Origin of the sequence: Streptomyces sp. NPDC018610, assembly GCF_044391765.1 — a bacterium.
Classification (GTDB): Bacteria; Actinomycetota; Actinomycetes; order Streptomycetales; family Streptomycetaceae; genus Streptomyces.
This window is the reverse complement of record NZ_JBISAL010000001.1, coordinates 925,827-983,497: the sequence shown is the minus strand read 5'-3', so window position 1 is coordinate 983,497 and position 57,671 is coordinate 925,827. Positions and strand designations below refer to the sequence as shown.

The 57,671-nt window shown below is 73.7% G+C and carries 45 protein-coding genes, 1 tRNA gene and 2 pseudogenes (1 of these 48 only partly in view); 25 read left to right on the top strand and 23 right to left on the bottom strand.

All coding sequences use genetic code 11. The features are described from left to right. Positions 1 to 39, top strand: the 3' portion of a protein-coding gene (locus ACH5A8_RS04320; RefSeq protein ID WP_398997761.1) for a dihydrodipicolinate synthase family protein. 1,113 nt of this gene lie to the left of the window's left edge; 39 of the gene's 1,152 nt are visible here — the last part of the coding sequence; its start codon lies beyond the left edge, outside the window; it ends in the stop codon at positions 37 to 39. Beyond that, entirely contained in the window at positions 36 to 878 is an 843-nt protein-coding gene (locus tag ACH5A8_RS04315; protein WP_398997759.1) for a sugar phosphate isomerase/epimerase family protein, read from the top strand. The genes ACH5A8_RS04320 and ACH5A8_RS04315 overlap by 4 nt, the downstream gene beginning before the upstream one ends. A gap of 29 nt (positions 879 to 907) precedes the next feature. Here the strand turns inward: ACH5A8_RS04315 and ACH5A8_RS04310 are convergent, their stop codons facing one another. From ACH5A8_RS04310 to ACH5A8_RS04280, 7 genes and pseudogenes are all read right to left on the bottom strand, one after another. Beyond that, positions 908 to 1,333 (bottom strand): serine/threonine protein kinase, encoded by a 426-nt coding sequence (locus tag ACH5A8_RS04310; protein WP_398997757.1) that lies wholly within the window; start codon positions 1,331 to 1,333, stop codon positions 908 to 910. 314 nt (positions 1,334 to 1,647) lie between these two features. Beyond that, the gene (gene rbsD / locus ACH5A8_RS04305) at positions 1,648 to 2,037 is read right to left on the bottom strand and encodes a D-ribose pyranase (RefSeq protein WP_398997755.1); all 390 of its coding nucleotides are present in this window, start codon (positions 2,035 to 2,037) and stop codon (positions 1,648 to 1,650) included. Beyond that, positions 2,034 to 2,939 carry a ribokinase gene (locus ACH5A8_RS04300; RefSeq protein ID WP_398997753.1) on the bottom strand — a complete coding sequence of 302 codons (906 nt, stop codon included), beginning with the start codon at positions 2,937 to 2,939 and terminating at the stop codon, positions 2,034 to 2,036. Before ACH5A8_RS04300 ends, rbsD begins: the two co-directional genes overlap by 4 nt. A gap of 58 nt (positions 2,940 to 2,997) precedes the next feature. Beyond that, on the bottom strand, positions 2,998 to 4,947 hold the full coding sequence (locus ACH5A8_RS04295) for a substrate-binding domain-containing protein (RefSeq protein ID WP_398997751.1): 1,950 nt from the start codon (positions 4,945 to 4,947) through the stop codon (positions 2,998 to 3,000). Then, entirely contained in the window at positions 4,937 to 6,466 is a 1,530-nt protein-coding gene (locus tag ACH5A8_RS04290) for a sugar ABC transporter ATP-binding protein (RefSeq protein WP_398997749.1), read from the bottom strand. Before ACH5A8_RS04290 ends, ACH5A8_RS04295 begins: the two co-directional genes overlap by 11 nt. Then, positions 6,463 to 7,482: a LacI family DNA-binding transcriptional regulator gene (locus ACH5A8_RS04285; RefSeq protein WP_398997747.1), complete on the bottom strand. Its 1,020-nt coding sequence runs from the start codon at positions 7,480 to 7,482 to the stop codon at positions 6,463 to 6,465. The genes ACH5A8_RS04290 and ACH5A8_RS04285 overlap by 4 nt, the downstream gene beginning before the upstream one ends. A 577-nt stretch (positions 7,483 to 8,059) precedes the next feature. Further along, positions 8,060 to 8,470, bottom strand: a pseudogene (locus tag ACH5A8_RS04280) (ATP-binding protein); the annotation flags it as partial. A gap of 200 nt (positions 8,471 to 8,670) precedes the next feature. Between ACH5A8_RS04280 and ACH5A8_RS04275 the strand changes: the two are divergent. From ACH5A8_RS04275 to ACH5A8_RS04260, 4 genes are read left to right on the top strand one after another with little or no spacing between them, the layout of a single operon-like run. After that, positions 8,671 to 9,522, top strand: a complete 852-nt coding sequence (locus tag ACH5A8_RS04275; protein ID WP_398997745.1) for a helix-turn-helix domain-containing protein — start codon at positions 8,671 to 8,673, stop codon at positions 9,520 to 9,522. Positions 9,523 to 9,530: 8 nt separating this feature from the next. Then, a complete protein-coding gene (locus ACH5A8_RS04270; protein ID WP_398997743.1) occupies positions 9,531 to 9,734 on the top strand; it encodes a DUF397 domain-containing protein in 204 nt (67 codons plus the stop codon). Positions 9,735 to 9,742: 8 nt separating this feature from the next. Next, positions 9,743 to 9,964 carry a DUF397 domain-containing protein gene (locus ACH5A8_RS04265; RefSeq protein WP_398997741.1) on the top strand — a complete coding sequence of 74 codons (222 nt, stop codon included), beginning with the start codon at positions 9,743 to 9,745 and terminating at the stop codon, positions 9,962 to 9,964. Between the two features lies 1 nt (position 9,965). Beyond that, positions 9,966 to 10,505 (top strand): SMI1/KNR4 family protein, encoded by a 540-nt coding sequence (locus ACH5A8_RS04260; RefSeq protein WP_398997739.1) that lies wholly within the window; start codon positions 9,966 to 9,968, stop codon positions 10,503 to 10,505. A 107-nt stretch (positions 10,506 to 10,612) separates the two neighbouring features. On the opposite strand, the gene ACH5A8_RS04255 is transcribed toward ACH5A8_RS04260, so the two are convergent. After that, positions 10,613 to 11,581 carry a helix-turn-helix domain-containing protein gene (locus ACH5A8_RS04255; protein ID WP_398997737.1) on the bottom strand — a complete coding sequence of 323 codons (969 nt, stop codon included), beginning with the start codon at positions 11,579 to 11,581 and terminating at the stop codon, positions 10,613 to 10,615. A 191-nt stretch (positions 11,582 to 11,772) separates the two neighbouring features. On the opposite strand from ACH5A8_RS04255, the gene ACH5A8_RS04250 reads away from it, so the two are divergent. The 3 genes from ACH5A8_RS04250 (at position 11,773) to ACH5A8_RS04240 (ending at position 16,860) form a co-directional block, all read left to right on the top strand. After that, positions 11,773 to 12,849, top strand: coding sequence for an RICIN domain-containing protein (locus ACH5A8_RS04250; protein WP_398997735.1), 1,077 nt, complete (start codon positions 11,773 to 11,775; stop codon positions 12,847 to 12,849). Between the two features lie 110 nt (positions 12,850 to 12,959). Beyond that, positions 12,960 to 15,230 carry an ATP-dependent RecD-like DNA helicase gene (locus tag ACH5A8_RS04245; RefSeq protein ID WP_398997733.1) on the top strand — a complete coding sequence of 757 codons (2,271 nt, stop codon included), beginning with the start codon at positions 12,960 to 12,962 and terminating at the stop codon, positions 15,228 to 15,230. Positions 15,231 to 15,570: 340 nt separating this feature from the next. After that, a complete protein-coding gene (locus ACH5A8_RS04240; protein ID WP_398997731.1) occupies positions 15,571 to 16,860 on the top strand; it encodes a citrate synthase in 1,290 nt (429 codons plus the stop codon). A gap of 776 nt (positions 16,861 to 17,636) precedes the next feature. On the opposite strand, the gene ACH5A8_RS04235 is transcribed toward ACH5A8_RS04240, so the two are convergent. Next, positions 17,637 to 19,907, bottom strand: coding sequence for a heavy metal translocating P-type ATPase (locus tag ACH5A8_RS04235; protein WP_398997729.1), 2,271 nt, complete (start codon positions 19,905 to 19,907; stop codon positions 17,637 to 17,639). A 101-nt stretch (positions 19,908 to 20,008) separates the two neighbouring features. Continuing rightward, positions 20,009 to 20,248 carry a heavy-metal-associated domain-containing protein gene (locus tag ACH5A8_RS04230; protein ID WP_398997727.1) on the bottom strand — a complete coding sequence of 80 codons (240 nt, stop codon included), beginning with the start codon at positions 20,246 to 20,248 and terminating at the stop codon, positions 20,009 to 20,011. A gap of 700 nt (positions 20,249 to 20,948) precedes the next feature. Here ACH5A8_RS04230 and ACH5A8_RS04225 point away from each other — a divergent pair. Continuing rightward, a complete protein-coding gene (locus tag ACH5A8_RS04225) occupies positions 20,949 to 21,992 on the top strand; it encodes a zinc-dependent alcohol dehydrogenase family protein (RefSeq protein ID WP_398997725.1) in 1,044 nt (347 codons plus the stop codon). A gap of 57 nt (positions 21,993 to 22,049) precedes the next feature. On the opposite strand, the gene ACH5A8_RS04220 is transcribed toward ACH5A8_RS04225, so the two are convergent. Then, complete coding sequence (locus tag ACH5A8_RS04220; protein WP_398997723.1) at positions 22,050 to 22,253, bottom strand: helix-turn-helix transcriptional regulator; 204 nt, start codon at positions 22,251 to 22,253, stop codon at positions 22,050 to 22,052. Positions 22,254 to 22,615: 362 nt separating this feature from the next. Here ACH5A8_RS04220 and ACH5A8_RS04215 point away from each other — a divergent pair. The 6 genes and pseudogenes from ACH5A8_RS04215 to ACH5A8_RS04190 form a co-directional block, all read left to right on the top strand. After that, positions 22,616 to 22,714, top strand: a pseudogene (locus ACH5A8_RS04215) (5-deoxy-glucuronate isomerase); the annotation flags it as partial. A 343-nt stretch (positions 22,715 to 23,057) separates the two neighbouring features. Next, positions 23,058 to 24,560, top strand: coding sequence for a CoA-acylating methylmalonate-semialdehyde dehydrogenase (gene mmsA / locus ACH5A8_RS04210; protein ID WP_398997721.1), 1,503 nt, complete (start codon positions 23,058 to 23,060; stop codon positions 24,558 to 24,560). A gap of 729 nt (positions 24,561 to 25,289) precedes the next feature. Then, a complete protein-coding gene (locus ACH5A8_RS04205) occupies positions 25,290 to 26,708 on the top strand; it encodes an APC family permease (RefSeq protein WP_398997719.1) in 1,419 nt (472 codons plus the stop codon). Positions 26,709 to 26,966: 258 nt separating this feature from the next. Then, positions 26,967 to 29,645 (top strand): CocE/NonD family hydrolase, encoded by a 2,679-nt coding sequence (locus ACH5A8_RS04200; RefSeq protein WP_398997717.1) that lies wholly within the window; start codon positions 26,967 to 26,969, stop codon positions 29,643 to 29,645. Further along, a complete protein-coding gene (locus ACH5A8_RS04195; RefSeq protein ID WP_398997715.1) occupies positions 29,642 to 30,505 on the top strand; it encodes an ABC transporter permease in 864 nt (287 codons plus the stop codon). Before ACH5A8_RS04200 ends, ACH5A8_RS04195 begins: the two co-directional genes overlap by 4 nt. Positions 30,506 to 30,598: 93 nt before the next feature. Further along, positions 30,599 to 31,153: a chaplin gene (locus ACH5A8_RS04190; protein ID WP_398997713.1), complete on the top strand. Its 555-nt coding sequence runs from the start codon at positions 30,599 to 30,601 to the stop codon at positions 31,151 to 31,153. A 217-nt stretch (positions 31,154 to 31,370) separates the two neighbouring features. Here the strand turns inward: ACH5A8_RS04190 and ACH5A8_RS04185 are convergent, their stop codons facing one another. Beyond that, entirely contained in the window at positions 31,371 to 32,645 is a 1,275-nt protein-coding gene (locus ACH5A8_RS04185; RefSeq protein WP_398997711.1) for an FAD-dependent oxidoreductase, read from the bottom strand. Continuing rightward, positions 32,642 to 34,048, bottom strand: a complete 1,407-nt coding sequence (locus ACH5A8_RS04180) for an ATP-grasp domain-containing protein (RefSeq protein WP_398997709.1) — start codon at positions 34,046 to 34,048, stop codon at positions 32,642 to 32,644. Before ACH5A8_RS04180 ends, ACH5A8_RS04185 begins: the two co-directional genes overlap by 4 nt. 188 nt (positions 34,049 to 34,236) lie before the next feature. On the opposite strand from ACH5A8_RS04180, the gene ACH5A8_RS04175 reads away from it, so the two are divergent. Continuing rightward, positions 34,237 to 35,697, top strand: a complete 1,461-nt coding sequence (locus ACH5A8_RS04175; RefSeq protein ID WP_398997707.1) for a glycoside hydrolase family 26 protein — start codon at positions 34,237 to 34,239, stop codon at positions 35,695 to 35,697. 32 nt (positions 35,698 to 35,729) lie between these two features. On the opposite strand, the gene ACH5A8_RS04170 is transcribed toward ACH5A8_RS04175, so the two are convergent. From ACH5A8_RS04170 to ACH5A8_RS04135, 8 genes are all read right to left on the bottom strand, one after another. Further along, the gene (locus ACH5A8_RS04170) at positions 35,730 to 36,461 is read right to left on the bottom strand and encodes a lipopolysaccharide biosynthesis protein (RefSeq protein WP_398998263.1); all 732 of its coding nucleotides are present in this window, start codon (positions 36,459 to 36,461) and stop codon (positions 35,730 to 35,732) included. Between the two features lie 341 nt (positions 36,462 to 36,802). Beyond that, positions 36,803 to 38,098 carry a glycosyltransferase gene (locus ACH5A8_RS04165; RefSeq protein ID WP_398997705.1) on the bottom strand — a complete coding sequence of 432 codons (1,296 nt, stop codon included), beginning with the start codon at positions 38,096 to 38,098 and terminating at the stop codon, positions 36,803 to 36,805. Continuing rightward, on the bottom strand, positions 38,099 to 38,863 hold the full coding sequence (locus ACH5A8_RS04160) for a polysaccharide deacetylase family protein (RefSeq protein WP_398997703.1): 765 nt from the start codon (positions 38,861 to 38,863) through the stop codon (positions 38,099 to 38,101). Beyond that, complete coding sequence (murJ, locus tag ACH5A8_RS04155; RefSeq protein WP_398997701.1) at positions 38,847 to 40,493, bottom strand: murein biosynthesis integral membrane protein MurJ; 1,647 nt, start codon at positions 40,491 to 40,493, stop codon at positions 38,847 to 38,849. Before murJ ends, ACH5A8_RS04160 begins: the two co-directional genes overlap by 17 nt. Positions 40,494 to 40,717: 224 nt before the next feature. After that, positions 40,718 to 42,052: an O-antigen ligase family protein gene (locus tag ACH5A8_RS04150; RefSeq protein ID WP_398997698.1), complete on the bottom strand. Its 1,335-nt coding sequence runs from the start codon at positions 42,050 to 42,052 to the stop codon at positions 40,718 to 40,720. Between the two features lie 5 nt (positions 42,053 to 42,057). Then, positions 42,058 to 43,491 (bottom strand): exopolysaccharide biosynthesis polyprenyl glycosylphosphotransferase, encoded by a 1,434-nt coding sequence (locus ACH5A8_RS04145; RefSeq protein ID WP_398997696.1) that lies wholly within the window; start codon positions 43,489 to 43,491, stop codon positions 42,058 to 42,060. Continuing rightward, positions 43,488 to 44,813 carry a glycosyltransferase gene (locus ACH5A8_RS04140; RefSeq protein ID WP_398997694.1) on the bottom strand — a complete coding sequence of 442 codons (1,326 nt, stop codon included), beginning with the start codon at positions 44,811 to 44,813 and terminating at the stop codon, positions 43,488 to 43,490. The genes ACH5A8_RS04145 and ACH5A8_RS04140 overlap by 4 nt, the downstream gene beginning before the upstream one ends. Beyond that, entirely contained in the window at positions 44,810 to 45,907 is a 1,098-nt protein-coding gene (locus ACH5A8_RS04135) for a DUF3344 domain-containing protein (RefSeq protein ID WP_398997692.1), read from the bottom strand. The genes ACH5A8_RS04140 and ACH5A8_RS04135 overlap by 4 nt, the downstream gene beginning before the upstream one ends. A gap of 376 nt (positions 45,908 to 46,283) precedes the next feature. On the opposite strand from ACH5A8_RS04135, the gene ACH5A8_RS04130 reads away from it, so the two are divergent. Next, positions 46,284 to 46,982 carry a hypothetical protein gene (locus tag ACH5A8_RS04130; protein ID WP_398997690.1) on the top strand — a complete coding sequence of 233 codons (699 nt, stop codon included), beginning with the start codon at positions 46,284 to 46,286 and terminating at the stop codon, positions 46,980 to 46,982. A 261-nt stretch (positions 46,983 to 47,243) separates the two neighbouring features. Then, entirely contained in the window at positions 47,244 to 47,555 is a 312-nt protein-coding gene (locus ACH5A8_RS04125; RefSeq protein ID WP_398997688.1) for a hypothetical protein, read from the top strand. Between the two features lie 315 nt (positions 47,556 to 47,870). Here the strand turns inward: ACH5A8_RS04125 and ACH5A8_RS04120 are convergent, their stop codons facing one another. Then, entirely contained in the window at positions 47,871 to 48,110 is a 240-nt protein-coding gene (locus ACH5A8_RS04120) for a chaplin (protein ID WP_398997686.1), read from the bottom strand. 406 nt (positions 48,111 to 48,516) lie between these two features. On the opposite strand from ACH5A8_RS04120, the gene ACH5A8_RS04115 reads away from it, so the two are divergent. Beyond that, positions 48,517 to 48,783 carry a hypothetical protein gene (locus ACH5A8_RS04115; protein ID WP_398997683.1) on the top strand — a complete coding sequence of 89 codons (267 nt, stop codon included), beginning with the start codon at positions 48,517 to 48,519 and terminating at the stop codon, positions 48,781 to 48,783. Positions 48,784 to 48,931: 148 nt separating this feature from the next. Further along, positions 48,932 to 49,156 carry a hypothetical protein gene (locus tag ACH5A8_RS04110; RefSeq protein WP_398997680.1) on the top strand — a complete coding sequence of 75 codons (225 nt, stop codon included), beginning with the start codon at positions 48,932 to 48,934 and terminating at the stop codon, positions 49,154 to 49,156. A 585-nt stretch (positions 49,157 to 49,741) separates the two neighbouring features. On the opposite strand, the gene ACH5A8_RS04105 is transcribed toward ACH5A8_RS04110, so the two are convergent. Continuing rightward, positions 49,742 to 49,814: transfer RNA gene (locus tag ACH5A8_RS04105), tRNA-Arg, on the bottom strand. 319 nt (positions 49,815 to 50,133) lie between these two features. On the opposite strand from ACH5A8_RS04105, the gene ACH5A8_RS04100 reads away from it, so the two are divergent. The 4 genes from ACH5A8_RS04100 to ACH5A8_RS04085 all read left to right on the top strand — a co-directional run bounded on the left by ACH5A8_RS04100 (position 50,134) and on the right by ACH5A8_RS04085 (position 57,342). After that, on the top strand, positions 50,134 to 51,738 hold the full coding sequence (locus tag ACH5A8_RS04100) for a dynamin family protein (RefSeq protein ID WP_398997678.1): 1,605 nt from the start codon (positions 50,134 to 50,136) through the stop codon (positions 51,736 to 51,738). A 411-nt stretch (positions 51,739 to 52,149) separates the two neighbouring features. After that, positions 52,150 to 54,621: a GTPase gene (locus ACH5A8_RS04095; protein ID WP_398997676.1), complete on the top strand. Its 2,472-nt coding sequence runs from the start codon at positions 52,150 to 52,152 to the stop codon at positions 54,619 to 54,621. A gap of 343 nt (positions 54,622 to 54,964) precedes the next feature. Continuing rightward, on the top strand, positions 54,965 to 55,474 hold the full coding sequence (locus tag ACH5A8_RS04090; RefSeq protein ID WP_398997674.1) for a single-stranded DNA-binding protein: 510 nt from the start codon (positions 54,965 to 54,967) through the stop codon (positions 55,472 to 55,474). A gap of 464 nt (positions 55,475 to 55,938) precedes the next feature. Then, the gene (locus ACH5A8_RS04085) at positions 55,939 to 57,342 is read left to right on the top strand and encodes a Cys-Gln thioester bond-forming surface protein (RefSeq protein WP_398997672.1); all 1,404 of its coding nucleotides are present in this window, start codon (positions 55,939 to 55,941) and stop codon (positions 57,340 to 57,342) included. Positions 57,343 to 57,671: the final 329 nt, after the last annotated feature.

Sequence of the window (57,671 nt, the reverse complement as noted above, 5' to 3'; positions counted from 1 at the left end):
ATGAGGAACCTGCTCTCCCTGCACGGAGTGGACCGATGACCGCCGACCCGGACCTGACCCGCTTCTCCATCAACCAGATGACGGTCACGCAGCTGTCCCTGCCCGAACTGGTCGACGCCTGCGGCGAGTCGGGAATCCGCAACGTCGGCCTGTGGCGCGAACCGGTCCAGGCGTACGGAGTGGGGGCGGCGGCGAGACTGGTCCGCGAGGCGGGCCTGACCGTGACGACCCTGTGCCGGGGCGGCTTCCTCACGGCGACCGGCTCCGAGCGGCGGGCGGCGGCCCTGGCCGACAACCGCCGGGCCGTCGAGGAGGCGGCCACCCTCGGCACCGACACCCTGGTCCTGGTCTGCGGCGGACTGCCGAGCGGGGACAGGGACCTGCACGGCGCCCGCGAGCGCGTCGCCGACGCGCTCGCGGAACTCGGCCCGTACGCCGAGGGCCACGGCGTACGGCTGGCCGTCGAACCGCTGCACCCCATGTACGCCGCCGACCGCTGCGTGGTCTCCACCCTCGCCCAGGCCCTCGACCTCGCCGAGCGCTTCCCCGCCCGCCAGGTCGGCGTGACCGTGGACACGTACCACGTCTGGTGGGACGACCGGGCCCCCGAGCAGATCGCCCGCGCCGGCGCGGGCGGCCGCATCCACACCTTCCAGCTCGCCGACTGGACCACCCCGCTCCCGGCGGGCGTCCTCACCGGCCGCGGCCAGATCGGCGACGGCGCGATCGACATGCGGGAGTGGAAGGGGTGTGTCGAGGCGGCCGGCTACACCGGCGCCATCGAAGTCGAGCTGTTCAACGAGGAGTTGTGGGCGCGAGACGGCCGGGAGGTGCTGGCGGAGACCGCACGGCGGTTCGTGGAGCACGTCCTTCGATGACGGGCTCCGCCGGCACGAACCAGGGACCGCTAGCAGGGCGTCTTGTCGTACCAGCTGGACGAACCGTAGTGGCCGCCCCAGTACACGCAGCTGGAGTTGAGCTTGATCGGGCCCGCGTAGGTGCCGTACTTGCCGACGTCGGCGTTGCTGTAGCCGTCGGCGGCGCCGATCCAGGCGCCGATCTCGACCGTGTTGCCGATGGACGACCCGGTCTTGAGGGTGACCACACAGGCGTTCGTGCCGTTGCGGAGCAGGTACACCGTCGCATTGGGGCCCGAACCCAGCGTGTGCGAGCCCCGCACCGTGTAGCCGCTGCCGCAGACGCCCTGCGGGGTGGCCGCGCTCGCCGTGCCCGCGAAGCCGATGGTGGCGCCCAGCGCCAGGGCCATGCTCGTCACGCCGACGGCGGCGATCCTGCTCTTCGGCATCGTCGTCCTCTTCCCGATTTTGATCATGAACCTGACCATAGCAGCGGTCGCCGGCCGGGCCGACGGGATCACGGTGACGCCGGCGGCCCGCGGCGGGGCCGGCCGGGGAGGCGAGCCGCGGCCGAGCGGCTCCTGACGGCGGAAAAATAGTCACCGGGACCGTGCAACCCTTCCCGCACCAGGGGTGTCGTACCTGACGTCGGAACCCATGCGGGGGGACCCGGGGGGGGATCGCGGGGTTCCGGTACAGGAGGGGAAGAGCCGAGGGGGCACGGTCGACGACCGTGCCCCCTCGAAGCTGTCCGCCCTCCGGGCGGACGACGGGAATGCGACGACAGCCCTTAGAAGAACACCCCGCACCGCAGCAGCACGTTGGCGTACGGCCGCGCCTCCCCGGTCCGTACGACCAGCCGCGCGCCCGCCGTCAGCTCCTTGAGCCGCTCGTGCGGGACGAGGGCCAGCCCGGGGAAGCGGCCCTCCAGCAGGGCGGCGGCCGCCGGATTGGCCTCGCGCACCTCCGCCGCCGCCGTCGCGCCCTCGACCACCAGCTCGGCCAGCAGGCCGTCCAGCACCTCGGCGAAGGACGGGACGCCGGCGCGGAACGCCAGGTCCACCACGCGGGGCCCGTCCGGTATCGGCATGCCCGCGTCGCACACCAGCACCTGGTCGGTGTGGCCCAGCTCGGCCAGCGCACCGCACAGCTGCCGGTTCAGGATGCCCGCCTTCTTCATACGGCCTCGACCTCGTCCGCCGTCGGGTACGACTCCTGCGCGCCCCGCCGGGTCACGGCCACCGCGCCGACCCGTGCCGCGTAGGTCGCCGCCTCGGCGAGGGACGCGCCCGCGCCGAGCCGCCAGGCCAGGGCGGCGGTGAACGCGTCGCCCGCGCCGGTGGTGTCCACGGCGTCCACCTTCACCGACGGCACCCGCACGGCCGCTCCGTCGGCGGACGCCACCAGCGCGCCCTCGGCGCCCAGGGTGACGACCACCGAACGCGGGCCGCGCGCGAGCAGCGCCCGCGCCCAGTCCTCCGGGTCGTCGCCGACCCCGTCCCCGCCGAGGATCACCTTCGCCTCGTGCTCGTTGACGATCAGCGGGTCGCACGCCTCCAGCAGCTCCGGCGGCAGCTCCCGCGGCGGCGACGGGTTCAGCACGAACCGGCTGCCGTCCGCCAGCCGGCGCACGGCCTCCACGACCGTCTCCAGCGGGATCTCCAGCTGCGCGGAGACCACCCGGGCGGAGCGGACCAGCCCGGCCGCCGCACGGACGTCCTTCGGGGTGAGCCGCCCGTTGGCGCCCGGCGAGACCACGATGGAGTTGTCCCCGGAGGGGTCCACCGTGATCAGGGCGACGCCGGTCGGCGCGCCGCCGACCAGCACGCCCGCCGGGTCCACCCCGGCCGCCCGCTGCGAGTCCAGCAGCAGCCGGCCGTGCGCGTCGTCGCCGACCCGGGCCAGCAGGGCCGTACGGGCCCCGAGGCGGGCGGCGGCCACCGCCTGGTTGGCGCCCTTGCCGCCGGGGTGGACGGCCAGGTCGGAGCCGAGCACCGTCTCCCCGGCCGCGGGCCGCCGCTCCACGCCGATCACCAGGTCGGCGTTGGCCGATCCGACGACCAGCAGGTCGTAGTCGTGCATTGCGCAGTGTCTCCTCACCCGGAACGTGTGCCGGTCAGCTCGCCCGAACGCGGGCCGGTCAGCCGCTGAACCCGGCCACGTTCTCCTTCGTTACCACCTTGACCGGCACCTTCACCGTCGACTCGACCTTCTTGCCCTGGGTCGCCTTCAGCGCGTTGTCCACGGCGATCCTGCCGAGCTGGCTGGGCTGCTGCGCCACGGACGCGTACAGCGTGCCCTTCTTGACAGCGGTCAGGCCGTCCGGCGTGCCGTCGAAGCCGACGACCTGGACGGACGTGCCGGCCTTGGAGCCGAGCGCCTTGACCGCGCCGAGCGCCATCTCGTCGTTGGCGGCGATCACGCCCTGCACGTCCGGGTGCGCCTGGAGCAGGTTCGACATCACGTCGAGGCCCTTGGTGCGGTCGAAGTCGGCGGGCTGCTGGGCCAGCACCTGGATGCCCGGGTAGGCCTTGAGGCCCTGGGCGAAGCCGGCGGCGCGCTCACGGGCGGCGGAGGTGCCCGCCTGGCCCTGGAGGATCACGATCCTGCCGTGTCCGCCCAGCTTCTCGGCGATGGTCTTGGCGGCCAGCTCGCCGCCGGCGACGTTGTCGGAGGCGACCAGCGCGTCCGTCTTGGCGTTGTTGACGCCGCGGTCCACGGCGATGACCGGGATGTCGGCCTTGTCGGCGGCCTTCACGGAGTTGCTCGCCGCGTCCGAGTCCACCGGGTTGACGATGATCGCGCCGAGGCTGGAGCTCGTGAAGTTCTGGAGCTGGTTGGCCTGCTGGGAGGCGTCGTTCTGGGCGTCGGTGACGGTCAGGTCGATACCGAGCTTCTTCGCCTCGGCCTGCGCGCCCGACCGGATCTGCACGAAGAACGGGTTGTTCAGCGTGGACAGGGACAGGCCCATCTTCGGGGTGGTGGAGGAGGAGCCGGTGTGCAGCAGCGAGGTCGCGGCCACCAGGGCCACGGTGACCACGGCCGCCAGGCCGTACGTCGCCGCCTGCTTGCCCTTGCCGCCGCCGCTGCCGGTGCCCGCGGCCTGCGGGGTGGCGCCGGCCTTGCGGCGCACGGTGTCCAGCAGCACCGCCAGCGCGATGACGACGCCGATGACGACCTGCTGCCAGAACGCGGACACGGACAGCAGGTTGAGGCCGTTGCGCAGCACGGCGAGGATCAGCGCGCCGATCAGCGTGCCCGACGCCTTGCCGGTGCCGCCCGCCAGGGAGGCGCCGCCGATGACGACGGCCGCGATCGCGTCCAGCTCGTAGCCGTTGGCGGCCTGCGGCTGGGCGGAGGACAGCCGGGCGGCGAGCACGATGCCCGCGGCGGCGGCGAACAGCCCCGACAGGGCGTAGATGGCGAGCTTCTGCCGCTTGACCCGCAGACCGGAGAGGCGGGCCGCCTCCTCGTTGCCGCCGATCGCGTACATGGAGCGGCCGATGTAGGTACGGCCCAGGATCAGCGCGGTGATCAGGCCCATCACGACCATGACCAGCACGGGCACCGGCAGCCAGCCGCCGAGCGTGTCGCCCAGGTGGGAGACGGAGTCCGGCAGGGCGATCGGGGAGCCCTGGGAGATGACCAGGGACAGACCGCGGCCCACCGACAGCATGGCCAGCGTCGCGATGAACGGCGGCAGCTTGCCGTAGGAGATCAGGAAGCCGTTGACCAGCCCCGCGGCGATGCCCGTGGCGATCGCGAGCAGCACCGCGAGGACGACGGGGACGCCGTGCGAGGTGGCGCTCCAGGCCAGCACGGTCGCCGACAGCGCGGCCACCGAGCCGACCGACAGGTCGATGCCCGCCGAGACGATGACGAAGGTGACGCCGAAGGCGAGGATGGCGGTCACGGCCGCCTGGACGCCGATGTTCAGCAGGTTGTCCGTCGTCAGGAAGTCGCCGGACAGCGCCGACAGCGCGATGACGAGGACGATCAGCGCGGTGAGCGCGCCGTTGTCGAGGAGCAGGCGGCGCAGACCGGAGGCGCTGCCCGCTCCCGCCTTGCTCTTGAGCGTGTCAGTGGCCACGGGGGGCCTCCTCTTCGGTCGTGTCGTGGGAGGGGGTGCTGACGGCGAGCGCCATCACGGCGTCCTGGGTGGCCTGACCGGCCGGCAGCTCGCCGGCGATCCGGCCCTGCGCCATCACCAGGACCCGGTCGCTCATGCCGAGCACCTCGGGCAGATCGCTGGAGATCATCAGGACGGCGGCGCCGGCGGCCGTGAGTTCGTTGATGAGCTGGTAGATCTCGACCTTGGCGCCGACGTCGATGCCCCGGGTCGGCTCGTCGAGGATGAGGACCTTGGTGTTCGCCAGCAGCCACTTGCCGATGACGACCTTCTGCTGGTTGCCGCCGGACAGGGTCCGCACATGCTGGCCGAGACCCGCCATCCGCACGCCCAGCTGCTCGGCGATCCGCTCGGCGGCGGTGTGCTGGCCCTTGAGGTCCACGAGTCCGGCGCGGGTCGCGGACCGCAGCGTGACCAGTCCGAGGTTCTCCTCCACGGAGGCGTCCAGGACCAGGCCCTGCCCCTTGCGGTCCTCGGGCACCAGCCCGATCCCGGCGGCCATGGCGGCGTTCACGTCGTGCCGCCTGAGCTCGGCGCCGGCGACCTTCACGGTCCCGCGGTCGTACGGGTCCGCGCCGAACACGGCCCGCACGACCTCGGTACGTCCCGCTCCGACCAGCCCGGCGATGCCGACGACCTCGCCGGCGTGCACCTGGAAGCCGATGTCGTGGAAGACCCCGTCACGGGTGAGCCCGTCGACGGTGAGCAGCGCCTCGCCCTGCTCGGGCCGCTCGCGCGGGTACTGCTGCTCGATGGAGCGGCCCACCATGAGCCGGACGAGCTCGTCCTCGGGCGTCGAGGCGGGCACCTGGCCCACGCTGCGCCCGTCCCGGATGACCGTGACCCGGTCGCCCAGGGCGGCGATCTCCTCCAGGTGGTGGGTGATGAAGACGATGCCGACGCCGTCGGCGCGCAGCGCGCGCACGATCGCGAACAGCTTCTCGACCTCCTCGGAGGTGAGCACGGCGGTCGGCTCGTCCATGATCAGCACCCGGGCGTCCAGGCTGAGCGCCTTGGCGATCTCGACCATCTGGAGCCGGGCGATGCCGAGTTCGCGCACCCGGGCGCGCGGCGAGACGTTGACGCCGACCCGCTCCAGCAGCGCGGCGGCGTCGGCCTCCATGCGCCCCCGGTCGATCATGCCGAAGCGGCGCGGCTGGCGCCCCAGGAAGATGTTCTCGGCGACCGTCAGGTCCGGTACGAGGTTGAACTCCTGGTAGATGGTGGCGATGCCGAGGCGCTCGGCGTCCTGCGCGCCATGGATACGGACTTCCTGACCGCCCGCGAGGATCTTTCCGGCATCGGGGGTGTAGGCGCCGGAGAGCATCTTGATCAGGGTGCTCTTGCCCGCGCCGTTCTCGCCGAGCAGCACGTGCACCTCGCCGCGGCGCAGGTCGAAGTCGACGCTGTCCAGCGCGACCACGCCCGGGAAGGTCTTCCGGATCCCTTCGATGCGCAGCAACTCGTCCGGGTCGCTCACGACGTGCTCCTTTGCACTGGGGAGGGGGTCTCGCCGCACGAGCGACGCACGACGAGACGGGCGGGGAGGGTGACGGACCGCGGGGTCCGTCCCTCGATGCGGTCGACCAGGGCCCGTACGGCGGCCCGGCCCAGCTCGCCCGTGGGCTGGGCGATCGCGGTGACCGGCGGATCGGTGTGCACGAACCAGGGGATGTCGTCGAAAGCGGCCAGCGCGATGTCGTCCGGCACCCGCAGCCCGCGGGCGCGCACCGCGTCCAGCGCGCCGAGCGCCATCAGGTTGTCGGCGGCGAAGACGACGTCGGGCGGCTCGGGCAGGTCGAGGAACCCCTCGGTGACCCGCCGTCCGCTCTCGGCCTGGAAGTCGCCCTGGCCGGTGTAGGCGTCGGGCAGCGGCAGGCCGTACTCGGCCAGGGCCGCCCGGAACGCCCGCACGCGCTCGCTGCCGGTCGTGGTGGCCGCCGGTCCCGCGATGATCGCGAGCCGCCGGTGCCCGAGCCGGTGCAGATGCTTGACGAGGTCCCCGATCGCCTCGCGGCCGTCGGCCCGTACGACGGGCACGTCGACGCCCGGGATCCACCGGTCCACGAACACCATCGGCGTCCCCGCCCGTGCGGCGTCCAGCATCAGCGGCGAGCCGCCGTCGGTGGGGGAGACGAGCAGCCCGTCGATCCGGCGGTCCAGCAGGGTCCGCACATGATGATCCTGCAGGTCGGGCCGCTCATCGGCGTTCCCGATGATGACGCTGTACCCGAGCGCGCGGGCCTCTTCCTCCACGGACCGGGCCAGCTCGGTGAAGTAAGGATTCAGCACGTCGCTGATGACCAGCCCGAGCGTGCGGGTCTGGTCGGTGCGCAGCGACCGGGCGACGGCGTTCGGACGGTAGCCCAGCGCCTCGACGGCGGTCAGCACGCGCGTACGGGCGTCGTCGCTGACCGACGGATGGTCGTTCAGCACCCGCGAGACCGTGGCGACCGACACCCCCGCCTCGGCGGCGACGTCCTTGATGCTCGCCATCGCGTTCCACCTCCTCGTGGAATCGATTACACGGAGGATTGGAATCGATTACACGAGATCGAGACAAGGGGGTGGGGGTGGCTGAAACCTAATCGTGACCCGGGGGTGGGGGTGCGTTCCGCGAGGTGAGCGGCGTGGGCTCGGCCCGCGAGGCGGCGGGGGCTGTCCGGCTCCGTGGCCGGATCAATCCCCGGCCGGAGGCGAGGCGGTCGGCGGCCGTCGGCGAGACCGGAGCCCGGAATCCCGGCCGCGCGGGAGTCCGGGCACGGTTCACTCGGCCGAGGGGCTACTCGGATACGTCGGCGTCCTCGGTGAAGAGGTCCTCCGCCTGGGCGACCGTGAGGGAACGCTCCAGCCACGCGTCGAGGAGGGAAAGTTCGGTGCAGGTGGTGATGCGCTCGCGCACGCTGTCCGTCACGGGGACGCCGCGTAGCTCCCGTACGCAGAGGATGCCTTCGGCCTTGCCTTCCAGGTACGCCGTCTCGCGGACCGTTCCACGGCCGGGGAAGTAGGTGACGAAAGGCATGTTTTCCTCCTCGTTTCTTTCAGGTCGGCGTTTCACCCGAACCAGCGGCCACGCCGCCGAGAGTTCGCACCAGACGACCTTTCCGCGGTCGCCGTTGCGGGAGAGGGGCTGCCAGCCCCAGAGGTCGGAGCAGGCTCTGACCAGGGCGAGTCCGCGTCCTTCCTCCTGGTCGACGACCGACTCCAGGGGGACGGGTGGCTCCGGGGGTGCGGGGTCGGCGTCCCACGCCCCGATCCGCAGGACGCCGGCGGAGAAGCGGAGGCGGAGGGCGGCGGGGCCCTTGGTGTGCAGCACGGTGTTCGAGATCAGCTCGGTGGCGAGGAGTTCGGCGGTGTCCACCAGGCCGATCAGACCGTGGAGGGTGAGGATCAGCCGCAGGGTGCGGCGGGTGACGGTGACGGCGCGGGGGTCGTTGGGGATGTGGAGGGAGTACTCCCAGGGGGCGGGGGCGGTTTCGGGCATGGGGCATCGACTCCGTTGTGTAGGGGGGAGTTCGCGTGCGGTGGCATTGCCGCAGCCGTCTGGGCGCGACGGCGCGGCGCACTTCCGCTGCGTGGTCCTTACGTCACTGACAGTAGGTCATAAATTTAAGTCGGGGCAACCTGGTCGCGTAATCTGACACCGAACGAGTAGTCGCGCCAGCGTTGTTGAGGGAGGGTGTTGTGCCGGTACGACGGCATCCCACGGCCCGTCAAGCCCGGCTGGGCGCGGAGCTGCGGAGGTTGCGCGAGGCCGCAGGCCTCAAAGCCACAGAAGCGGCAAGCTTGCTCGGCGTGAACTCGGCACAGATGAGCCAGATCGAGTCCGGCGCCTCAGGCGTGAGCGAAGAGCGAGTACGCAGGATGGCCGCGAACTACGCCTGTGACGACACCGAGTTGATCGCGGCCTTGGTCGAGATGACTGCTGTCCGTACTCGTGGCTGGTGGGAGGAGTACAGAGGGGTGCTCCCTGCCGCTTATCAGGATCTTGCCGAGCTCGATCACCATGCTCGGTTTCGCCATGACGTCGCAGTGATCCACGTGCCAGGGCTGTTTCAAACGGCGGAATATGCCAGGTCGCTCTTCGCTTACATGAACCCGGAGTTCCCAGAGGATGAGGTGGAACTGCGGGTAGGGCACAGGATGAGGCGCAAGGTTGTCATCGAAGGTTCTGACCCGATGCCGTACGAGACAGTGATTCACGAGGCTGCGCTGAGGATCAGGGTCGCCGGTCGAGCGGCCACCCGGGCGCAGTTGGAGGGCATCTTGGAGATGTCCGAGGCGGACCATGTGACGGTGCAGGTCATTCCCTTCGTGCTGGATGACTTCGCGGGAGCTGGGAGCACTATGGTGCATCTGGGTGGAGCGGTCCCTCGGCTGGACACTGTGGTGCGTGATGCCCCTCATGGGACGGCCTTCATTGACTCCGAGGCCCAGTTGGAGCATTTCCGAAAACTCTTCCGTGCGGTGAGGGCGGAGTCGCTCTCTCCTGCGCGGTCGCGAGACCTCATTCACCAGTTGACCAAGGAACTGTGAGGACCAGCATGGCAACCCCCATCACCTGGCGGAAGTCGTCTTACTCGGGCGGCGGTGAGGGCAACGACTGTGTGGAGATCGCCGAATCGCCTGCTCGCATAGCCGTGCGCGACTCCAAGGGCCCAGCCCGAGAGACCCTGACCTTCCCGGCCGGTGTCTTCTCCACCTTCGTGGAGGCCCTGAAGACCGCGCCTACGACCACGGCACTGTGAGCCGCCCTGTGAACACCCGCACCACCTGGCGGAAGTCCTCCTGCTCTGGCGGCGGTGACGGCAACAACTGCGTGGAGGTCGCCACCTCCCCCACCCACGCCGCCGTCCGCGACTCCAAAGCCCCCGCCCGAGCCATCCTCACCTTCCCCGCCCCCGCCTTCACCGCCTTCGTCGGGGCTCTGAAGGACCCGCAGGGGCACCTGACGCGCACCGATGCCCTGGAGGCGTGAGGTGCGTCGGGCGGCGGCGCTGTCCGACGCGGAGGTCCGCCACGCCGAGCAGGAGTTGGGGATCCTGTTCCCCGGGGAGTACCGGGAGTACCTGCTGCGGCGCAACGGCGAGGGGCGGGTGAACCGGCTGCGCCGGACCGCCGACGGCTGGGGCTGGGAGGGGGACTCCCGCACCGACCACGCCCTGCTCGGCACCGACTTCCCGCACCCCGATTCCTACCGCGACCAAGAAGACCTGCTGGACGCGCGCGAGCCGCTGCGCGAGGACTTCGCGGACGAGGACGCCCACCGGGCGGCCTGGCGGCGGTGGGACGACGAGTACGGGGAGTCGCAGGACCGCAAGACCGCCGGCGCCGTGTGCGTCCAGGACAACGGCTGCGGCTTCGCGACGCTGCTCGTCGTCACCGGACCGCACCGGGGCGAGATGTGGTTCGACGCCCGTGCCTCCTGCGACCTGATCCTCCCGATGCGGCTGGGAGGCGAGCCCGTCTCGTTCGCGCAGTGGTTCGAGCACGGCTGCGAGAAGCTGGGCGTCTGGTGACGGGCGCCCCGGCGCGGGGACGGGCGGAGCCGTCCGCGCCGGCGCGACGTCCGGCCGCACCCCCCGCGTAGGACCCGCACCCCCCGCGAGAACCCCGCGGACGCGGATCAGCGCGGATCGGCGTGGGCGGCCCGCCACTGGCGTGGGGACATCCCCGTGTGCGACCGGAAGGCGCGGGAGAAGGCGTCGGCCTGGGGGTAGCCCCAGCGGGCCGCGATGGCGTGGACGGGGACGTCCCGCAGCGCGGGGGCGATCAGGTCCCGGCGGCAGCGTTCCATGCGCTGCTCGCGGAGGAAGGCGCGCGGTGTGGTGCCGTTCCGCTGGAAGATGCGGTGCAGGTAGCGCACGGAGATGCTGTGCGCGCGGGCGATGTCCTGCGGTGACAGCCCGGGCTCGTGCAGGTGCTCGCCGATGTGGGCGACGATGCGCAGGTACATCGCCTCGGTGCCCGAGGCCGGCGGCGCGGTCGCGTCCCGGCCGAGGTGGTGGCGCAGCAGCGCGGTGAGCAGGTCGAGCGCCGTGTCCTGGAGGGCCACCGCGTCCTGCGGCGTGCAGGCGTCGTGCTGCGCGGCCACCTCGGCCAGGAACGTCGCGAAGACGCGCCCGACCCCCTCCGTCGCCGGAAGCGAACGGCCGCACAACTGCCGGAACGTCCGCTCGCCGCCGCGCAGCAGACGTTTGGGGAACTGGAGGATCAGGGTCCCGGTCGGGATCGGCCCGGTGAAGGTTCCGAACGAGTGGGAGCTGTCGAAGAACCCGACGTCCCCGCGCCGCAGCAGGCTGCTCTGCCCGAACTGCTCGATGCCCACCTCGCCGGAGGTCACGAGCGCGGCGTGGTACATCTCCGGGTCCGACTGCCGGACCAGTCTCGGTGTCCGCTGCGCCTCCACGGCGGTGTGCGAGAGGACGGAGATCTGCCCGGTGCCCAGCGGCAGCACCTCGATGCGCCCCTGCGGGACCGCGCCGTCGAGGAAGCGCACCCGCTGGGTCACCTGGGCCATCGCCATCGTCTCGACCCAGACGTCGGCCCGCTCCCGCTCCGCCAGTCCGGCGGTGTCGATCACTGTCGCTCTCACTGCCGTCCTCGTCCGCCGATGGGCCAGCTGCCGCAGTCGAGTCAAAGGCACCGGTGCGGCGGGCGACAGTGCGTTCCGCGCCAACAACCGTGCGCCCGGGGCCAATACGCGGCGCGAGCGCGTCGGAGATCTTGGAGTGCCCCGGCCGGCCGGGTCGGGGCCGCGCTCACCACCCCGGGAAACGAGGAGTCATGTCCACCAGAACACGACACCGTCTCGCCGCACGGCTCGCCGCGCTCCTCGGCGTCGTCGGCCTGTCGCTCGGCGCGTCGGCCCTGCCGGCCCCCGCGGCGGCCGGGACGGCGACGCCCCCGACGGGCCTGAACGGCGTCACGATCACCAACGTCAACAACGGCCGCGGTCTCGACGTGCAGAACGGCAACACCGGCGACGGTGTCTTCGTCGTGACCAACAGCTCGCCGGGCTATCACCAGAAGTGGCGCATCAGCCCCGATCCCTCGGACAGCTCGTTCAGCATCGTCAACTCCGACACCGGCAAGTGCGTGGACGCGGGTACGCCGCTGCGGCAGCAGTCCTGTGACGGCCGGGCGAGCGAGCAGTGGTACTTCCAGCCCGTCACGGGCCGGACGGACACCTTCATGATCCGGCAGAAGCGCGACAACACCTGTCTGGACGTCTGGTACGCGGGCAACTACGACGACGCCTGGACCGACAACTACTCCTGCAACGGCACGGGCGCGCAGCGGTGGACCCTGTCGGGGACGGGCACCGCGGCCAAGGACGCGTTCGCCCTCGCGGTCGACTACGCGGCCGCGCGGTGCGCCAAGGACACCTCGACCTGCTCCTGGAGCACCCGCGGCCAGACGCCGGCCGCCCCGCTGCCCAAGCAGTGCGTCTCCCCGGTCTGGTACAACGGCTCGCAGGACCCGGCCGGGTACACCTTCAGCATCCACACGCAGACCGGATGGTCCAGCACGCTCGGATGGCAGCTGACGGCGTCACTGGGCTCCGGCGGGGCGTCCCCCGTCGCGGCGTCCGTGGCGAGCACCGTCTCGGGCAACGTGACCCTGAGCGTCACCGAGGACCTCGGCAACTCGGTGTCCGCGACGATCCCGCCGAACCAGTACGGCTGGGTCGCCCTGTCGGAACTGGCCACCAAGGTGACCGGTACGTGGACGTTCGACAAGAGCGGCTTCGCGTGGACGGCCGACGACACCCTCACCGTCCCGCTCAAGGACGACCCCACGGCCGGGGCCAGCATCTACAGCGTGCAGACCAGCACCACCTTCACCAACTGCCAGTCGTAGCCGGTCGCGGCCGGAACGCGGTCCGCCGGGCGCCCGGCGGACCGCGCTCCGGCGTGGTCCGGTGGCCCCGCGCCGGCCCCGCTGTCAGACCCCACCGGTACCGTCGCCTCATGACCACTGAGGCGAGCCGGGGGGCGGGGCGGACGACGGGGGACGGGGAGCGGCGCTTCGCCACCCTCGAAGGCGTGCTCGAGCGGATCACGTACGCCAACGAGGAGAACGGCTACACCGTCGCCCGCGTCGACACCGGCAGAGGCGCCGGCGACCTCCTCACCGTCGTCGGCGCGCTGCTCGGCGCGCAGGTGGGGGAGTCGCTGCGGATGGAGGGCCGCTGGGGCTCCCATCCCCAGTACGGCAAGCAGTTCCACGTCGAGAACTACACGACCGTGCTGCCCGCGACCGTGCAGGGCATCCGGCGCTACCTCGGCTCGGGCCTGGTCAAGGGCATCGGGCCCGTGTTCGCCGACCGGATCACGCAGCACTTCGGCACCGACACCCTCCGGATCATCGAGGAGGAGCCCAAGCGGCTCGTCGAGGTGCCGGGGCTCGGGCCGAAGCGGACCAGGAAGATCGCCGACGCCTGGGAGGAGCAGAAGGCGATCAAGGAGGTCATGCTCTTCCTCCAGACCGTCGAGGTGTCCACCTCCATCGCCGTGCGCATCTACAAGAAGTACGGCGACGCCTCGATCTCCGTGGTGAAGAACCAGCCCTACCGGCTGGCCGCCGACGTCTGGGGCATCGGCTTCCTCACCGCCGACAAGATCGCCCAGTCCGTCGGCATCCCGCACGACAGCCCGGAGCGGGTCAAGGCCGGCCTGCAGTACGCGCTGTCCCAGTCCGCCGACCAGGGCAACTGCTACCTGCCCGAGGAACGGCTGATCGCGGACGCCGTCAAGCTCCTCCAGGTCGACACCGGTCTGGTCATCGAGTGCCTCGCCGAACTGGCCGCCGAGCCCGAGGACGGGGAGGACCCCGGCGTCGTACGGGAGAAGGTCCCGGGCCCGGAGGGCGGCGACCCCGTCACCGCCGTCTACCTCGTCCCCTTCCACCGCGCCGAACTCTCCCTCTCCGCCCAGCTCCTGCGACTGCTGCGCACCGGCGAGGACCGGATGCCGGCGTTCCGCGACGTGGCCTGGGACAAGGCGCTCGGCTGGCTGAGGGGCCGTACGGGGGTCGATCTCGCGCCCGAGCAGGAGGCGGCCGTCAGGCTGGCGCTGACCGAGAAGGTGGCCGTGCTGACCGGCGGCCCGGGCTGCGGCAAGTCCTTCACGGTCCGCTCGATCGTGGAGCTGGCCCGCGCCAGGAAGGCGAAGGTGGTGCTCGCCGCGCCCACCGGACGCGCGGCCAAGCGGCTCGCCGAGCTGACCGGCGCCGAGGCCTCCACCGTCCACCGGCTGCTGGAGCTCAAGCCCGGCGGCGACGCGGCCTACGACCGGGACCGCCCGCTCGACGCCGATCTCGTGGTCGTCGACGAGGCGTCCATGCTGGACCTGCTGCTCGCCAACAAGCTGGTCAAGGCCGTGCCGCCCGGCGCGCACCTGCTCTTCGTGGGCGACGTCGACCAGCTGCCCAGCGTCGGCGCGGGCGAGGTCCTGCGCGACCTCCTCGCCGACGGCGGCCCCATCCCGGCTGTCCGCCTCACCCGGGTGTTCCGCCAGGCCCAGCAGTCGGGCGTGGTGACCAACGCGCACCGCATCAACTCCGGGCAGCACCCCCTCACCGACGGCATGAAGGACTTCTTCCTCTTCGTCGAGGACGACACCGAGGAGGCCGGCCGGCTCACCGTGGACGTGGCGGCGCACCGGATCCCGGCCCGGTTCGGCCTCGACCCGCGCCGCGATGTGCAGGTGCTCGCGCCCATGCACCGCGGTCCGGCGGGCGCGGGCACGCTCAACGGGCTGCTCCAGCAGGCCGTCACCCCCGGCCGCCCCGATGTGCCGGAGAAGCGGTTCGGCGGACGCGTTTTCCGGGTCGGCGACAAGGTCACTCAGATCCGTAACAACTACGACAAAGGGCAGAACGGCGTCTTCAACGGCACCGTCGGCGTCGTCACCTCGCTCGACCCGGTCGAACAGCGCCTGACGGTGCTGACCGACGAGGACGAGGAGGTGCCGTACGACTTCGACGAGCTGGACGAGCTGGCGCACGCCTACGCGGTCACCATTCACCGCTCCCAGGGCAGTGAATATCCCGCCGTGGTGATCCCGGTCACCACGGGAGCCTGGATGATGCTCCAGCGCAACCTGCTCTACACGGCGGTGACCCGGGCCAAGAAGCTGGTCGTCCTCGTCGGCTCGCGCAAGGCGATCGGCCAGGCGGTGCGCACGGTGTCGGCGGGACGGCGCTGCACGGCGCTGGATTTCCGCCTCAAGGGCGCCTGAAGGCGCCGGACGGCCGAGGAACAGGCGCGGGAGCCGCCGGAAGGGGAACGGTCGACAGGGGTCGGCAGGAAGAGAAAAGGCCGACAAAACGGATCCAACCGGGCCTGGTTTCCGTCCGTCCGGCAGGCCGGCGAGAAAAATGATCGATCAAACGAGTCGCAAAGGTCACAGAGCACTTCCCGTGACCCGGTCGAGGGGGCAGGATGAGCAGGTTGGCGGCACTGAGTGCCGCCGATAGGCCCAATGGTCGACCCCGAGTGCACTCTCCTGAGCCAAATGGGGGATGGTAGAGACAGTCAGGGCACCTCGAAGATGAGGCACTACGTCGGTGAGGGAAGACGTGAGCGACAACTCTGTAGTACTGCGGTACGACGGCAGCGAGTACACCTACCCGGTGATCGACAGCACCGTCGGCGACAAGGGCTTCGACATCGGGAAGCTGCGCGCCCAGACCGGTCTGGTGACTCTGGACAGCGGCTACGGCAACACCGCCGCCTACAAATCCGCCGTCACCTACCTCGACGGCGAGGAGGGCATCCTCCGGTACCGCGGCTACCCCATCGAGCAGCTGGCCGAGCGCTCCACCTTCCTGGAGGTGGCCTACCTGCTGATCAACGGTGAGCTGCCGACCGTCGACGAACTGACGACGTTCAAGAACGAGATCACGCAGCACACGCTGCTGCACGAGGACGTCAAGAACTTCTACAAGGGGTTCCCGCGCGACGCCCACCCGATGGCGATGCTGTCCTCGGTCGTCTCGGCGCTGTCCACCTTCTACCAGGACAGCCACAACCCGTTCGACGAGAAGCAGCGCAACCTCTCGACCATCCGCCTGCTCGCCAAGCTTCCGACGATCGCGGCGTACGCGTACAAGAAGTCGATCGGTCACCCGTTCGTCTACCCGCGCAACGACCTGAGCTACGTCGAGAACTTCCTGCGCATGACCTTCTCGGTCCCCGCCCAGGAGTTCGAGCTGGACCCGGTCGTCGTCTCCGCGCTGGACAAGCTGCTCATCCTGCACGCGGACCACGAGCAGAACTGCTCGACCTCCACGGTCCGCCTGGTCGGCTCCTCGCAGGCCAACATGTTCGCGTCGATCTCGGCCGGCATCAACGCCCTGTGGGGCCCGCTGCACGGCGGCGCCAACCAGTCGGTGCTGGAGATGCTGGAAGGCATCCGCGACTCGGGCAACGACGTCGACACCTTCATCCGCAAGGTGAAGAACAAGGAGGACGGCGTCCGCCTGATGGGCTTCGGCCACCGGGTCTACAAGAACTTCGACCCGCGCGCCAAGATCATCAAGGCCGCCGCGCACGACGTGCTCTCCGCGCTGGGCAAGGAGGACGAGCTCCTCGACATCGCCCTCAAGCTGGAGGAGCATGCCCTCTCCGACGACTACTTCGTCGAGCGCAAGCTCTACCCGAACGTCGACTTCTACACCGGTCTGATCTACCGGGCCATGGGCTTCCCGACCGAGATGTTCACGGTCCTGTTCGCCCTCGGCCGCCTGCCGGGCTGGATCGCCCAGTGGCACGAGATGATCAAGGAGCCGGGCTCCCGCATCGGCCGCCCGCGCCAGATCTACACCGGCGTGGTCGAGCGCGACTTCATCCCGGTCGAGGAGCGCTGAAGGGCGTAGCCCCGTAGCCGCGACGGCTTTTTCCAGGGCCCCGTGCCCCGCCTGCCGGCGGGGCACGGGGCCCTGTGTGTGAGCGGAGGCGCGCGGGAACACGTGTGCGCGAAGGAAGTGTGAGAGCGCGAGAAACCCGGTCCGCGCGAGGGGGCGCGGGAGCACGGGCACGCGCCCGCGCGTGAAGGAGTGCGGGAAAAGCGGAAGGCGCCCCGGTGCGCCGGTCCCCCCACGGGCCGACGGCCAGGGCGCCTTCCCATGTCCCGGTGCGGATTCCCCCCACGGGATCCGGCCGGGCGTCTACAGGGACCAGCGCCTGAACCGCTGTGAGTAGGACGGGCGCGACCCGCCGTACTCCTGTACTGCCTACTGCTGTGCGATCTGCCGGGACAGCGCACCTCCGGGAGGGCCGCTCAAAGCTTCCCGGTGTGTACGTGCCCCGGCGACGCTCCCCCAAGCTCTCAACTCCGTTGGAGCAGGGGGTACCCCCATCCGAGAAAGTCCCCCAAGACAACCTCGGACCGTCAGTCCGCGCCCCCCAAGACGCTTCCTGACATCGCCAAACTTAGACCTTCGAAGCCCTTCGATGGTTACGTTCACCGCACTGTGATCTGTGTCTCTTGCATATGTCCCTTAGGTGCGCAAGAGACCTGATATGGCGATCGAGGTCCCAGCGTAAGGATGATGCGCGAGCCTTGTGAAGAGCTTATGTGAGGCTCGCGCACGTCTCTAGGGGGACTCTCACCTTCATTTCGGCCGACGCGGTTGCGCCGGACTCAGCGGAAGGTCCGCAGCCGGAGGCTGTTCGTCACCACGAAGACCGAGGAGAACGCCATCGCCGCTCCCGCGATCATCGGGTTGAGCAGTCCGGCGGCGGCCAGCGGCAGCGCGGCCACGTTGTAGCCGAAGGCCCACACCAGGTTGCCCTTGATCGTGGCGAGCGTCCGCCGCGACAGCCGGATGGCGTCGGCCGCCACCCGCAGGTCGCCGCGCACCAGCGTCAGGTCGCCGGCCTCGATGGCGGCGTCCGTGCCCGTGCCCATCGCCAGACCGAGATCGGCGGTGGCGAGGGCCGCGGCGTCGTTGACCCCGTCGCCGACCATCGCGACCGTACGGCCCTCGGCCCGCAGCCGCTCCACGGCCGCCACCTTGTCCTCCGGCAGCACCTCGGCGATCACGTCGTCCGCGCCGATCCCGACCGCGCGGGCCACCGACTCGGCGACCGCCCGGTTGTCCCCGGTCAGCAGCACCGGCCGCAGCCCCAGCGCCCGCAGCTGCCGAACCGCCTGTGCGCTGGTCTCCTTGACCGCGTCCGCGACGGCGACGACACCCCGGGCCGCGCCGTCCCAGCCGACCACGACGGCCGTACGGCCCGCCGTCTCGGCCTCGTGACGGGCGCGGGCCACGTCCTCGGGCAGTTCCTCGAACAGGCGCCCGACGACGACCTCGCGGCCCTCCACGCGCCCGCGCACACCCCGCCCGGGCACGTTCTCGAAGTGCTCGACCGGCGGCAGCGGGCCGACCCGGTCCTCGGCGCCGGCCGCGACCGCCCGGGCGACCGGGTGCTCGGATGCGTGCTCCAGGGCGCCCGCCAGCCGCAGCAGCTCCTTCTCGTCGGTGCCCTCGGCGGCGTACACCTCCTGGAGGGTCATGCGGCCGGTGGTGACGGTGCCGGTCTTGTCCAGGACGACGGTGTCGACGCGGCGGGTGGACTCCAGGACCTCGGGGCCCTTGATGAGGATGCCGAGCTGGGCGCCCCGGCCGGTGCCGACCATCAGCGCGGTCGGCGTGGCCAGGCCCAGGGCACACGGGCAGGCGATGATCAGCACCGCCACGGCGGCGGTGAACGCGGCGGTGACGTCGCCGGTGGTCAGCAGCCAGGTCAGCAGGGTGCCGAGCGCGATCACCAGGACCACCGGCACGAAGACGGCCGAGATCCGGTCGGCGAGGCGCTGCACCCGCGCCTTGCCGTTCTGCGCGTCCTCCACCAGCTTCGCCATCCGGGCGAGCTGGGTGTCCGCGCCGACCCGGGTGGCCTCGACCACCAGCCGGCCGCCCGCGTTGACCGTGGCGCCGGTGACCGCGTCGCCCACGGCCACGTCGACCGGCACGGACTCGCCGGTCAGCATCGAGGCGTCGACCGCCGAGGCGCCCTCGACGACCGTGCCGTCGGTGGCGACCTTCTCGCCGGGCCGGACGACGAACCGGTCGCCGACCGCCAGCGCGGACACCGGGACGCGCACCTCGCGCCCGTCCCGGAGCACCGACACGTCCTTCGCGCCCAGCTCCAGCAGCGCCCGCAGCGCCGCGCCCGCGCGCCGCTTGGAGCGCGCCTCCAGATAGCGGCCCAGCAGGATGAAGGCCACCACGCCGGAGGCGACCTCCAGGTAGATCGTGGAGGCCGCGCCCATCGGGGAGACGGTGAGGCGGAACTCGTCGCGCATGCCAGGCATGCCCGCGTCGCCCAGGAACAGCGCCCACAGCGACCAGCCGAAGGCGGCCAGGGTGCCGACCGAGACGAGGGTGTCCATGGTGGCCGCGCCGTGCCGGGCGCCCGTGAGGGCGGCCCGGTGGAAGGGCAGCGCGCCCCAGACGACGACGGGCGCGGCCAGCGTCAGCGCCAGCCACTGCCAGTTGTCGAACTGGAGGGCCGGGACCATGGAGAGCAGGATCACGGGGACGGCCAGGGCAGCGGAGACGATCAGACGCTGGCGCAGCGAGGCGAGTTCCGGGTCCGCGGGGGGCGCCGCCTCGTCCGGTATGCCGGCGCTCTCGGGCTCGGGGGCGGGCGGGGGCGGTTCCTCGGCGGTGTAACCGGTCTTCACCACGGTGGCGATCAGGTCGGCGACCTGTACGCCCGGGGGGTAGGCGACCTTGGCCTTCTCGGTGGCGAAGTTCACCGTGGCGGTGACGCCGTCCATCCGGTTGAGCTTCTTCTCCACGCGGGCCGCGCAGGAGGCGCAGGTCATCCCGCCGATGAGCAGTTCGACCTCGGACGCCTCGGTGGTGGCCGGGGGCGTCGCCGTGCCGGTGGTGGTACTGGTCATGTCCGTACTCCAGATGACGGACCGGGCCGTACGGAGCCAGTATCAGCTGGTCGATACGGCCCGGTGTCGAGAGGTACCTCTTGGTCGGGGCGCGGTGCGTCTCAGGCGCGGCCGACGAGCTCGAAGCCCGCCTCGTCCACGGCGGCGCGCACCGCCTCCTCCTCGAGCGGGGCGGCGGAGACCACGGTGACCTCGCCGGCCGAGGCGACGGCCTTCACCGAGGTGACGCCGGGCAGTTCGGAGATCTCGGCGGAGACGGAGCCCTCGCAGTGTCCGCAGCTCATCCCGCTCACCTTGTAGACGGTGGTGACGGCGTCCGGGGTCTCGGTCTGGGCGGTCATGGCGCTCTCCTCCTCGTGACAACTGGGATCGACGTGGCCCACGGGGGGCTCACACGATCCAGACTATACCCCTAGGGGGTATAAACCAAAGAGGCGGCGTGGAGGGCGCCGGGCGAGGAGGGCGGTCGGGGGAGCGGTGTCCGGGCCCCGCGCGAGCAGCGTCGCACGCACCCCGCTCCACCTGGCGCCGATCGACCCCGGCGTGCCGAACTCGCGCAGGAGTACGAAGCCCGGCCGCGCCCGGCCCCCGGCGGTGACGGTGGCGACCGCCCCCGCCCCACCGGCCCCTCAGGCGCTCGAGGCCCCGCCGGTTCAGGCGATGCCGGGGTCCGGTGCCGCAGCTCCTGCCCGCCCACCTGCCCCTCCAGTCGTCCGGTGCGTGAGGCTGAGCCCGTGCAGGACGATGCCGGGGTCCCCCTGTTCGAGCGGAGCCGAGAGCTCGGGGGAGGGTGAGGGCGGCGGGGGCGAAACCCTCGGCCGGCCGCCGGGTCGCGGTCGGCCACCGCGGTCGGCCTCCGCCGCCCCGCCGGCGGTTCCCGGCAACCCGGCGCCGCCAGGCCTCCCGGCGTCGCCCCTCCGCCCCGCGCTAGCGTTCCCTTCCGGAACACGATCTCCGGAAGCCGGGACGGACAGGCGGGCAGCCGTCGCTCCGGGCCGCGACCCGGAGCGACGGCACGGCGGGAAGGCGAGGTGACGCCGCATGCGCGCGGTGGTGTTCGAGCGGTTCGGGGAGCCGGCCGAGGTGCGGGAGGTCGCGCGGCCCGAGCCCGCGGAGCACGGCGTGGTGGTGCGGGTCGAGGCGACCGGCCTGTGCCGCAGCGACTGGCACGCCTGGCAGGGGCACGACCCGGACGTGACCCTCCCGCATGTGCCCGGCCACGAACTCGCGGGCGTCGTCGAGAAGACCGGCCCACGCGTGACCCGCTGGCGGCCCGGCGACCGGGTGACCGCGCCGTTCGTCTGCGCCTGCGGCGCCTGCCCGGCGTGCGCGGCCGGCGACCAGCAGGTGTGCGAACGGCAGACCCAGCCCGGCTTCACGCACTGGGGCTCCTTCGCCCAGTACGTCGCGCTCGACCACGCCGACGTCAACCTCGTCGCCGTGCCCGCCGACCTCTCCTTCGCGACCGCCGCCTCCCTCGGCTGCCGGTTCGCCACCGCCTACCGCGCGGTCGTCCAGCAGGGCAGGGTCGCCCCCGGCGAGTGGGTCGCCGTGCACGGCTGCGGCGGCGTCGGCCTCTCCGCGGTGATGATCGCGGCGGCGTCCGGCGCGCGCGTCGTGGCGGTGGACGTCTCACCGCGGGCGCTGGAGCTGGCCCGGCGGTTCGGCGCGGCCCGGTGCGTCGACGCGTCACGGACGCCGGACACCGCGGCGGCGGTCGTCGAGGCGACCGACGGCGGCGCCCACCTCTCCCTCGACGCGCTCGGCTCGCCCGCCACCTGCGCCGCCTCCGTGAACGGCCTGCGCCGCCGCGGCCGGCACGTCCAGGTCGGCCTGCTGCCCTCCGCGACCGGTACGACGCCGGTCCCCATGGCCCGCGCCGTCGCGCTGGAGCTCGAACTCCTCGGCAGCCACGGCATGGCCGCGCACGCCTACCCCGAGATGCTGCGCCTGGTGGCGGCGGGCGTCCTGCGCCCCGACCTGCTGGTGACCTCGACCGTCCCGCTGGCGGCGGTCCCGGACGCGCTCGCCGCGATGGGCACGGCGCCCGGCGGCGGGGTCACCGTCGTCGAGCCCTGGAGCTGAGCACGGGCGGGAAGGCGGCTCGCGGCGGACCCCGGCCGCCACCACGCCGCGACGGACTCAGTCCCCACCGCGGCGCCCGCGGTTGCCGGGCCGGGCGGCGACCCAGGCGCGGACGGTGTCGGCGTGCCAGAAGGGCCTGCCGCCCTCCACAAGGTCCGGCGGCGGCAGCAGCCCGTGCTTGCGGTAGGACCGCACGGTGTCCGGCCGTACCCGGATGTGCGCCGCGATCTCCTTGTACGACCAGAGCTTTCGGTCGGTCATGTACGTACCTCCCAGTGCCCGGCGAACGACCCGGCCCGGGCGGCGGCATGGTCTGTCGCGCCGGTGTGACGCAGGGGCCACACAACCGGGACATCTGTGACAGGAGGGTTGCGTAACGGCGTCTTCCGTCCCTCGCTCGTCCGAATGTCCGGACAATGCGTTGACAGGCCGCCGCGCCCGGCGCTAGAACCGGGGAGATCAGACACACATACGTTCGCCGCCCGCGTCGGCGAGTGGAGCGCGCTGTCGGTGTGCGGGCGGTTGTACGGTGCAGGTACCTGACGTCACGGAGCACGCGGAGTTCCGAACCACCGGGCGGTGAGCGCACGTTGAGTCGACACACCCAGGCGCTCGGCGCCGCCCGGCCACCGATCGCCTCCGGCGCGGGAGGCCGCTTCGCCCTGGCAGGAGCGAAGTGCGAGCGTCGACTCCCCGCCCGCTACGGCCCCGCGCCGGAGGTCTCCGCCCCGCCCCCGCACGCCCCGGCGGGCCACGGGCCCGGACCGCGCCCGCGACCCGCGCCCCCCGGTGACCGGCCGTCGCGCGCACCCGTCCCGCCGGGCCCCCGACACGCGCGCGCCCCACGGCTCCCGTCCGTACCGGGCGCGGCGGCGGACACTCCCTCATGTGTCTACAGGGACGCCGAAACCGCAGACACAGTGTCGGGCGCGCCTGCCGCGCGGCTCCTGGTGGGATGGACAGGTGACCGGGACCGAGGGGCGAACGCCCGCGGCCGGGGCACGTGAGCTGCACGAACGGCACGTCTCGAACCCGACGCCGCCATCTGTGAAGGAGTAACCGGGCATGACGAAGATCGTCAACCACTGGATCGGCGGGAAGACCGCCGAAGGCGCCTCGGGGACGTACGGGCCGGTGACGGACCCGGCGACCGGCGCGGTCACCACCAAGGTGGCGTTCGCCTCGGTCGACGAGGTGGACGCGGCGGTGGCCGCCGCCAAGGACGCGTACGCCGCCTGGGGTCAGTCCTCGCTGGCCCAGCGCACCACGATCCTGTTCCGGTTCCGCGCCCTGCTGGACGCCCACCGCGACGAGATCGCCGAGCTGATCACCGCCGAGCACGGCAAGGTGCACTCCGACGCGCTCGGCGAGGTCGCGCGCGGCCTGGAGATCGTCGACCTGGCCTGCGGCATCACCGTGCAGCTCAAGGGCGAGCTGTCGACGCAGGTGGCGACGCGGGTGGACGTGGCCTCGATCCGGCAGCCGCTGGGCGTGGTCGCCGGCATCACGCCGTTCAACTTCCCGGCGATGGTCCCGATGTGGATGTTCCCCATCGCGATCGCCTGCGGCAACACGTTCGTGCTGAAGCCGAGCGAGAAGGACCCGTCGGCGTCGATGCGCATCGCCGAGCTGCTGTCCGAGGCCGGCCTGCCCGACGGCGTGTTCAACGTCGTGCACGGCGACAAGGTGGCCGTCGACCGCCTCCTGGAGCACCCCGACGTCAAGGCGGTCTCCTTCGTCGGCTCCACCCCCATCGCCCGCTACATCCACACCACCGCCGCCGCCAACGGCAAGCGCGTGCAGGCCCTGGGCGGCGCCAAGAACCACATGCTGGTCCTGCCGGACGCCGACCTGGACGCGGCGGCCGACGCGGCGGTCTCGGCGGCCTACGGCTCGGCGGGCGAGCGCTGCATGGCGATCTCCGCCGTCGTCGCGGTCGGCGCCATCGCCGACGAGCTGGTGGACAAGATCCGCGAGCGCGCCGAGAAGATCAAGATCGGCCCCGGCGACGACCCGGCCTCCGAGATGGGCCCGCTGATCACCGCCGCCCACCGCGACAAGGTCGCCTCCTACGTGAAGGGCGCCGCCGACGAGGGCTGCGAGGTCGTCCTCGACGGCACCGGCTACACCGTGGAGGGCCACGAGGACGGCCACTGGATCGGCCTGTCCCTGCTCGACCGGGTGCCGACGACCGCGAAGGCCTACCAGGACGAGATCTTCGGCCCGGTGCTGTGCGTGCTGCGCGCTGACACCTACGAGGAGGGCCTGGCCCTCATCAACGCCTCGCCGTTCGGCAACGGCACCGCGATCTTCACCCGGGACGGCGGCGCGGCCCGCCGCTTCCAGCTGGAGGTCGAGGCCGGCATGGTCGGCGTCAACGTGCCGATCCCGGTCCCCGTCGGCTACCACTCCTTCGGCGGCTGGAAGGACTCGCTCTTCGGCGACCACCACATCTACGGCAACGACGGCACGCACTTCTACACCCGCGGCAAGGTCGTCACCACCCGCTGGCCCGACCCCTCCGAGGCCCCCGCCGGCGTCGACCTGGGCTTCCCCCGCAACCACTGACGCCCGCCCGGCCCTCCGGCCTTCGACCCGTGCCCCGTCCCGACACCCGTCGGGACGGGGCACGGGCGTGTGCGCGGGCCTGTGGCCCCGGGCGTGTGCGCGGGCGGGGGCGTGTTGCGGGGGCGTGTGCGCGGCCTGGGCCCGGGCGCGGCGGAGCACGGGCCTGTGGCCCGGAGCGGCCGTGTGCGCGGATCTGAGGCTCGGGGGGCAGCCGTGTGCAGGCCACCTGGGCCCACGGCTCCCTCGGCCCTCTCCTCGCCGTACCCGCCCGCCCCCGCCACGCCCCCGCGCGGCCCGTCCCCCGCGGCATCCGTCGCCGCTGCGGGTGTCCGCAAGGTTGCCGAGCGTGACGCCGACCCTCGTCGCGGTCGTCCGTTATCCGGACGTCCGCAACTTTTTTTGCGCCGCCCCCTGCGATTCCCGTGCGTAGGGGATGAAACGGGTGCCGGAGGCTACCAAGTGACTTTGCCTTCGAAAACAAGGTCACACTTCGGCGGAGCTTGATGAATGCCCTGGCGGTGGCTCGGTACCTGCGAAAACGAGCCCGCGCTTCACAGGTTGCGACTGCGGATTCCGAAGGTAAACAGCCATTGACGTGACGGTTTTCGTCGGGGTTCCATGCTGGCGCTGGGAGCGGACGAAAAAACGACGAACGTACGAGCGAAGCCGCCGGAGGCGATAGCGCTCCCGAGCCCCTCACCTGTTGCACGAGTCGATCGGAACCGCCGTATGACCGACACGCTCCGCCCTGTCGAGAACGCCGTCGCCGAGGCGACCGGCGCCCCCGCGGGGACGACGGACAGCCCCAAGCAGCTCAAGCGCTCCATCGGGGTCGTCGGCGGCACCCTCCTCACGCTCTCGTGCGTGACGCCCGCCTCCACGCTCTTCGTGGTCGTGCCCGACCTGTTCGGCTCGCTCGGCACCGCGACCGCCCTGACCATCGCCATCGGCTCGCTGCTCTGTATCGCCGTGGCGTTCTGCTACTCCGAGCTGGGCACCCTCATCCCCAGCGCGGGCGGCGAGTACGCCATGGTCTCCACGATGGCCGGGCGGCTGGCGGGCTGGCTGGTCTTCGTGCTGTCCCTGCTGGTCGTCGTGATCGTCCCACCGGTGATCGCGATGGGCACGGCCGACTACCTGACGCCGATCGTGCACCTCGACCCGGCGATGACCGGCGCCGCGGTGATGCTCCTGGCCACCCTCGCCGGCCTGCTGGACCTGCGCGCCAACGCCTGGATCACCGGCATCTTCCTGGTCCTGGAGGTCATCGCGGCCGGCGTCGTCGCCCTGCTGGGCTTCGCGCACAGCCAGCGCGGCGTCGGCAGCCTGGTCTCGATGCAGGTGGCCGACTCCGCCGGGCACACCGACCCCGTCACCGCGATGCTCGTCATCTCCGGGCTCGCCATCGCGCTCTTCGCCACGCAGGGCTTCTCGACCGCCGTCTACCTCTCCGAGGAGCTGGAGAACCCGCGCCGCAACGTCGCCCGCACGGTGCTGGCCACCCTGGCCATCTCCTCCGTGGTCATCCTGGTGCCGGTCGTCGCCATCACCATGGGCGCCTCCGACCTCAAGGAGCTGACCAGCGGCGACCTCAGCTCGATGGTGACCGCCTGGTCCAACTCCGCGGTCGGCACCTTCGTCAGCCTGTGCGTGGCCCTGGCCATCATCAACGCCGGCATCGTCATGGTCATCCAGAACTCCCGCGTGCTGTTCGCCTCCGCCCGCGACAAGGCCTGGCCCGCGCCGGTCAACAACGTCTTCTCCAAGCTGGGCCGCTTCGGCTCCCCCTGGGTGGCCACCCTGGCGGTCGGCGTCCCCGGCGCCGCCCTCTGCTTCGTCAACCTGGACACCCTCTACGGCGTCACCGGCGTCTCCGTGACCGGCATGTACATCCTGGTCGCGGTCGCCGCCCTGCTGTGCCGCCGGGGCGACCACAAGCACACCGCCGCCTGGCGCATGCCGCTGTGGCCGGCCGTCCCGATCCTGCTGATCGTGGTCCTGGTGTACGTCCTCACCCAGCAGGAGGTCGGCTACCTGCTGTGGACCGGCGGCATCATGGCCGTCGCCACCCTGTACTGGGCCTTCTACCTCCGCCCCCGCCGCGAGACCCGCTGGCTGGTGTCCCTCCCCGAGGACGAGCAGGCGTAACCCGGCGAACTCCCCCGATACCCGGCGCGCGCCCTGCCGGCGAAGGCCCTCCGCCCCCCCGTGGAGGGCCTTCGCCGTGCCCGCCCGGTCCGCCGCCAGGGCTCGCCGTGCCCGCCCGGCCCCGCCTTCGGAGGGGTTCGCCGGACCGGCCCTACCACGGCCGCGGTACGCCGCCCGGCGGCCGTACTCCCGCAGGAGGGGACGCGGGTCGGCCCAGCGGCGGCATCGCTTGTCGGTGGCGGCCCGTACGGTGGAGGCATGGATCTTCGAAGGCTGCTGCGGCGGCCCCGGCGGTGGCTCGCCGCCGGGGCCGCCGTCGTCGTGCTCGCCGGAGCCGGCACCTGGACCGCGGTCGCCTCCGACGACCCGCCCGCCGTGCACCGCACCGACCGGATGATCGTCACGGGCGGCGGCGTGCGCGTCGACACCTCGTACTTCACCCCGGCCGGCCCCGGCCGCCACCCCGCCGTCCTGCTCGGACACGGCTTCGGCGGCAGCAAGGACGACGTACGGCAGCAGGCCCAGGACCTCGCCCGCGACGGGTACGCGGTGCTCACCTGGTCGGCCCGCGGCTTCGGCAGGTCCACCGGCAGGATCGGGCTGAACGACCCGAAGGGCGAGGTCGCCGACGTCTCCCGGCTGATCGACTGGCTCGCCCGCCGGCCCCAGGTCCGGCTGGACGGGCCCGGCGACCCGCGCGTGGGCGTCGCCGGCGCGTCCTACGGCGGCGCGATCGCCCTGCTCGCCGCCGGCCACGACCCGCGCGTGGACGCCATCGCCCCCGCGATCACCTACTGGAACCTCGCCGACGCCCTCTTCCCGAACGGCGTCTTCAAGAAGCTGTGGGCCGGCGTCTTCATCAACTCCGGCGGCGGCTGCGCCCGCTTCGAACCCGAGCTGTGCCGCATGTACCAGCGCGTCGCCGAGTCCGGACGCCCGGACGCCGAGGCGCGCGCCCTCCTGGAGGCCCGCTCCCCGGCCGCCGTCGCCGGCCGCATCAAGGTGCCGACCCTGCTCGTCCAGGGCCAGACCGACTCGCTCTTCCCGCTCGGCCAGGCCGACGAGGCCCAGAAGGCGATCAAGGCGGGCGGCGCACCCGTCGACGTGGACTGGATCGCCGGCGGACACGACGGCGGCGACCTCGAAGGCAGCCGGGTCCAGTCCCGCGTGAAGACCTGGTTCGACCGCTACCTCAAGGGCGACAAGGGCGCGGACACCGGCCCCGCCTTCCGGGTCACCCGCACCGGAGGCGTCGACTCCACCGACGGCGCGGCCCTGCTGCGCGGCGCGAGCGCGGACACGTACCCGGGCCTGGCGAGCGCACCGCGCGCCGTCGCCCTGACCGGGCGCGCACAGCGCGTCCAGAACCCTGCGGGAGCCAGCCCGCCCGCGGTCTCCTCCCTGCCCGGCCTCGGCGCCGCCGGCGGCTCGCTCGCCCGGCTCTCCGCGATCGGCGTCGGCGTGTCGCTGGACTTCCCCGGCCAGTACGCCAAGTTCGACTCGGCCCCCATGACCGCGGACCTGCGCGTCACCGGATCCCCGACGGTCACCGTGCACGTCACCTCCACGAGCGACGACGCGGTGCTCTTCGCCAAGCTGTACGACGTGGGGCCCGGGGAGGCGCGGCCGGTGCTGCCCGCCCAGCTGGTCGACCCCGTGCGCGTCGGGGGCGCCAAGGCCGGCAAGGACGTCGCCCTCACCCTCCCCGCCATCGACCACGAGGTGCAGAAGGGCCACCGGCTCCGCCTCGTCCTCGCCTCCACCGATCTCGCCTACGCCTCCCCGTCCGCACCGGCGACGTACACCGTCGCCCTCAGGAGCGGCCTCTCGGTGCCGACCGCGCCCGGCGTCACCACCGCCGCCGCCCCGCTGCCCGCCTGGGTGTGGTGGCTGCCGGCCGCGGGCGCCGTCGCCGCGGCCGCCCTGCTGCTCACCGCCCGCCGCCGCACCACGGCCCCCGCGCCCGATCCGGCGCTCGCCGAGGTCCCCCTCCAGATCACCGGCCTGAGCAAGCGCTACGCCAAGTCCACCGGCCTCCCCCGAACTCTCGGCTTCGCTCGAGCAGGGGGGACCCCCACCGCCGTACGCGACCTGTCCTTCCGCGTCGAACAGGGCCAGGTCCTCGGCCTGCTCGGCCCCAACGGCGCCGGCAAGACCACCACCCTGCGCATGCTGATGGGCCTGATCCGGCCCGACGACGGCGAGATCCGCGTCTTCGGCCACGCCATCCGGCCCGGCGCGCCCGTGCTCTCCCGGGTCGGCGCCTTCGTCGAGGGCGCCGGCTTCCTGCCGCACCTGTCCGGCCGCGAGAACCTGGACCTGTACTGGCGGGCCACCGGCCGCCCGCCCGAGGACGCCCACCTGGACGAGGCCCTGGAGATCGCCGGCCTCGGCGACGCTCTCGCCCGCGCCGTGCGCACCTACTCGCAGGGCATGCGCCAGCGCCTGGCCATCGCCCAGGCCATGCTCGGCCTGCCCGACCTGCTGATCCTCGACGAACCGACCAACGGCCTCGACCCGCCCCAGATCCGCGAGATGCGCGAGGTGATGATCCGCTACGCGGCCGGCGGGCGCACGGTGATCGTCTCCAGCCATCTGCTGGCCGAGGTCGAGCAGTCCTGCACCCACCTGGTCGTCATGGACCGGGGCCGGCTGGTGCAGGCCGGCCCGGTGCGCGACATCATCGGCTCCGGGGACACCCTGCTCGTCGGCACCGCCACGCCCGTGGACGAGCCCGTGGCGGAGAAGGTGGCCGCCCTGCCCGGCGTGGCCACGGCGGTGCGCACCGAGGACGGCCTCCTCGTCCGGCTGGAACCCGGCGGCACACCCCAGGCGCTGATCGCCGAGCTGGTGCGGCTCGAAGTGCCCGTCGCCTCCGTCGGCCCGCACCGCCGCCTGGAGGACGCCTTCCTCACCCTGATCGGAGATTCCGCGTGAGCACGCTCACCGAGCCCGTGGCGGCCGCCTCCGGCTACCGCGCGGGCCGCACCCTGCCCCTGCGCGTGGAGCTGGCGCGCCAGCTGGGGCGCCGCCGCACGCTGATCATGGGCGGCATCCTGGCCGCGCTGCCCTTCGTGCTGGCGGCCGCCTTCGCCATCGGCGGCGACCCCGGCGGCCGCAACGACCAGGTGACGCTGATGGACACGGCCACCGCCTCCGGCGCGAACTTCGCCGCGGTGAACCTGTTCGTCTCGGCGGGCTTCCTGCTGGTGATCCCGGTGGCCCTGTTCTGCGGGGACACGGTGGCCTCCGAGGCGAGCTGGTCCTCCCTGCGCTACCTGCTCGCCGCGCCCGTGCCCAGGGCCCGGCTGCTGTGGTCCAAGCTGACCGTCGGGCTGGGGCTGAGCCTGGCCGCGATGGTGCTGCTGCCCCTCGTGGCGCTGGCCGTCGGCACCGCGGCCTACGGCTGGGGCCCGCTGCGCATACCCACCGGCGGCGCGCTCGACGCGGGCACCGCCGCGGAGCGCCTGGTGGTGGTCGTGGCCTACCTGTTCGTCTCCCAGCTGGTCACCGCCGCACTGGCGTTCTGGCTGTCCACCCGGACGGACGCGCCGCTGGGCGCGGTGGGCGGCGCGGTCGGCCTGACCATCGTGGGCAACGTGCTGGACGCCGTCACCGCCCTCGGCCACTGGCGCGACTTCCTGCCCGCGCACTGGCAGTTCGCCTGGGCGGACGCCGTACAGCCGCACCCGGAGTGGTCCGGGATGATCCAGGGCACGGCGGTCTCCGTCACCTACGCGCTGGTGCTCTTCGCACTGGCGTTCCGGGGTTTCGCCCGCAAGGACGTGGTGTCCTAGGGCCCTTGCGCGGCTTCGGCGCGGGTCACGCGGGCCAACCGGGTGAACTTGCGCCACCAATCGCCCGGTGTCGGGTTGAAGAAGCAGTAGGGCATGCGGCGCTACGAGAACTCGGTCTCCCGGTTCCAGGGCCGGCTCTCCCCATTCTTCACACAGGAAGACACCACATTGCGACAGACCCTGAGCAGGGGAGTGTTCGCGGCGGCGGCCGCCGCCACGGGCATTCTGTCCCTGTCCGGCACCTCCGCCTTCGCCGACACCGACGCCCACGGCACCAGCGAGGGTTCGCCCGGCGTGCTGTCCGGCAACACCGTGCAGGCGCCGGTCGAGGCGGAGGTGAACGTGTGCGGCAACACCGTCAACGGCGTCGCCGCGCTCAACGGCTCCTTCGGCAACACCTGCGAGAACGGCCCCGATGCGGCCCCGCCGGTCAAGCCCGCGCCCACCCCGCCGGCCCCGCGCACCGAGACGCCGCGCCCCGCGACCCCGCCCGTCCGGTACACGCCGCCGGCGGAGCCGCAGGGGCCGCCGCAGCTGGCCGAGACCGGAAGCAAGGCCACCACCCTGGCGGCGGGCGTCGCCAGCGCCGCGCTGATCGCGGGCGGGGCGATGCTGTACCGCCGCGGCCGCGCCGCCGCCCAGCGCTAGCGTCTTCCGTCACGGGAGGCCCCAGGCACTGCCGCAGGCAGTCCGGCGTCTCACCTGGCCACCGGGTCACCCGGGTACGCACCGCGTACCCGGGTGACCCGCTGCCGTTCGGCGCCCCGCACGGGCCCGTCCCGCACCGGCCGGGCCGTGCGGGACGGCGCGGACCGGGCGGGCGTGGAACGGGCGCCGCCGCGGGACGACCCTCGGCGGCGGTCCGTCAGTGGCGTGCCGGGGACGGGGACGCGGCGCGGCTGCCGCCGGGCCCGGGAACCGTCACGGCCGCCGGGGCCGGGGGAGCCGTCCGCAACCGGCGGCGCACCCCGCGCACCAGAGCCGCCGCCGTGAACGTCGCGCCCTGCACGAACCGCATCGCCGGGCCGAAGCCCGAGGCGGTCACCAGGCCCGCCATGAACAGACCGGGGTGCGAGGACTCGAAGTCGTGTCCCACCTCGGGGGAGCCGTCGGGCAGCGCGGCCAGCGTCCCGCGCAGCTCCGCGGCGAGCATGCCGAACCGGTCGCAGCTCGTCCGGAACCCGGTCGCCGCGATGACGTGCTCGGTCTCCAGCGTGCGCAGCGCGCCGTCGACGCTCACCGTCTCCAGCCGCAGACCGCCCGCCATCGCACGGGCCGAGGCGATCTCGTGCCCCGGCAGCAGCTCCACCCTGCTCTCCACCCGGTCCCGCACCCACCAGGCGCCCGCCGGACCCAGCGCCGTGGCCGCGATCCGGGCCCGGGTCGGCTCCGGCAGGCGGCGGAAGAGGTTCGGGCGCTCGGAGTAGAACCAGTTCCGCCAGCCGGGGCCGAGGCCGCTGTGCGGGGAACGGACCGACTGCCACCAGGGGCGCTCCAGGACCGGCGGCAGATCGTTCCACCGCAGCCGGTCGGCGCGCGCCAGCACCCGCGCCCGCGAGCCCTGCTCGGCCAGCAGCGCCGCGGTCTCCAGCGCGGCCTGGCCGCCGCCGACCACCGTGACGTCCATGCCGCGGAAGCGGACCAGGTCGCTGTGGTCGCTGCTGTGCGTCACCAGCGAGGGGCGCAGCGCGCGCAGCACCGGCGGCACCTCGACGAACGGCATCACCCCGACCGCCAGCGCCACCGTCCGCGCCTGCACGGCCTGCCCGTCCTCGGTGACCACGGTGAAGCCGCCGGGGCCCGACGAGATCCGGGTCACCGTGCGCTCGTCCACCCCCGGCACGGCGTTGCGCGCGAACCACAGACCGTACGCGGCGAACGTCTCCACCGGAATCGGCTCGGCGTGCCGGGCCGTCGTCCCGTGCTCGGCGCAGTAGGCGTCCAGCCGCCAGCGGCCCGCCGGGTCGGACAGGTTCGACGCCCACGGCTCGGACTTCAGCAGCATGCCGCGCGGCATGTGATCGCGCCAGGACGCCATGGGCCGGCCGAAGACGCGCAGGTTCAGCCCGGCGGCCGCCGCGTGGGAGGCGATCGACAGGCCGTAGGGGCCCGCGCCCACCACCACAAGGTCGTACTTCATCGACTGCTCGCTTTCTCGTTGTCGGTCAGGGGGGTCAAGGAGGACGGCGGGGACGCCGGGGACGGCGAAGCCACCGGAGTCGCCGGGGGCTGCGGAGTCGCCGGGGGCTGCGAAACGGCCGGGGACGGCTCGGCGGACGACGACGGTTCGGTGAACCGGGACGGACCGGTGAACGGCGATGGTTCGGCGGACGGCGACGGTTCGGCGGGAGGGAACTGCTCGGCGACCGTCGCGCGCAGCCGCTGCCACAGCCGGCGGGAGACGTGCCGGCCCCACAGGGCCCACATCGCCCGGCCGGGTCCCCGGTCGTCCGGGGCGTACCAGGCCAGTTCGCGCCCGCCCGGCGACGGTCGCAGCGCGACCTGCGGCGCGTAGTTCTCCACCACGAACTCCCGCCCGGCCAGGGGAGCGCCGTCCGGCACCGGACGCCCGGTCAGGTCCAGGTGCAGGGCGCGTACGACATCCAGTCCCGCGCCGTCCTCGAACAACCGGAACTGCGCGCCGGGACGCGGATTGAAGTCGAGCAGGTGGTGACGTCCCGTCATCTCGCAGCGGCGGAAGTCGAGGTCGAGGACGCCCCGGTAGCCCAGCTCGGCGACGAGTCGCTCGGCCGCCCGCCGGACCTGCGGATCGGGCGTCCAGCGGCCCACCGCGGTCAGCCCCGCGCCACGCGGCCACGCCAACCGCTTGAGGCCGGTGCCGCCGGAGCGCAGGGCGCCCGAGCGGTCGGCGTAGCCGTGGAAGAACCAGTCCCGGTCCGGCCCGGGCGGCAGGTACGCCTGGAGCAGCAGCCGGCTGCCCGCCTCCTCGCTGCGCAGGTACAGCTCCCGGGCCTGCCGCTCGGAGCGCACCAGCACCGTGCTGCGCAGGTCGCCGCCGGCCGGCAGCAGCCAGGGGCGGCTCCACTTGGCGACCACCGGGAGGCCGAGCCGCCGCACGTCGGCGGCGGCCCGCGCGGCGCTGTCCGGGATCAGCGTCAGCGGGTGCGCGATGTCGGCGGTGGCGCACACGGCGGCCAGTTCCGCCTTGTCCGCGACGCGTTCGGCCAGCGCGCCCGGCTGGTCCGGGAGGAGGTAGGCGGGGGCGAGGTCGTCCCGCTTGCGGGCCACGGCGATGGCGCTCGCGTCGTCCATCGGGACCAGCACGGCGGGCCGCCCGACCCGGCCGGCCACCTCGCGCAGCACGGCGAGGACGTCGTCCGGCGACGCACCGGGGAGCGGCGGCGCGTGCGTCCGGTGGACGAAACGCGAATCGCGGACGGGACTCCCCGCCGAGTCGGCGACGACGTGCACCTCCACTCCCGCCCGGCCGAGGGAACGCACGGCTCCGAGCGTTCCGTGATGAAAGGGATTCCGGTCGATCCGCAGCACTACTGCGGGGAACCGGGTGTCGAGCAGCGGCACGAATTCTCTTTTCTCGGGTTTCTTCTCTCGGATTCTTCGCAGTGGCTCACCCGTACGGGCGAGCCGGGCACTCGAAAGCCGGGACGGCGGTGGCGCCTTCGGCTTTCCTGTGCCTGACTTCATATGACTGGTCGTCAATACGGGTAATGAAGAGGGAAGTCCGGACAGGAACGAGGAAAGGGGCAGGAATGGCACCGGAGCAGAGGCGGACGCGGGTCCGCCGGCTGGCCGTGGGCGCGGCGGCGGTCGTCGCGCTGGCCACCCTGGCGTGCGGTCCCGCGGTGGGGGTGGAGGTGGTGCGGGCCGCCGATCCGCGGGCCCCCGCACCGAGCCCGCCGGTGCCCGTCCCGACCGCCGCGACCGCCGCCCAGGTACCCGCGGCCACCGTCCCGGCCGTCCCTCAGGCAGCGGCGACGCCCGCGCTCCCGGCGACCCCCGCGGCGACCGTCCCAGGCGTCCCCATGGCACCCGCCGCGCCCGTCCCGGCCGTTCCCGGGGCGACCGTTCCGGGCGTTCCCGTGGTGACCGTCCCGCCGGTGCCGTTGATCACGGCCGCCGTGCCGACGCCACCGATCGGCGTCACGCCATGGGCGACCGTCCCGGCGCCGGTCGCGCAGGCGCCCGCCTTCGGCGCCTTCCTCAGCTCCGACGCCCGTGGCGTGGCCCGGATGCCGCAGCTCAGCCACTGGCTGGGCGGCGCCGAGCTGCGGGTCGGCCACACCTACCTGCCCGGCGACCGCTGGAGCGACATCGAGGGAGCGCCAGGCTTCCTGGACGCGTGGGCGCGCTGGCGCAACGAGAAGCCCGACCGGATGCTCGTCCTCAACGTGCCCCTGCAGGAGCGCAACGAGGCGGGCGTCTCCGACGACGGCGTCCGACGGCTGCTGAGGCAGGGCGCGGCCGGGGACTTCGACCAGCACTTCCGTGCCCTCGCCGAGCGGCTGGTCCGGCTCAAGGTGCCGGACACGGTCCTCGTGCTCGGCTGGGAGATGAACGGCACCACGTACACCCACCGCTGCGGCCCGGACCCGCAGTCCTGGAGGAAGTACTGGAACCGGATCGTCACCGCCATGCGCTCGGTGCCGGGCCAGAGATTCCGGTTCGACTTCGCGCCGAACCGGGGCCGGGACGCCGTTCCCTGGACCGAGTGCTATCCGGGTGACGACACCGTCGACATCATCGGCATGGATTCCTACGACCAGCCGACCGGAATCTCCTTCGCCGAACAGGTGAAGGAGCCGTACGGACTCCAGGCACACGTGGATTTCGCGAAAGCCCACAACAAGCCGATCTCGTACCCCGAATGGGGGCTTTTCCGCAACGGCGACAACGCCGAGTACATGCGGCGCATGCTCGCCTGGATGGACGAGCACAAACCGCTCTACAACACGCTCACCGACTACTGCCCGCACGGTGTGTGGCAGTGCGCGGCCAACCCCCGGGCGGCCCAGGTCTACCGGTCCGTTCTCTTCGGTCGCGTCGACGAACCCCAACCGGCCGCGACCCCGACGCCCACGCCGCAGCCGACCGCGCCCTCCGCACCCGCCGCCCCGCCGGACTGCTCGCCGCTGGACCTGGGCAGCTGGGTGGAGTACTGGCTCGGCGGGAAGCTCTGCGTCCGCTTCGACTGGTGGTCGCACGGCGGTTAGCGCGTCCCCGGGCCCGGCCGGGCGCGCCGTGGTCACCGTCGGCCCCGCGCGTCGGCGGCGACGGCCGGGCCGGGCACCGCGACGGCGGGCACGGCTCCGTCGCCGCCCGAGCCGCCCGAGCCGCCCGAGCCGCCCGAGCCGCCCGCGCTCCCGGTCCTGTCCGTCCCGCGCGAGCCGCCCGGGCCGGTCAGCCTGGGCCGGGCCAGCAGGGCCAGTCCGCACAGCAGCCCGCCCGCGCTCGTGCCCACCAGGGCGGTCACCGCCGTCGAGGCGGACGTCGGCTCGGTCGGCCTGATGGCCCGTGAGAACTGCACGAGCTCCACCTGGGTGCTGGCCTTGGCGGCGTTCGCCTGCCGGGTCAGCGCCCGGGAGACGGCGTTGGCCATCTCCGCGGCGAGCGCGGGCCGCGCGGAGGTGGCGGAGACGGCGACCATCGGGGCGTCTGGCGAGGTCTCCGCCCGCACGTCGCGCTGCAGGGTGCGCACCGGCACGCCCGCCTGCTGCTGCGCCTCGGCGAGGACCGCGGGCTGGGTGGCCACCCGGCCGTACGCCTGGGCGAAGCCCAGCGCGGAGTTCCCGTCGGCCTTCTTGGTCGGCACGGCGACGATGTAGCTGGTGGCCGTGTACGTCGGCGGGGTCAGCCAGCCGTACGCCCCGCCGAGCAGCCCGCCGGCGAGGGCGCCGGCCGCGAGCACGGACCAGGACGGCAGCCTCCTGACACGGGCCAGGGACGGGCGCCACCGACGGGGCGCGGTGCCGCTCACGGCGGTCCCGGCCTCGGCCGCCCCGTCGATCGCGACGGGCTTCGCTCCAGCGGTCCCGGTCCCGGTCCCGGTCCCGTTCCCGTTCCCGGTCCCGGCCTTGGCCTCGGCCGTGACGGGCTCGGCTTCGGTGCTCTTCGCCGTGGCGGGCTCGGCGTCGGAGGGCGCGGTGGCGACGGTCTCGGCCCCGGAGGACTCGGCCGCGGCCGGCCCGGCGTCGGCGGCGGTCGCGACGGACCCGGCTTCGGGGACGGCGGTCGCGACGGACTCGGTCGCGGGCGCCTCGGTCGAGGCGGGCCCGCCGCGCGGGGTGTCGGTCATGACGGACTTGCTCCTGGAGGTGGTCATGATGACGGGCTTGCTCCCAGAGATGAGGGGGACGACGGGCTGGAGACCGCTGCCGCGTACACGCCCATCAGCCGGTCGGCGCTGCGGGCGATGCTGTAGCGGTGCGCGGCCTGCGGTGCGGTGCGCGGCTGCGGGCCCGCCGCGCGGGCCTCGGCGATCGCGCGGGCGTACGCCTCGGCGCCGCCGCGCACCTGCAGCGCCCCTGCCGCGGCCCGGCGCGGCAGGTCCTCGACGGCCGGACAGGAGGCGTAGCGGACGGGCAGGCCGCAGGCCAGCGCCTCCACGACCGCGAGGCCGAAGGCCTCCTCCTCCGACGGCGCCGCGAGCAGGTCCATCGCGCAGGTGAGCGAGGGCAGGTCGGGGCCCGGGGACCCGTCGGGGACGCAGGGGCGCTCGCCGGTGAACAGGACCCTCCCGGCCACGCCGGCCTCGCGGGCGGTGCGGCGCAGGACGTGCTCCTCGGGCCCGCCGCCCACCAGGAGCAGCCAGCAGTCCTCCGGGAGCAGGGCGAGGGCGCGGACGAGGACGTCGAACCGCTTGCCCGGGGCCAGCCGGCCCACCCCGCCGACGACGTACGCGCCCGCGGGCAGGCCGAGGCGCCGGCGGGTGCGCTCGCGGCGCTCCGGGTCGAAGCGGAAGCGGTCCAGGTCGACACCGTTCGGGATGACCTCGATGCGGGGCGCGGGCACGCCCCAGCGCTTGAGCCGGTCGGCGACCGTCGGGGAGACGGCGACCGTGGCCGAGCCCAGGCGCTCGCTGGCCAGGTACAGGGCGCGCACCCCCGCCGTCAGCCTGCGGCCCTCCATCTGCGAGTCGCCCAGGGAGTGCTCGGTGGCGACGACGGCGCGGACCCCGGCCAGGCGGGCGGCGAGCCGGCCGTAGACACAGGCCCGGTACAGGTGCGTGTGCACCAGGTCGTAGCGGCCCGCGCGGATCACCCGGACCAGGCGCGGCAGCGCGGCCAGGTCGCGGTTGCCGCCCATGCCGAGGTGCACGACGCGGACGCCGTCGGCGGTCAGACCCTCGGCGACCGCGCCGGGATGGGTGAGCGTCACGACGTCGCAGGGGACGGGCAGATGGCGCAGCAGCAGCCGCAACTGCTGCTCGGCGCCGCCGACACCGAGCCCGGTGATGATGTGCAGCGCCCTCGCCGGCGCGGGCGCCCTGCCCGACGGCCTCGTGCTCGCCGCGGCCGGGGCCGCCGCCGGCGTCGTGCCCGTCGGGGTTCCTGCCGGTGTGCCCGGTGCCGTGCCCGCCGTCGGCGTCGTGCCGGCCGTCGTGGTCGGTCTCATCTACAGGCCCTCCGCCGGGCGCCGGCGCAGCCGGTGCAGCCGGAGCTTGAGGTGCAGGCGCAGGACCGTGTCGTTCTGGCCGACGTGCGCGCGCGGCAGGGCGTACGGGCCGGTCAGCGGGCCGGGGTCGATGGCGCAGGCGTACGCGTAGCCCGCCTCCCGCACCGCCTCGGCGACGCGGGCGTCGACCGTGCCGTACGGGTAGCAGAAGCCGTCGGTGCGCACGCCGGTCAGCTCCGTGAGCAGCGTCCGGCTCTCGGCGACCTCGGCCCGCAGCGTGCGGTCGTCCGCACGGGTCAGATCGACGTGGGTCAGCCCGTGCGAGCCGATCTCGACGCCCTCGGCGGCGGCGTGCCGGATGCCGTCCGCGGCCAGCAGCGGCTTGCGCGGGCCGAGCGGATCCCAGGCGTTGTCGCCGCCGAGCCGTCCGGGCAGGACGAACAGGGTGGCGCGGCAGCCCCAGCGGCGCAGCAGCGGCAGGGCGTCGGTGACGAAGTCGGCGTACCCGTCGTCGAAGGTGAGCCCGACCAGGCCCCGGGCCTCGCCCCGGGCGCGGGCGGCGAGCAGCTCGCCCATGGACACGCCCCGCAGCCCGCGCCGGCGCAGCCACGCCAGCTGCCGCTCCAGCCGCTCGGGCGTGACCGTGACGCGGTACGGGTCGTGCGAGCAGTCGCCCACCGAGTGGTACATCGCCACCCACGGGAACGGCCCCTGACGGGGGACGGGCGCGGTGCCCGGGACGGCGGAATCAACGGGTGCGGCCATGTGCGAGCCTTCGTGTGACGGTGCGGACGGAGCGCAGTGCGGATGTGCGGCCCCGGGGACCCAGGGCCAACGTGAGCGGGACGAAGACGGCGGTCACGGTCAGGCAGCCGGCCGCGAGGCCCGCCGGCGCGGAGTCCGGGCGGCTCGCGACGAACGCCCCGGCGACGGTCGCGACGACCGCCGCGCGCACCGGCCGGCTCAGCTCGGCCAGCACCTGCCGGACGTGCACCGACACGCCGTCGGCGCCGCCGCGGCCCGCGCGCAGGCCGGTCAGCAGCAGGACGGCGGTGACGGTGATGCCGAGGGCGTTGGCGGCGGCGATGCCCGACACGCCGAACGGGCCGACGGTCGCGGCGCCGGTCCAGGAGGTGACGGCGATGCCCGCGGCCATCGCGGCGACCGGGTACCAGCGGGCCCGGCCCGCCGAGAAGTAGGAGCGGACCAGGGCGCCCACCAGGGTCTGGCCCAGCAGCCCGAGGGCGTACACGCGCATGACGGCCGCCGTCGCCGCGGTGTCCTCGGCGGTGAACGCGCCGCGCTGGAAGAGCAGTTCGGTCATCTGCGGGGCACAGGCGATCACCGCGCACATGCCCAGCAGCACCAGGCCGGAGGCCAGCGCCAGGTCCCGCTGGACGCGGTTGCGGGCCCGCTCGGTGTCGCCGTCCGCGAGGGCCCGCGCCACCACCGGGAAGGTGACGGTGCACAGCATCAGCGACAGCGTCATCGGGATCTGGGCGACCTTCTGCGCGTAGTTCAGGTGCGAGATGGCCCCGGCGGGCAGGGTGGAGGCGAGGAAGCGCTCGACGAGGACCTGCGACTGGCGGCACAGCGCGAACAGCAGCACGGCGGCGACCAGGGCGAGCTGCATCGGCCGTCCCTCGGCGTCCGTCCCGCCCGCGCGCGGCGTCGGCCGGCGGGACGTCAGCTGCCGCCACAGCGAGGGGAGCTGGACGGTCACCATCAGGACGCCGCCCGCCGCGACCCCGAACGCCGCCGCGCGCACGCCCCAGCCGGAGCCGAGCAGGTACATCGCGGCGATGATGCCGCTGTTGTAGGCGACGTAGATCGCCGCGGGCGCGAAGAAGCGGCGGTGGGCGCGCAGGGCCGCGCTGCAGTACCCGGCGAGTCCGAAGGCCAGTACGCAGGTCGCGGTGAGCCGGGTGCAGTCGGCGGCGAGGCGGGGGTCGGGCAGGCCGGGCGCCAGCGCCCGGACCAGCCAGGGGGCGCCGCCGGCCACCAGCGCGGCGACCGCGGCCAGGGCCAGGCACAGCCGGGGCAGGGTGGCGCCCACCAGCGCCCGCACCGGATCGCCGCCGGCGCCCTTGGCCCGGCGGGCCAGCGCCATGCTGAACGCCGGGATCAGCACCAGGGCGAGCCCGTCCTCGATGAGCAGCGTGGAGGCGAACTCCGGGACGGTCCAGGCGACCAGGAAGGCGTCCGTGTCGCTGCCCGCGCCGAACAGCCGGGCCAGCGCCTGGTCGCGCACCAGGCCGAGCAGCGAACCGGCGATGGACAGCGACGCCGTGACGAGGGTGGCCCGCGCGAGGAACCCGCGCGACGCCGGCCCCGGTTCGGCCCCGCCCGAGCCGCCCTTGCGAGCGGGCGGCACGGTCGCGTCCGCGCCGGGCACGCCGGCGCGGGGAGCGGCGGTGCGGGAAGCGGCGGTGTGCGATGCGGGGGGTCCGGGTGCGGGCTCGTGTCCGGGCGCGACCCCGGGTGCCCTGGGGCCCCCGAGGTCTTCGGTGAACCCGAGGTCGAGAGGTGCGGCGCCGGGCCCGGGCACGCCGGCGGCGGACTCGGGCGCCCCCGAGCCCGTACCCCCCGAGGGGTCCGGGACGGACGGAGGTCTCACGGTCATCGGGTCACCGCCTCCTCGGCGCGGGCCGGAGCGAGGGCGCGCGGCGCGTGCCGGCCGGCCAGGGACCACCACGCCGTGAGGCCGAGGGCCAGCCCGGTCAGCACGGTCGAGGGGCCGCCGATGTCCCCGTACACGAAGTCCGTCAGCAGCCAGACCAGCAGCCCGCAGGCGACCAGGCCGCAGTCGAGTCCGGGGCCGCCGCCGTCACGGACGCGCGGCAGCCGCCGCAGCGCGCACACCAGCAGCGCCAGCCAGCTCCCGGCGAGCCCGACCAGCCCGAGCAGCCCCTGCTCGCTCAGCAGCAGCAGGTACATGTTGTGCGGCGACAGCAGCGGCTGCCGCCGGTACGAGGCGCCCGCGCCCGCGACCTCCGCGCCCGAGGACAGCGCCAGCGTGGCGTTTCCGTCCCGGTACCGCGGGAAGCCCTTCAGCCCCACACCGGTCACCGGGTGCCTGCGCCACATGCCGACGGCCGAGCCCCACAGGGTGTACCGGTCGAGCACCGACTGGTCCGGGGCGTCGGTGACCTGGGCGATGCTGTCGATCCGCTCCTGCAACTGCGCGGTGCCGAGGCCGAACCCGCCGACCAGGACCACACCCGCGGCGGCGACGCCCGCGGCCGTCACCAGCGCCCGCCGCGGCCCGGCCAGCACCAGCTGCAGCGAGCACGCCAGGGCGGTGGCGATCCACGCGCCCCGGCTGAAGGAGAACGCCAGCGGAGCGAGCAGCGCCAGCGCGCACCCGGCGGCCGCCGCCCGCTGCCGCACGGACGAGCGGCCCAGCGCGATCCCGACGGCGCACACCAGGCCGAGCGCGACCGCCGTCGCCATGCCCATCACGTCCTGCGGCCCGAACGTGCCCACCGCCCGGACGTCCTCGCCCTGGTAGGAGGCGCCGGTCCGGGTGACGTACTGGTGCACGCCGACGGCCCCCTGCGCCAGCGCGAGCCCCACGAACGACCAGGCCAGCAGCCGGAAACCGGACCGGTCGCGGATCAGCAGCAGCACCGCCGCCGGGACCAGCACGAAAACCTGGAGGTAGCGGCCGAGCCCGGCGAGCCCGACCTGCGCCGAGGACGCCCCCATGGCGGACAGCGCCAGACCCGCCACCGGAAGGCCGAGCACCGCGGCCGCGGCCGGCGACAGCGGGCGCCGCCGCTCGCGCACCACCAGGACCAGGCAGCACACCACCATCAGCGCGGAGACCACGTCGGCGGGCTCCGCGCCGCCCGGCGACACCGGCAGGGCCAGCAGCGCGACCACGGCGACCGCGGCCGTGACCGGCCCCAGCGCGCCGGCCCGGCGCGGGAGCGCCGTCAGAGCGAGACTCACGTCGCTCAGCTCCCCGTGGGACGGACCAGCGCGACGGCGGTGCGCAGCAGGATGCACACGTCCTGCCACAGCGACCAGTCATCGATGTACGCGTTGTCGAACCGGCTGCGGTCCTCGATCGAGGTGTCGCCCCGCAGCCCGTGGACCTGGGCGAGACCGGTCAGACCGGCCCGCATCCGGTGGCGAGCCGCGTAACCGGGGTAGGCCTGGCTGAACTGTGCGACGAAGTACGGGCGTTCGGGGCGGGGGCCGACCAGGCTCATGTCGCCCCGCAGCACGTTCCACAGCTGGAGCAGCTCGTCGAGCGAGGTGCGCCGCAGCATCCGGCAGAACCGGCGCATCTCGTGCTCGTTCGCCACGCTCCACCGGGTCGCCGACTCGTGCTCGTCGACCGGGCGGTGGGTGCGGAACTTCAGCAGCGTGAACGGCCTGCCGTCGCGGCCGATGCGCTCCTGCCGGAACACCACGCCCGGCCCGTCGCTGATCCGCAGTACCACCGCGCACACCAGCAGCAGCGGGCTGACCAGCAACAGCAGTGTCCCCGACACCAGGACGTCCAGCGCCCGCTTGCCCAGGCCCTCGCGCCGCGCCGGCGACAGGTCCAGGCGCCGGCACGGGAAACCGGCCAGCCGCTCGCCCACCGCGTACGAGGGGCAGCCGGCGTCCAGCTCCCACACCTCGCAGCCCGACCCGGCCAGCTCCCGCAGCAGCCCCTCGTGCTCGGCGCGGGCCGCGGGACCGAGGGCCAGCACCGCCCGCACGCCGTTCTGGATGACCGCGCGCTTGACCTCCTCGCCGGTGGTCAGCACCGGCAGACCGCCCTCGCCCTCCGGCTGCCCGGCGACGATCCCCACCGGCCGCACCCCGCACCGGGGATGGCGCAGCACGGCGGCGGCCACCCGCTGCGCCGCCGCGCCCGGGCCGACCAGCAGCGCGGGCAGCGGGTGGCGCAGCAGCGCGGCGCGCCGCCGCCCGTGCACCGCGCCGCGCAGCGCGCAGCACGCCACCGCCTGGACGACCAGGCCCGTCACCACGGTCCGCAGCGACAGCGCGTGCCCGGGCCCGTACGCCGCCGCGAGCGCCGCCAGCGCCAGCCAGGCCACCGTCACCCGGCCCCACAGGGCGGGCAGTTCCTCCAGCAGCCCCGCCGCCGGCCGCCGGTCGCCGCGCGGGCGCACCAGCAGCGATCCGGCGATCAGCAGGGCGACCAGCAGTGGGTGGCGGCGGCCCTCGGTCAGCGCCAGGCTGCCCAGCAGGGCGGCGACGCCGTCGGCGACCAGCAGCGGCATCCGCGTGTCCGGCCGCGCCGGACGGCGGACGGCCGGGAGACGGAAACCGGTGGCGGCGCCGCGCGGCGGCACCACCGAGACAGGGACGCTCTGGCCGTCCCGTGGCTGCACACCGGGGGAGGGGACGGTATCGGTACGTTCGGCGGTCACGGGCGGTTCGACTCCCTGTGCTCGGTGGGCTGGACACGCGGTGCTGTACGGCTCGCCCCGGCGTCACGGCCCGGGCCGGGCGGCCGGCCGTGCTCGGCGCCGCGGACCCCGGCGGGTTCACCCGCTCGGGACCCGGCCGTGCTCGTGGGGGCGGGCCGGAGGCCGAGCAGGTCGCGGTAGAGGTCCGCGACCGCCTCGGCGGTGTGCCGTACGTCGTGGGCGGCCAGCACGTGCCGCCGGGCCAGGTCGCCGAGCGACGCGCGCGCCCACGCGTCGAGCAGCAGCCCGGTGACCGCCCCGGCCAGCGCCGCCGGGTCCTCGGGCGGCACCAGGCACCGGGCGGCCAGGGACGGCGGGAGGCTCTCGCGGGCGCCGTCGACGTCGGTGACCACCACCGGCCGCCCGCACGCCATCGCCTCCAGCGGAGCCAGCGCCATGCCCTCCCAACGAGAGGGCAGGACCACGAGATCGGCGGCCTGATACCAGGGGAGGGCGTCCGTGACGGCCCCGGTGAACAGCACGGACGGCGGGGCGCCGGCACGCAGTCGGCCGGCGTCGGGGCCGTCGCCGACCAGCACGAGCCGGGCGCCCGGCACCTCGCGTGCGACGGCGTCCCACGCCCGCAGCAGGACGTCCTGCCCCTTCTGCCGGCACAGCCGGCCCACGCACACGGCGAGCGGCGCGGCCGGGTCGAGGCCGAGGCCGGCGAGCCGCGCCGGCCGGGACCGTACGTCGCCGGCGTCCGCCGGGCGGAAGCGTCCCGTGTCGACGCCGTTGGCCACGACGGTCCACCGGCCGCCGATGCCGGCGCGTTCACCGGTGGCGCGTTCGGCCTCGCTGACGCACACCGTCCGCGCGGCCCACCGCGTCCCCCAGCGCTCCCACCGCAGGGCGAGGGCCGCGGTGACCCCGCCGACCGCCTCGAACGACCAGGCGTGCGGCTGGAAGACGGTGGGGATCCGGCCGCGCACGGCGAGCCGTCCGGCGAGACCGGCCTTCGCGCTGTGCGCGTGCACCAGATCGGGGCGCACCTCGTCGATCAGGCGGGCGAGGCGCCGCACCTCCCGGACGAGCGACGGTCCCGGCGAACGGGTGGCGGGCCAGTCGTGGACCCGCGCGCCGAGGGCCCGCAGCCGGGCGGGCAGCGGGCCGTCGGGGCAGGCGGCGACGACGTCCAGGCCGCCGGCGAGCTGCGCCCGGACCAGGTCCGTCACCACGCGCGCGACGCCGCCGTCCACCGGCTGGGTCAGGTGCAGGACGCGCGGCCGGGGTGCGCCCGTCCCGCTGACGGCGGCTGCGGCGGCGGGCCTCGGAGCACTCACCGCCGGGCGTCGACGGCGGCGAACAGCACACCGGCCCACGCCGCGTCACGCTGTGAACTCAGCCGGAACGTCGCCTGGTCACCGGCGTCGCGCAGCAGCCCCGCGAGGTCGAACACGTCGGAGTCGTAGCCGAGGGTGTTGCCGTACGCCGGCACACGCGCGGCGGGAGCGTCGCCGGGCTCGCTGATCGTGGAGTTCAGCACGTCGTCGGCGGGATCGCCCGGGCCGGTGAGGGCGACGGACGCGGAACGCCCGGCGGTCAGCGTGAGGGAGTCGCCGGTGGTGCCGCGGTCGCCGTTGTAGGCGACCAGGCCGACCCGGCCGCCCGCGCCCGCCGGGAAGGACAGGCCCCCGAGCCGCATCTCCTGCGCGCCACCGGACCGCAGCGGCGCGAAGCCGTCCCACAGCGCGAGGTCGCGCAGCGGCTCCGCCGGGTTCTCGTACGCCACCACCAGCGTCCAGCCGCCCCAGGCGCCGGCCTCCGACCGGCCGCCGGCCACGTTGACCTGCGCCACCGTCCACATCCCCGGCCCGCTCTCGCGCACCATCCCCGTCACGTCCGCCGAGGCCTGGAAGGCGTCCGCGCCGTCCGCGACCCGGTGCCCGACGACGGTGTCCGCGAGGACCTCCTTGTACGCCCCGCCCGGCTCGGCGACCAGCACCCGCCCGTTGTCCCGCGCCGGCTTCTGCTCGCCCACGCGCAGGTTGCCGCCCCAGTACAGGCGCGCGTACGACACCCGTGAGCCGGCCGGCACCCGGACCTCGGCGCGGGAGGAGTCGTAGGTGTTCGGGTCGTCGTCGACGTCGATGTACGACGTGTCGAAGTCGCCGTTCGTCCCCCGCTCGCCCGCCTGGGCGGCCGGACACGAGGGTCCGCCCTGGGGCGCCGGGCGGCAGGTGACCGAGGAGTTGGCCGCGCGCACGATGCCGCCGTGCTGCTGCGCGTGGTACCGCTCGGCGAACGCGATGCCGCCCGCCTCCGGCGCGGGTGCGGCCGGCGCGGCGGCGGGGGACCCGCCGGGCAGCCACATCGCGGTGAGGGCGAGGACGCCCACCGTGGCACGGCGCAGCAGCGGGCCCAGGGAATGGGGCATGACCGTCGTTGCCTTTCGGAAGCGGGGGCCGGTGACAGCAGCGACATGCGTGCGATGCGTCCGCCGGGAGAGTTGCTCGGGAGAGCCGCAACTCTAGTTGTCGGCGGGACAAACATGGTGAATCCGGGCATGTGTGTCGGAATGGTGAAACCTCCCTGCCCGGGGAGATCACGCCATTGGCCGCACGCTCCGGCGCACCGCGGACGCCGTCCCCCGCACGGGGCCGGTCACCGCCGCCACGACACGCCGCCCCACCTGGAACGGCGTGGCAGTGGAGGGAACCGGGGGAGGGCCAGAGAGCGCATGATCGGTTGCGGGTGCGCGGGGGCGCTCCCACGGTGGGCTCAAGATCAGTCGCCCGTCGAAAGGAATCCTCATGCGTTCCCTGCCCGTACGGCGCATCGCCGCCGGCGCACTGTGCGCCGCCCTCCTGACCGGGATCGCGGGGTCGGCCGCCATGGCCGCCGACCCGGTCCGCGAGAGCGGCCACGCGACCGCGCCCGACGCCCGGCAGCGCGCGGACGCGCTCCTCACACAGGCCGGGAAGGTCCGCGGCACGGCGGACGTGCTCGCGCCGGTCACCGATCTGCTCAAGGCGCTCGCCAAGACCGACCAGGGCCGACTGACCGCCACCCAGGCCCGGCAGGCGGGCCAGGACGCCAAGCGCGCCGTGGCCGAGGCGGTCGGCCGGACCACGGCGGCCCCCGCCGCCGCTCCCGCCCGAGGGGCGGGGACCGTCGTGTCCGGGCAGCGCGCCGCCGATCCGGTGAGCGACGCGCTGGCCGCGCTCGACAAGGCCGTCGACGAGCTCGTGCAGGCGGTCACCGGCGGTCTCGGCGACGTGCGGCCGCTGGTCACCGATCTGCTGACCCAGGTGGCCGGCCTCGTCACGGGCCTGCTGACCGAGGACGGCCTGTCCGCGCCGGCCGACGCGTCCTCGACGGCGACCCCGACCGACCCGGCGTCGACCCCGGCCCCCACCGACGCGTCGTCCGCCTCGTCGGAGCCCGTGACCTCGGCCGTCACGCTTCCCGCGATCACGCTGCCGACGACGGTGCTGTCGCCGGCCTCGTGAGCCGCCCGTGAGCGTCATACCTGAGCTCATGAGCGCCGTGCGGCACGTCCGCCGCACTTCGGTCGTGGCGCCGCCCTCCGGGGCCGGTGCCACGACCGTCGTCGTGACGACCTCCGGCTCTTCACCGGAACCGGTCATTCAGAGATCTCATATGAGGACTGGCAATCTTCGGCGCCTCCGGTTTCCGCCCCGGCCCGGGCTCGTTAGGCAGGGCGAAAGAAACTCGCTCCGGCGACCCGCGTCGCCGAAGAAAGGAACACGATGAAGTCCCTGAAGGCTGCCGCCATCGTTGCCGGGTCCCTGATCGCCGCCAGTGTCGGCGGGCCCGCGTTCGCCGCCGACGTGGCGTCCGCGGGCTTCAGCGGCCACCTGAACTCCAAGCTCCCCGTCGAGGTCGCCCCGCTGGACCACCAGACGGACGTGATCCACACCGGGACCAGCGGGTCGCTCGTCGAGACGGCGCGCGAGGCCGCGAACTCGCTGAACGACGCCCGGCCGCTGCACCACACCACCAAGGACGCCACGACCGCGCTGCAGGACGCCAAGCCGATGCACGGCGACCTGGCGCTGTAGGGCAGGGACGCGTCGTACGCGAGGGCGGCTCCCGGCACGGTCCGGGGGGCCGCCCTTTCGCATGCCGGCTCGTGTGCTCGACTCCTGACGCTCGGCTCGCGTCCCCGGCCCGCGGGTCGGCTCGTGTGTCCGCCGTCCACGGTCCCCCGGAGGGGCTTCCCGTACGAGAGCGGTCCCCGCAGAGGGTTCCCGTACGAGAGCGGTCCCCGGAGGGAGTTCCCGTACGAGAACGCCCGGCCGGGGAATCCCCCGGCCGGGCGCCCGGACCGACGGTCCGTCACCGCGCGTCGGCTGTCACGGACCTACCGCTCGTGACTACTTGTTCGAGCAGAAGTTGCCGATGGCCGGGTTCAGGGCGCCGACCACGTTGACGGTGTTGCCGCACACGTTGATGGGCGCGTGCACCGGGACCTGGACCACGTTGCCGGACGCGACGCCGGGCGAGTTCGCCGCCACGGCCTCGGCGCCGGAGTTCGCCGCGGCGAGACCGGCCCCGCCGAGAACCACGGCGCCCGTGCCGAGGGCGATGGTGGCGGCCTTCGCGATGCGAGACATCACTTTCTCCTTGTTGATTCGGGGAGTGCGGCAGCAGGACGCGCGACCGCACTGCCCTCTCAACGCCGCAACCGCGAACCGGTCACGGCAATCATCCCGGGATCACCCCTTTTGAAGGGGGAGGGGTTGCGCTGGCGGGCGGTCGACAGTTGCTGTACCGGCGGGCTTCGGCCCGCCGGACCCGCCCGCACTCCCTCCGGACCCGCTGTATTGCGGGCATCCCGCCCGCGTCCCGGCGCGCGGCCGCGACAGGGCGCCCCGTATGAGACAGCGTCATGAAGGGTATTTTTCGGGAAAGTTGCGCGTATGGGCGTTTCGCCTGTCAAAACCTACGAAAGCCGTCTACGCTGACGACCGTCAGTGATCAACCCATCACGGGTTGTAGTGACATGAAAAAGGAGAGGTAATGCGCAAGTTCCAGAAGGCCGCTGTCGTCGTGGCCATGCTCGGCAGCGTCGGTTTCATCGGTGCCGGTGCGGCCCAGGCCCACGGTGGCGACGACGGGCTGAAGGTCGACAGCAAGCAGAGCCAGACCTGCACGGGTCAGGTCGACACTCAGCAGGGCCTCATCAACATCCAGGACCTGGGTGTTGCCGCCAACATCCTGGGCGTGGGCAACCCGGTCGGCAAGGCGACCTCGGTCACCTGCCCCTCCACCCTCAGCTTCGGCTGACGATCACCGATCCGGTGATCTAGGCAGGTCTCGGGGCTCGGACATCTGGTTCGAGCCCCGAGCCGGGTCGGCCCGTCGGCCGGTCCAGTCGTTCGGAGCGACTCTGCCGCCGAGGGCGGAGGGTCGACCGTATAAGGGAACAAGGTAGATGCTCACTACGAAGAAGCTCGCGGCAACAGCGGCAGCCGGAATCCTGGGCAGCTTCGCCCTGATCGGGTTCGGCGCCGCCCAGGCCTTCGCCCACGACGGCGTCTCCGGCAGGTGCGCCGACGACGGGAACAACGCAATCCGCTGCGTGCAGTCGCAGCACTGTTCGGGCGGCGGACACGTCGACTGCAGCAGCACCATCATCATCAAGCGCAAGAGTTCCTGACGTACGGCCGGGGCGGCCGAGGCGCCCTTGTTCACGTCGGCATCCGCCGCTCAGGCCTGACCGCGCAGCGAAGATCGGCCGGGACCCCAACGGGTCCCGGCCGTCGTCGTGCGGCCGCCTTCCGGCCTCCGGGCGCCGCCACGCACGTACAGGAACCGCACGGTCGACCTGTTGGTGGAGACCCGTTCGGGTTCCGACAAGTCCCCATCGGGGCGCGAGTGGAAGCCGTCCCTCGAAATGCACTGTCAGGGCAAGTGGCGCGACGCGGGCTCGCAGTTCCGTCGCCCCGGCGGCAACGGCGAGTCGGCCGCCCCGCAGACGGATCTCCGCGGGGCGGCCGTCGTGCGGGTGCCGGCTTGATCCATGACGTCCGCGAAGCGGCGGCCGGCTGCCCGGTTCCGAGGGTCCGCGCTGACGGACGGGCCCCCGGCGCGGGCGCCGCGGGGCCGACCGGACGCTCCCGGGGTCGACGCGTGCCGGCCGGCGCCCCCTTCGCCCGGCAAGGCGCCCTCCCCGCGCAGGGAGCGACGCGCATCCGGACATGAAAGAGCCCCTCACGCGCTTTTGCAGGTGAGAGGCTGTGTGCGCCCCCGGCAGGACTCGAACCTGCGGCCAAGCGCTTAGAAGGCGCCTGCTCTATCCACTGAGCTACGGGGGCCTGGTGTGGTGGCCTCTGTCGTGGTGCCCGGTGCGGGCTGATCCGTGACGTCGCCGGGGACAAGGATAGGGCTCCCAGGTCCATGTCCCTGCTGCTTCGCCTCCGTGGCTCGGTGTGGAGGTTCGGTGAAGCGGTCTGATAATCGCAGGCAGGTACGAATCGTGCACCGCTTTTGACGCCTCGCGCACCGGGTGTTGTGCACTCGTTATGCCTGGCCTGTGCCCTCGTCCCAGTGATCCCTTCCGTCCCGGATGTTCTGTCGGCACGCGAGCATGCTCATATGCTTCAGAATTCCCTCAAAATTGGGCATTCTTCACATGTGGTGACCTTGGACGTACGGCCTCAGCTGCTCGACGCACTCTCCGCCCTGCGCGACCGTGTCGCCGCCGCGCGCTTCCCACTCCCGGTCCCGGGGGCGCCACGCGCGCGCGCCAACCGCGACGAACTGCTCGCCCAGCTCGACGACTACCTGGTGCCCCGGCTGCGCGACCCCGGGGCGCCCCTGCTCGCCGTCATCGGGGGATCCACCGGTGCCGGGAAGTCCACCCTCGTCAACTCCCTCGTCGGACGGCGGGTCAGCGAGGCCGGGGTGCTGCGCCCGACCACCCGCACCCCGGTGCTGGTGTGTCACCCCGAGGACCACCACTGGTTCAGCGGCATGCGGGTGCTGCCCGGCCTCGCACGCGTGTGGGCGCCCCGGCACGACCCCGGCGACGACCTCACCGCCCCCGACGACACGCCGCGCGCGCTGCGCATCGAGACCGTCGAGACGCTGCCCCCCGGCCTGGCCCTGCTGGACGCCCCCGACGTCGACTCGCTGGTCGCCGACAACCGCGTCCTGGCCGCCGAGTTGCTCTGCGCCGCCGACATCTGGGTCATGGTCACCACGGCCGCCCGGTACGCCGACGCCGTCCCCTGGCACCTGCTGCGCACCGCCAAGGACTACGACGCGACCCTGGTGACGGTGCTGGACCGGGTGCCGCACCAGGTCGTCTCCGAGGTCTCCCGGCAGTACGGTGCGCTGCTCGCCAAGGCCGGGCTCGGCGACGTACCGCGCTTCACCGTGCCCGAGCTGCCCGAGTCCGCCTGGGGCGGCGGGCTGCTGCCCGCCACCGCCGTGGCCCCGCTGCGGGCCTGGCTCGCCCACCAGGCGCAGGACCCCGCCGCCCGGCAGCACACCACGGCCCGCACGGCCCACGGCCTGCTGGACTCGCTCAAGTCGAGGATGCCCGAGCTGGCCGGCGCCGCCGCCGCGCAGTACTCGGCCGCGCTGCGGCTCACCTCGGCCGTCGACAGCGCCTACGACGGCGAGTACGCGCGTGTGCGGGGCCGGCTGCAGGCGGGGGCGGTGCTCGCCGGGGACGCCCTGAAGCGGTGGCGGGCCTACCCGCTGGACTGCACCGCCGGGGAACTGCTCGACGCGCTCGTGGAGAGCCTGGGCGCCCTGCTGCTGTGCGCCGTCACCGCCGCCGACGAACGCGTCGACGACGCCTGGCGGCGCGAACCGGCCGCCGCCGCCCCCGGACTCGCCGACCGCGCCCCCTCGGTGGAGAGCTCCGAGCACCGCATCGGGCTGGCCGTACGGCGCTGGCGGCGCGAGCTGGAGGAGTACGCCGAGGACGAGGTCCGCGAGCTGGACCGGAGCGTCGCCCCGGATCCCGAGGTCGTCGCCGCGCTGGCCGCCACCGGGCTGCTGGGCGGCCGCCGGGGGCGGTCCGCGGGGGAGGGGCTCGCCGAGCGGATCGGCGCCCACGGCGCGCTGCGGCTGCGCGACCGCGCGGGACGGCTGCTCGCCGACTACCTGGACCGCGTGATGCACGTGGAGCGGGAACGCCGGCTGGGCCCGCTCGACGCCCTGGAGGTGCAGCCGGAACCCCAGGCGGAACTCATCGCCGCGCTGTCCGTACTGCTGAAGGAGAGGTGACCGGTGACCGCCGTCACTGATCAGGACCAAACGGAACACACCGCCCGCATGGAGGGCACGGTCGCCGTGGAGGGACAGGGCATCGGGGACGACGACACCGAGCGAGGCTCGTCGGGTCCGCAGCAGGGCCCTCCGGGCCCGGAGCAAGGTCCTTCGAATCCGGGGCATCAGGGGCACCCGGGGCAGGCCTCTACGGGTCTGGAGCATGGCTCTCCGGGCCTGGAGCAGGGTCCTTCGGGTCCGGGGCACGGCTCTACGGGGCCGGAACCCGGGCCGTCCGCTCCGGAGCGGGGCCTGCCCGGTTCGGTTCGCGGTCCGTCCCGCCCGGAGCGGGGTCTGTCCGGTTCGGCGCGGACCGGGGAGCCCGGGGCGCCCGACGGCGCCGTGCGTCCGGCGAGTGCTGGAGGTCATGTGGGGCAGTCGGGGCCGGTGAGGCCGGTGGGACCGGTGGGATCCGGCGGCGCCCGGAGTGCCGGGGGCTCGCGCGGTTCCGAAGGTTCGCGTGGATCCGAAGGTTCGCGTGGATCCGACGGTTCGCGTGGATCCGGAGGTACGCGCGGTTCCGGCGGCCCGGGCAGCGGCGGGGCGGATCGCACCCGTAGGGCCGCGATCGCGCGGGACGCGGCCGCGCCGGGCGACGCGACGGCGCGGACCGGCCACGGCCGTGCGCCGACGACACCCGAGGACCGCCACGTGCGCGTACAGGGCGGTGAGCAGCACGCACGTGTACGGGACGGCGGCGACGGATCAGGACGCGTGCGGGACGGCGACGGCTCGGGACGTACGCGGGACGGCGACGGGCACACGCGCCTGCCGGACGATCGGCGCCCCCCGCGCGTGCGGGACGATCGGCGCCCCCCGCGCGTGCGGGACGACGGGCACGAGCGTGGGAGCGAGCACGGGTATGGGCTTGGGCACGGGTACGGGCTCGGGCACGGGCGGGTGCGCGACGACGACGGCCACGCGCGCGTGCCGGACGACGGGCGTCCCGCGCGTACGCACGGCGGTGACGCCCCGAGCCGTAGGGAGTCCGCGCCCCGCGGGGAGTACGAAGCCCGCAGGGAGTCCGGGGCCCGCGGGCGATCCGAAGCCCGTGGGGACTCCGGGGCCCGCAGGGAATCCGAAGCCCGCGGTGAGTCCGGATTCCGTACGGAGTCCGAGAGCCGTGCGGAGTCCGAGAGCCGTGCGGAGTCCGACGGGGCCTGGGACGACGGGTTGATCGCGCGCCGCGTCACCGAGCCCGGCATCACCGACCCCGTACCCGCCGAGCCCCGCGTCACCCGGTCGATGCCCGCGCCGCCCCTCGCGTACGACGGGCCGCTGCGCTCGCGGCTGGACGCGCTGCGCGAGCTGGTCGGCCTCTCCCGCACCCGGCTGGACAACCGCACCCTCGCCGAGGCGGGCCGCGTCCTCGACGAGGCGGCGGCCCGGCGGCGGCTGTCCGGGCAGCACACCGTCATCGCCATCGCGGGCGCGACCGGCAGCGGCAAGTCGCAGCTGTTCAACGCCCTGGCCGGAGTGGCCATCTCGGAGACCGGCGTGCGCCGTCCGACCACCGCCGCGCCCATCGCGTGTAGCTGGAGCGACGGCGCGGCCGGCCTGATCGACCGGCTCGGCATCCCGGGCCGACTGCGCAGGCGGCCGGTGCAGAGCCCGGACGCCGACCCGCAGTTGCGCGGCCTGGTCCTGGTGGACCTTCCCGACCACGACTCGGCCGCCGTGCAGCACCGCGAGCACGTGGACCGCATCCTCGGGCTCGTCGACGCGGTGATCTGGGTAGTCGATCCGGAGAAGTACGCCGACGCCGTCCTGCACGAGCGTTACCTGCGGCCCCTGTCCGGCCACGCGGAGGTCATGTTCGTCGTCCTCAACCAGGTGGACCGGCTGCCCGGCGAGGCCGCCGACCAGGTCCTCGACGACCTGCGCCGACTGCTCGACGAGGACGGGATCGCCCTCGGGGAGCACGGCGAGCCGGGCGCGACCGTGCTCGCGCTGTCCGCGCTCACCGGCGACGGCGTCCCCGAACTGCGGGAGGCACTGGGTCAGTTCGTCGCCGAGCGCGGGGCCGCGGCCCGCCGGGTCTCGGCCGACGTGGACGCGGCGGCGGACCGGCTGCGGCCCGTCTACGCCACGCGGCGACGGGTCGGCCTGAGCGAGGAGGCGCGCGAGGAGTTCGCGGCCCGGCTCGCGGACGCGGTGGGCGCCGTCGCGGCGGGCGAGGCGGCCGAACGCGCCTGGCTGCGCAACGCGGGCCGGGCCTGCGGGACCCCCTGGCTGCGGCTGTGGCGGTGGTACCAGGACCGGCGCGAACCTCCTACGGGCCGGCTGCCGGTGCGGGCCCAGCCGGACGAGGAGGCGACCGCGCGGCAGCGTGTCGAGCAGGCGGTGCGCACGGTGGCCGAACGGGCCTCGGCCGGTCTGCCGGCGCCGTGGGCGCAGGCGATCCGGGAGGCCGCGGTGCGCGGCGCCCAGGGGCTGCCCGAGGCGCTGGACGAACTGGCGGCGCGGGCCGGGCTGCCGCCGGGCCGGCCGCCGCGGCCGGGCTGGTGGCCGGCCGCGGTCCTGGCCCAGGCCTCCATGACGATCCTCCAGGTCGTCGGCGGCCTGTGGCTGGTCGGTCAGATCGCCGGGGTGCTGGCGCCGAACCTGTGGGTGCCGGTGCTGCTGATGATCGCCGGCATCGTCGGCGGGCCGATCGTGGAGTGGAGCTGCCGGATCGCGGCGCGCGGACCGGCGCGGCGGTACGGGCAGGAGGCGGAGCGGCGGTTGCGGGAGGCGGCGGCGGGATGCGGCCGGGCCAGGGTCCTGGACCCGGTGGCGGCGGAACTGCTGCGCTACCGGGAGGTGAGGGAGCAGTACGCGCGGGTGACAGGGGCCCGGTGAGGGGACGGACCCTCGACGCGGGCCACCGGAACGCGGCCGCCGCGGTGAGGGGACGAGCCGGCCCGGACCCCGGACCCCGGACTTTGGACCCCGGACCCCGGAACGGAGCCGCGGTGAGAGCCCGGATCCTCGGTGCGGACGGCGGCCCTCACCCTTCCGGGTGAGGGAGTTGTCCACAGGCGGGCGGCGGTCCACAGCGCTCGGCGGGCCCGGCCCGACGGAGGCAGTCTGGCTCCGCGGCGATCGCGACGGACGCGGTCGGCGCGGCAGACGCAGCCGTACGGGACGGGCCCGTACGCGTGCCCGCCCGGACCGGACGGCCGGGCGAGGGAGGGGTTCTCCGATGAACGAGACGATGATCTGCGCGGTGGGCAACGTGGCGACCCAGCCGATGTACCGGGACCCGGAGTCGGGCGCGTCGGCGCGGTTCCGGCTGGCGGTCACCGCGCGCTACTGGGACCGTGAGAAGAACGCCTGGACGGACGGCCACACCAACTTCTTCACGGTGTGGGCCAACCGGCAGCTCGCCGCGAACGCCATGGCCTCGCTGAACGTGGGCGATCCCGTCGTGGTGCAGGGCCGGTTGAAGGTCCGCTCGGAGAGCCGTGACGGCAACACCAGGGCCTGGGCGGACATCGACGCCGTGGCCATCGGCCATGACCTGTCCCGCGGCACGGCCGCCTTCCGTCGCACCAGCAGGCAGGAGTCCGGTGCGGCCACCGGGCCGGCCCGGTCCGCCCCGGAAGCGGAGCCGGCCCCCGCACAGCCCGAACCGCGGTGGGAGACCCCGGCCGCCCGGCCGGCCCCCGAGCCCGCGCCCCGACAGCACCGCGAACCGGCCGCGGTGACGTGACGTCGGCCTCCGGCCAGGCACTTGATCCGGCAGTCGGTCGGGCACCTGATCGGCAGCCGGCCCAACAGCCGACCGGCGACCGGTCCGGCGATCGGCCCTGACCACCGGCCTGACGACCGGTCCGGCGATCGGCCCTGACCACCGGCCTGACGACCGGTCCGGCGATCGGCTGACGACCGGTCCGGCGACCGGCCCGGTGATCGGCACTGTCTGCGCCCAGGCAACGCCCCCGCCGCCGCGAGCAGGCCTTATCGACAAATCCACCGCTGCTGCCCCGGTCGGGATAACGATTCCGATTCGGATCAGCTGTCTGACGATCTGACAGTAAACCGTGGTGCGCTAGATCCTTAGGATGCCGACGTGGCTTTCTGAGCTCGGAGATTCTGCTGGTGGGACCGCACCCCCACGACAACGGGTCCTGCTCGAAGGGGAATTCTGTGTGTGCTTCGTACTCTGCGCCGTCCGTGCGCGGGAGAGGGGCGGCCCGTCTGGCCGCCGTGTCCCTGACGTCCGGACTCGTCGCCGCCGGTGTGCTGACCGCCGCCGGTCCGGCCGCCGCCGACGGGCAGGCGCAGAGCCAGAGCGGGGCCACCGCGACCATGGGGGGCCTGAAGACGTACGGCGCCGCGGTCGTCCATGACGTGAGCGGCGACCGCCAGGTCTCCGCCGGTCTGTTCGAGATGTCCGTGGACGGCGGCGGCATGCTGCAGACGTACTGCGTCGACCTGGGCACCCCCGCGCAGAAGGACGCCAAGTACTACGAGACCCCCTGGAGCGGCACGTCGCTCGGCGTGAACAAGAACGCCGGGAAGATCCGCTGGATCCTGCAGAACTCCTACCCGCAGGTGAACGACCTGGCGGAACTGGCGGCCAAGGCGGGGGTCAAGGGCCTCACCGAACAGGACGCGGCGGCCGGCACCCAGGTGGCCATCTGGCGCTATTCCGACGGCGCGCACGTCGACGCCGTCGACCCGGAGGCCGAGAAGCTCGCCGACTACCTCCAGCACAGCGCCCGCGGCCTCGCCGAGCCCAAGGCCTCGCTGACGCTCGACCCGCCCGCCGTCTCCGGCCTGCCGGGCCGGAGACTCGGCCCGGTGACGGTCCACACCAACGCCGGCGGCGTGACGGTGCTGCCGCCGGCCGACACCGCCGTCGGCGTCCGGATCGTCGACAAGAAGGGCAAGCCGGTCACCTCCGCCAAGGACGGCAGCAGCCTGTACTTCGACGTCCCCAAGGGTGACGGAACCGACGAGTCCCACGCCTCGGGCGCCGCGGGCGGCTCGGTCGAGCTGACCGTCCAGGCCTCCACGATCGTCCCGGTCGGCCGCGCCTTCACCTCCGACAGCCGCAGCCAGACGCAGATCCTGGCCGGCTCCAGCGAGTCGACGGTCTCCGCGACGGCCGACGCCACCTGGGCAGACAAGGGCGCGATACCCGCCCTGTCCGCGGCCAAGGACTGCGCCAAGGGCGGCCTGGACATCCAGGTGGCCAACAAGGGCGACGAGCCGTTCACCTTCGAACTGATGGGCGCCGAGCACAGCATCCCCGCCCGCACCTCGAAGACGGTCACGGTCCCGCTCCAGGAGGACCAGGCCTACGACTTCACCGTCACGGCCCCGGACGGCTACGCCCAGCGCTTCACCGGCGTCCTGGACTGCCGGACCCAGAGCAGCGAGATCGGCACGAAGACCCAGCTCCTCAGCGCCCCCACCCCGGTCACGGCGGGCGGCGCCGCCCCCGGCACCGACCTCGCCGAGACCGGCGGCACCGACAGCACCCCGCTGATCGCCGCCACCGGCCTCAGCCTCCTGGTGCTCGGCGCCACGGCGCTGAGCATCGTCCGCAAGAGGAAGACGCCCCAGGACTGACGGCACCGGCACGACCGACAGGACCGATCAGCCCCGTGTGCCCCGAGTGCGGCCGGCCGCTCCGGTCCGGCGGCCTCGCGCTCTTCCGGCGTCAGGAGGACGGCAGCCGAGCCTGCCGCTCCCTGTGGAGCTGCGCCGACCGCCACCTCTGGTGGCACTGGACCGACCGCCCGGACGACTCGCTGGAACCCTGCCCGACGCCACAGCTCTTCCGCCCCGCTCCACCAGAGCGCCCCACCGGTGACCGACGGTAACGACCACACGTACCCACGGCCACCGATCCGCCCACCCCACCGGCCCACACGCCCGCTGGTTTCCATCCAAGGGTG

What these genes read in the sequence shown, in the direction of transcription:
- ACH5A8_RS04315 (WP_398997759.1), top strand. Translation starts at nt 36, where the DNA reads ATGACCGCCGACCCGGACCTGACCCGCTTCTCCATCAACCAGATGACG.
- ACH5A8_RS04310 (WP_398997757.1), bottom strand. Translation starts at nt 1,333, where the DNA reads ATGATCAAAATCGGGAAGAGGACGACGATGCCGAAGAGCAGGATCGCC.
- rbsD (WP_398997755.1), bottom strand. Translation starts at nt 2,037, where the DNA reads ATGAAGAAGGCGGGCATCCTGAACCGGCAGCTGTGCGGTGCGCTGGCC.
- ACH5A8_RS04300 (WP_398997753.1), bottom strand. Translation starts at nt 2,939, where the DNA reads ATGCACGACTACGACCTGCTGGTCGTCGGATCGGCCAACGCCGACCTG.
- ACH5A8_RS04285 (WP_398997747.1), bottom strand. Translation starts at nt 7,482, where the DNA reads ATGGCGAGCATCAAGGACGTCGCCGCCGAGGCGGGGGTGTCGGTCGCC.
- ACH5A8_RS04270 (WP_398997743.1), top strand. Translation starts at nt 9,531, where the DNA reads ATGGCAACCCCCATCACCTGGCGGAAGTCGTCTTACTCGGGCGGCGGT.
- ACH5A8_RS04250 (WP_398997735.1), top strand. Translation starts at nt 11,773, where the DNA reads ATGTCCACCAGAACACGACACCGTCTCGCCGCACGGCTCGCCGCGCTC.
- ACH5A8_RS04245 (WP_398997733.1), top strand. Translation starts at nt 12,960, where the DNA reads ATGACCACTGAGGCGAGCCGGGGGGCGGGGCGGACGACGGGGGACGGG.
- ACH5A8_RS04235 (WP_398997729.1), bottom strand. Translation starts at nt 19,907, where the DNA reads ATGACCAGTACCACCACCGGCACGGCGACGCCCCCGGCCACCACCGAG.
- ACH5A8_RS04230 (WP_398997727.1), bottom strand. Translation starts at nt 20,248, where the DNA reads ATGACCGCCCAGACCGAGACCCCGGACGCCGTCACCACCGTCTACAAG.
- ACH5A8_RS04225 (WP_398997725.1), top strand. Translation starts at nt 20,949, where the DNA reads ATGCGCGCGGTGGTGTTCGAGCGGTTCGGGGAGCCGGCCGAGGTGCGG.
- ACH5A8_RS04220 (WP_398997723.1), bottom strand. Translation starts at nt 22,253, where the DNA reads ATGACCGACCGAAAGCTCTGGTCGTACAAGGAGATCGCGGCGCACATC.
- mmsA (WP_398997721.1), top strand. Translation starts at nt 23,058, where the DNA reads ATGACGAAGATCGTCAACCACTGGATCGGCGGGAAGACCGCCGAAGGC.
- ACH5A8_RS04205 (WP_398997719.1), top strand. Translation starts at nt 25,290, where the DNA reads ATGACCGACACGCTCCGCCCTGTCGAGAACGCCGTCGCCGAGGCGACC.
- ACH5A8_RS04200 (WP_398997717.1), top strand. Translation starts at nt 26,967, where the DNA reads ATGGATCTTCGAAGGCTGCTGCGGCGGCCCCGGCGGTGGCTCGCCGCC.
- ACH5A8_RS04190 (WP_398997713.1), top strand. Translation starts at nt 30,599, where the DNA reads ATGCGGCGCTACGAGAACTCGGTCTCCCGGTTCCAGGGCCGGCTCTCC.
- ACH5A8_RS04185 (WP_398997711.1), bottom strand. Translation starts at nt 32,645, where the DNA reads ATGAAGTACGACCTTGTGGTGGTGGGCGCGGGCCCCTACGGCCTGTCG.
- ACH5A8_RS04175 (WP_398997707.1), top strand. Translation starts at nt 34,237, where the DNA reads ATGGCACCGGAGCAGAGGCGGACGCGGGTCCGCCGGCTGGCCGTGGGC.
- ACH5A8_RS04165 (WP_398997705.1), bottom strand. Translation starts at nt 38,098, where the DNA reads ATGAGACCGACCACGACGGCCGGCACGACGCCGACGGCGGGCACGGCA.
- ACH5A8_RS04160 (WP_398997703.1), bottom strand. Translation starts at nt 38,863, where the DNA reads ATGGCCGCACCCGTTGATTCCGCCGTCCCGGGCACCGCGCCCGTCCCC.
- ACH5A8_RS04135 (WP_398997692.1), bottom strand. Translation starts at nt 45,907, where the DNA reads ATGCCCCATTCCCTGGGCCCGCTGCTGCGCCGTGCCACGGTGGGCGTC.
- ACH5A8_RS04130 (WP_398997690.1), top strand. Translation starts at nt 46,284, where the DNA reads ATGCGTTCCCTGCCCGTACGGCGCATCGCCGCCGGCGCACTGTGCGCC.
- ACH5A8_RS04125 (WP_398997688.1), top strand. Translation starts at nt 47,244, where the DNA reads ATGAAGTCCCTGAAGGCTGCCGCCATCGTTGCCGGGTCCCTGATCGCC.
- ACH5A8_RS04120 (WP_398997686.1), bottom strand. Translation starts at nt 48,110, where the DNA reads ATGTCTCGCATCGCGAAGGCCGCCACCATCGCCCTCGGCACGGGCGCC.
- ACH5A8_RS04115 (WP_398997683.1), top strand. Translation starts at nt 48,517, where the DNA reads ATGCGCAAGTTCCAGAAGGCCGCTGTCGTCGTGGCCATGCTCGGCAGC.
- ACH5A8_RS04110 (WP_398997680.1), top strand. Translation starts at nt 48,932, where the DNA reads ATGCTCACTACGAAGAAGCTCGCGGCAACAGCGGCAGCCGGAATCCTG.
- ACH5A8_RS04090 (WP_398997674.1), top strand. Translation starts at nt 54,965, where the DNA reads ATGAACGAGACGATGATCTGCGCGGTGGGCAACGTGGCGACCCAGCCG.